The sequence below is a fragment of the Herbaspirillum sp. GCM10030257 genome (genome assembly GCF_042666555.1).
In the GTDB taxonomy this organism is placed as follows: domain Bacteria; phylum Pseudomonadota; class Gammaproteobacteria; order Burkholderiales; family Burkholderiaceae_D; genus Noviherbaspirillum.
In genome coordinates this window covers 1-55,409 of record NZ_JBHTDH010000027.1, presented here as the reverse complement: position 1 = coordinate 55,409, position 55,409 = coordinate 1, and the positions used below count along the sequence as shown (strand labels likewise).

The 55,409-nt window shown below is 58.3% G+C and carries 49 protein-coding genes and 1 pseudogene; 13 read left to right on the top strand and 37 right to left on the bottom strand.

Annotated elements, in window-relative coordinates; all coding sequences use genetic code 11:
• The 17 genes and pseudogenes from ACFQUU_RS24595 to rfbB form a co-directional block, all read right to left on the bottom strand.
• Positions 1–274 (bottom strand): annotated as a pseudogene (locus ACFQUU_RS24595) (phosphomannomutase/phosphoglucomutase); the annotation flags it as partial.
• A 112-nt stretch (positions 275–386) separates the two neighbouring features.
• Positions 387–1,508 (bottom strand): glycosyltransferase, encoded by a 1,122-nt coding sequence (locus ACFQUU_RS24590; RefSeq protein ID WP_382250761.1) that lies wholly within the window; start codon positions 1,506–1,508, stop codon positions 387–389.
• Between the two features lie 148 nt (positions 1,509–1,656).
• On the bottom strand, positions 1,657–3,135 hold the full coding sequence (locus ACFQUU_RS24585; RefSeq protein ID WP_382250760.1) for a flippase: 1,479 nt from the start codon (positions 3,133–3,135) through the stop codon (positions 1,657–1,659).
• Between the two features lie 12 nt (positions 3,136–3,147).
• Positions 3,148–4,305, bottom strand: a complete 1,158-nt coding sequence (locus ACFQUU_RS24580) for a glycosyltransferase family 4 protein (protein ID WP_382250759.1) — start codon at positions 4,303–4,305, stop codon at positions 3,148–3,150.
• Between the two features lie 13 nt (positions 4,306–4,318).
• Entirely contained in the window at positions 4,319–5,182 is an 864-nt protein-coding gene (locus tag ACFQUU_RS24575) for a glycosyltransferase family 2 protein (protein WP_382250758.1), read from the bottom strand.
• Between the two features lie 65 nt (positions 5,183–5,247).
• Positions 5,248–6,474, bottom strand: coding sequence for a glycosyltransferase family 4 protein (locus tag ACFQUU_RS24570; protein ID WP_382250757.1), 1,227 nt, complete (start codon positions 6,472–6,474; stop codon positions 5,248–5,250).
• Positions 6,475–6,476: 2 nt separating this feature from the next.
• Positions 6,477–7,412 carry a GDP-mannose 4,6-dehydratase gene (locus ACFQUU_RS24565; RefSeq protein WP_382250756.1) on the bottom strand — a complete coding sequence of 312 codons (936 nt, stop codon included), beginning with the start codon at positions 7,410–7,412 and terminating at the stop codon, positions 6,477–6,479.
• Positions 7,396–8,439 carry a GDP-mannose 4,6-dehydratase gene (gmd, locus tag ACFQUU_RS24560; protein ID WP_382250755.1) on the bottom strand — a complete coding sequence of 348 codons (1,044 nt, stop codon included), beginning with the start codon at positions 8,437–8,439 and terminating at the stop codon, positions 7,396–7,398. Before gmd ends, ACFQUU_RS24565 begins: the two co-directional genes overlap by 17 nt.
• A 140-nt stretch (positions 8,440–8,579) precedes the next feature.
• Positions 8,580–9,977, bottom strand: coding sequence for a glycosyltransferase family 4 protein (locus ACFQUU_RS24555; protein ID WP_382250754.1), 1,398 nt, complete (start codon positions 9,975–9,977; stop codon positions 8,580–8,582).
• Positions 9,978–9,981: 4 nt separating this feature from the next.
• Positions 9,982–11,214 carry a hypothetical protein gene (locus ACFQUU_RS24550; protein WP_382250753.1) on the bottom strand — a complete coding sequence of 411 codons (1,233 nt, stop codon included), beginning with the start codon at positions 11,212–11,214 and terminating at the stop codon, positions 9,982–9,984.
• 109 nt (positions 11,215–11,323) lie between these two features.
• On the bottom strand, positions 11,324–12,607 hold the full coding sequence (locus tag ACFQUU_RS24545; RefSeq protein WP_382250752.1) for an ABC transporter ATP-binding protein: 1,284 nt from the start codon (positions 12,605–12,607) through the stop codon (positions 11,324–11,326).
• Positions 12,607–13,392, bottom strand: coding sequence for an ABC transporter permease (locus ACFQUU_RS24540; protein WP_382250751.1), 786 nt, complete (start codon positions 13,390–13,392; stop codon positions 12,607–12,609). Before ACFQUU_RS24540 ends, ACFQUU_RS24545 begins: the two co-directional genes overlap by 1 nt.
• Positions 13,393–13,403: 11 nt before the next feature.
• Positions 13,404–14,813, bottom strand: coding sequence for a mannose-1-phosphate guanylyltransferase/mannose-6-phosphate isomerase (locus ACFQUU_RS24535; RefSeq protein ID WP_382250750.1), 1,410 nt, complete (start codon positions 14,811–14,813; stop codon positions 13,404–13,406).
• A gap of 84 nt (positions 14,814–14,897) precedes the next feature.
• Positions 14,898–15,779, bottom strand: a complete 882-nt coding sequence (gene rfbD, locus ACFQUU_RS24530; protein WP_382250749.1) for a dTDP-4-dehydrorhamnose reductase — start codon at positions 15,777–15,779, stop codon at positions 14,898–14,900.
• Positions 15,776–16,333, bottom strand: a complete 558-nt coding sequence (gene rfbC / locus ACFQUU_RS24525) for a dTDP-4-dehydrorhamnose 3,5-epimerase (RefSeq protein WP_382250763.1) — start codon at positions 16,331–16,333, stop codon at positions 15,776–15,778. Before rfbC ends, rfbD begins: the two co-directional genes overlap by 4 nt.
• A complete protein-coding gene (gene rfbA, locus ACFQUU_RS24520; RefSeq protein ID WP_382250748.1) occupies positions 16,330–17,217 on the bottom strand; it encodes a glucose-1-phosphate thymidylyltransferase RfbA in 888 nt (295 codons plus the stop codon). Before rfbA ends, rfbC begins: the two co-directional genes overlap by 4 nt.
• The gene (rfbB, locus tag ACFQUU_RS24515) at positions 17,214–18,290 is read right to left on the bottom strand and encodes a dTDP-glucose 4,6-dehydratase (RefSeq protein ID WP_382250747.1); all 1,077 of its coding nucleotides are present in this window, start codon (positions 18,288–18,290) and stop codon (positions 17,214–17,216) included. Before rfbB ends, rfbA begins: the two co-directional genes overlap by 4 nt.
• Positions 18,291–18,588: 298 nt before the next feature.
• On the opposite strand from rfbB, the gene ACFQUU_RS24510 reads away from it, so the two are divergent.
• Entirely contained in the window at positions 18,589–19,413 is an 825-nt protein-coding gene (locus ACFQUU_RS24510; RefSeq protein WP_382250746.1) for a symmetrical bis(5'-nucleosyl)-tetraphosphatase, read from the top strand.
• A 101-nt stretch (positions 19,414–19,514) separates the two neighbouring features.
• Here ACFQUU_RS24510 and ACFQUU_RS24505 read toward each other — a convergent pair whose 3' ends face one another.
• Genes ACFQUU_RS24505 through ACFQUU_RS24480 form a run of 6 tightly spaced genes read right to left on the bottom strand, consistent with a single transcriptional unit; the run spans position 19,515 to position 24,105 of the window.
• Entirely contained in the window at positions 19,515–20,294 is a 780-nt protein-coding gene (locus ACFQUU_RS24505; RefSeq protein WP_382250745.1) for a lysophospholipid acyltransferase family protein, read from the bottom strand.
• 12 nt (positions 20,295–20,306) lie between these two features.
• Positions 20,307–21,593 carry a dihydroorotase gene (locus ACFQUU_RS24500; protein ID WP_382250744.1) on the bottom strand — a complete coding sequence of 429 codons (1,287 nt, stop codon included), beginning with the start codon at positions 21,591–21,593 and terminating at the stop codon, positions 20,307–20,309.
• Positions 21,594–21,596: 3 nt separating this feature from the next.
• A complete protein-coding gene (locus tag ACFQUU_RS24495) occupies positions 21,597–22,556 on the bottom strand; it encodes an aspartate carbamoyltransferase catalytic subunit (RefSeq protein WP_382250743.1) in 960 nt (319 codons plus the stop codon).
• Positions 22,549–23,061 carry a bifunctional pyr operon transcriptional regulator/uracil phosphoribosyltransferase PyrR gene (pyrR, locus tag ACFQUU_RS24490; protein WP_382250742.1) on the bottom strand — a complete coding sequence of 171 codons (513 nt, stop codon included), beginning with the start codon at positions 23,059–23,061 and terminating at the stop codon, positions 22,549–22,551. Before pyrR ends, ACFQUU_RS24495 begins: the two co-directional genes overlap by 8 nt.
• Positions 23,048–23,437 carry a Holliday junction resolvase RuvX gene (gene ruvX / locus ACFQUU_RS24485; RefSeq protein WP_382250741.1) on the bottom strand — a complete coding sequence of 130 codons (390 nt, stop codon included), beginning with the start codon at positions 23,435–23,437 and terminating at the stop codon, positions 23,048–23,050. The genes pyrR and ruvX overlap by 14 nt, the downstream gene beginning before the upstream one ends.
• A gap of 2 nt (positions 23,438–23,439) precedes the next feature.
• Entirely contained in the window at positions 23,440–24,105 is a 666-nt protein-coding gene (locus tag ACFQUU_RS24480; protein WP_382250740.1) for a YqgE/AlgH family protein, read from the bottom strand.
• 83 nt (positions 24,106–24,188) lie between these two features.
• Here ACFQUU_RS24480 and ACFQUU_RS24475 point away from each other — a divergent pair, with 83 nt between their 5' ends.
• The gene (locus ACFQUU_RS24475; protein ID WP_382250739.1) at positions 24,189–25,691 is read left to right on the top strand and encodes a cryptochrome/photolyase family protein; all 1,503 of its coding nucleotides are present in this window, start codon (positions 24,189–24,191) and stop codon (positions 25,689–25,691) included.
• A gap of 154 nt (positions 25,692–25,845) precedes the next feature.
• On the opposite strand, the gene ACFQUU_RS24470 is transcribed toward ACFQUU_RS24475, so the two are convergent.
• The 6 genes from ACFQUU_RS24470 to ACFQUU_RS24445 form a co-directional block, all read right to left on the bottom strand.
• Positions 25,846–32,289: an Hpt domain-containing protein gene (locus tag ACFQUU_RS24470; RefSeq protein ID WP_382250738.1), complete on the bottom strand. Its 6,444-nt coding sequence runs from the start codon at positions 32,287–32,289 to the stop codon at positions 25,846–25,848.
• Positions 32,290–32,407: 118 nt separating this feature from the next.
• Positions 32,408–34,771: a methyl-accepting chemotaxis protein gene (locus ACFQUU_RS24465; RefSeq protein ID WP_382250737.1), complete on the bottom strand. Its 2,364-nt coding sequence runs from the start codon at positions 34,769–34,771 to the stop codon at positions 32,408–32,410.
• 56 nt (positions 34,772–34,827) lie between these two features.
• Positions 34,828–35,415 carry a chemotaxis protein CheW gene (locus ACFQUU_RS24460; RefSeq protein ID WP_382250736.1) on the bottom strand — a complete coding sequence of 196 codons (588 nt, stop codon included), beginning with the start codon at positions 35,413–35,415 and terminating at the stop codon, positions 34,828–34,830.
• A 7-nt stretch (positions 35,416–35,422) separates the two neighbouring features.
• Positions 35,423–35,788, bottom strand: a complete 366-nt coding sequence (locus ACFQUU_RS24455; protein WP_057290154.1) for a response regulator transcription factor — start codon at positions 35,786–35,788, stop codon at positions 35,423–35,425.
• 23 nt (positions 35,789–35,811) lie between these two features.
• Positions 35,812–36,213: a PleD family two-component system response regulator gene (locus ACFQUU_RS24450; protein ID WP_382250735.1), complete on the bottom strand. Its 402-nt coding sequence runs from the start codon at positions 36,211–36,213 to the stop codon at positions 35,812–35,814.
• Positions 36,214–36,416: 203 nt separating this feature from the next.
• Entirely contained in the window at positions 36,417–36,569 is a 153-nt protein-coding gene (locus tag ACFQUU_RS24445; protein ID WP_119767731.1) for a rubredoxin, read from the bottom strand.
• A 102-nt stretch (positions 36,570–36,671) separates the two neighbouring features.
• Here ACFQUU_RS24445 and ACFQUU_RS24440 point away from each other — a divergent pair, with 102 nt between their 5' ends.
• Both ACFQUU_RS24440 and hemL read left to right on the top strand, forming a co-directional pair.
• A complete protein-coding gene (locus tag ACFQUU_RS24440) occupies positions 36,672–37,502 on the top strand; it encodes a hydroxymethylpyrimidine/phosphomethylpyrimidine kinase (protein ID WP_382250734.1) in 831 nt (276 codons plus the stop codon).
• An 18-nt stretch (positions 37,503–37,520) separates the two neighbouring features.
• Positions 37,521–38,804 (top strand): glutamate-1-semialdehyde 2,1-aminomutase, encoded by a 1,284-nt coding sequence (gene hemL, locus ACFQUU_RS24435; protein ID WP_382250733.1) that lies wholly within the window; start codon positions 37,521–37,523, stop codon positions 38,802–38,804.
• Positions 38,805–38,938: 134 nt separating this feature from the next.
• On the opposite strand, the gene corA is transcribed toward hemL, so the two are convergent.
• Positions 38,939–39,904 carry a magnesium/cobalt transporter CorA gene (gene corA, locus ACFQUU_RS24430; RefSeq protein ID WP_382250732.1) on the bottom strand — a complete coding sequence of 322 codons (966 nt, stop codon included), beginning with the start codon at positions 39,902–39,904 and terminating at the stop codon, positions 38,939–38,941.
• A gap of 627 nt (positions 39,905–40,531) precedes the next feature.
• Between corA and ACFQUU_RS24425 the strand changes: the two genes are divergently transcribed.
• Entirely contained in the window at positions 40,532–41,068 is a 537-nt protein-coding gene (locus ACFQUU_RS24425) for a hypothetical protein (protein ID WP_382250731.1), read from the top strand.
• 134 nt (positions 41,069–41,202) lie between these two features.
• Here the strand turns inward: ACFQUU_RS24425 and mtgA are convergent, their stop codons facing one another.
• From mtgA to mpl, 7 genes are all read right to left on the bottom strand, one after another.
• Positions 41,203–41,898, bottom strand: a complete 696-nt coding sequence (gene mtgA / locus ACFQUU_RS24420; RefSeq protein WP_382250762.1) for a monofunctional biosynthetic peptidoglycan transglycosylase — start codon at positions 41,896–41,898, stop codon at positions 41,203–41,205.
• A 5-nt stretch (positions 41,899–41,903) separates the two neighbouring features.
• A complete protein-coding gene (gene aroE / locus ACFQUU_RS24415) occupies positions 41,904–42,725 on the bottom strand; it encodes a shikimate dehydrogenase (protein ID WP_382250730.1) in 822 nt (273 codons plus the stop codon).
• The gene (locus ACFQUU_RS24410) at positions 42,722–43,624 is read right to left on the bottom strand and encodes an energy transducer TonB (RefSeq protein ID WP_382250729.1); all 903 of its coding nucleotides are present in this window, start codon (positions 43,622–43,624) and stop codon (positions 42,722–42,724) included. The genes aroE and ACFQUU_RS24410 overlap by 4 nt, the downstream gene beginning before the upstream one ends.
• 71 nt (positions 43,625–43,695) lie before the next feature.
• Positions 43,696–45,684 carry a ribonuclease catalytic domain-containing protein gene (locus ACFQUU_RS24405; protein WP_382250728.1) on the bottom strand — a complete coding sequence of 663 codons (1,989 nt, stop codon included), beginning with the start codon at positions 45,682–45,684 and terminating at the stop codon, positions 43,696–43,698.
• A gap of 14 nt (positions 45,685–45,698) precedes the next feature.
• A complete protein-coding gene (locus ACFQUU_RS24400) occupies positions 45,699–46,295 on the bottom strand; it encodes a chorismate--pyruvate lyase family protein (RefSeq protein WP_382250727.1) in 597 nt (198 codons plus the stop codon).
• Positions 46,292–46,876, bottom strand: coding sequence for a YqiA/YcfP family alpha/beta fold hydrolase (locus ACFQUU_RS24395; protein ID WP_382250726.1), 585 nt, complete (start codon positions 46,874–46,876; stop codon positions 46,292–46,294). The genes ACFQUU_RS24400 and ACFQUU_RS24395 overlap by 4 nt, the downstream gene beginning before the upstream one ends.
• On the bottom strand, positions 46,873–48,276 hold the full coding sequence (gene mpl, locus ACFQUU_RS24390) for a UDP-N-acetylmuramate:L-alanyl-gamma-D-glutamyl-meso-diaminopimelate ligase (protein WP_382250725.1): 1,404 nt from the start codon (positions 48,274–48,276) through the stop codon (positions 46,873–46,875). Before mpl ends, ACFQUU_RS24395 begins: the two co-directional genes overlap by 4 nt.
• Before the next feature lie 170 nt (positions 48,277–48,446).
• On the opposite strand from mpl, the gene ACFQUU_RS24385 reads away from it, so the two are divergent.
• The 8 genes from ACFQUU_RS24385 to ACFQUU_RS24350 all read left to right on the top strand — a co-directional run.
• Complete coding sequence (locus ACFQUU_RS24385; RefSeq protein WP_382250724.1) at positions 48,447–49,034, top strand: hypothetical protein; 588 nt, start codon at positions 48,447–48,449, stop codon at positions 49,032–49,034.
• Complete coding sequence (locus tag ACFQUU_RS24380; protein ID WP_382250723.1) at positions 49,031–49,555, top strand: redoxin family protein; 525 nt, start codon at positions 49,031–49,033, stop codon at positions 49,553–49,555. The genes ACFQUU_RS24385 and ACFQUU_RS24380 overlap by 4 nt, the downstream gene beginning before the upstream one ends.
• A gap of 83 nt (positions 49,556–49,638) precedes the next feature.
• Positions 49,639–50,076 carry a type II 3-dehydroquinate dehydratase gene (aroQ, locus tag ACFQUU_RS24375; RefSeq protein WP_382250722.1) on the top strand — a complete coding sequence of 146 codons (438 nt, stop codon included), beginning with the start codon at positions 49,639–49,641 and terminating at the stop codon, positions 50,074–50,076.
• Between the two features lie 78 nt (positions 50,077–50,154).
• The gene (gene accB, locus ACFQUU_RS24370) at positions 50,155–50,622 is read left to right on the top strand and encodes an acetyl-CoA carboxylase biotin carboxyl carrier protein (RefSeq protein WP_382250721.1); all 468 of its coding nucleotides are present in this window, start codon (positions 50,155–50,157) and stop codon (positions 50,620–50,622) included.
• A gap of 88 nt (positions 50,623–50,710) precedes the next feature.
• On the top strand, positions 50,711–52,090 hold the full coding sequence (gene accC, locus ACFQUU_RS24365) for an acetyl-CoA carboxylase biotin carboxylase subunit (RefSeq protein ID WP_382250720.1): 1,380 nt from the start codon (positions 50,711–50,713) through the stop codon (positions 52,088–52,090).
• Positions 52,091–52,102: 12 nt separating this feature from the next.
• Complete coding sequence (gene prmA, locus ACFQUU_RS24360; protein WP_382250719.1) at positions 52,103–53,017, top strand: 50S ribosomal protein L11 methyltransferase; 915 nt, start codon at positions 52,103–52,105, stop codon at positions 53,015–53,017.
• 5 nt (positions 53,018–53,022) lie between these two features.
• The gene (locus ACFQUU_RS24355) at positions 53,023–54,237 is read left to right on the top strand and encodes a DUF3426 domain-containing protein (RefSeq protein ID WP_382250718.1); all 1,215 of its coding nucleotides are present in this window, start codon (positions 53,023–53,025) and stop codon (positions 54,235–54,237) included.
• A gap of 197 nt (positions 54,238–54,434) precedes the next feature.
• Positions 54,435–55,409: carbohydrate kinase family protein (locus ACFQUU_RS24350; protein WP_382250717.1), on the top strand; the 975-nt coding region annotated here is incomplete at its 3' end.

The following is a 55,409-nucleotide window of genomic DNA, read 5'->3' as shown; positions in this document are numbered from 1 at the left end:
GCACGTGGGTGGCGAAGTACAGCATCGGGGTGGCGACCACGCCGAGGTCAATCACATTGATGCCGGCGCGTTGCAGGCCCGAGGCCAGTGCGGCCGACAGTTCAGGGCCGGACAGGCGGCCGTCGCGGCCGATGACTACGGTCTGTTCACCTTTGCGGGCTGCAGCGGTGCCAAATGCCTGACCGATCCCGGCGGCAACATCCGCGTCGAGTGTTTTGCCAACGATCCCACGGATGTCGTAGGCCTTGAAGATGCTTTGAGAAAGAGAAGCCATAATTAACAGAGCCACAAAAACATAGAACTATACGGAAGACCGGCCGATGCTGCAGGCGCCATGTTCGCCTGAGGCGCGTTCGCCCGGAATGCTTTCGGCCGGACTGGTGGGACTACTTGTCACGCTGATTGCGCTGTGACTTTTTTTTTCTGCGAACAATCATCCAGCGCGGTGACCGGAAACGCACGATCCGCGCATACAGCCAGACGTAGCTGACAATGAAAAGCATGCATAGCGACATCAATGCCCAGGTATGACGCCATAAAAGCGTGGCCGGAATCACTGCCATCAGGGACAGTAGCCATAGATAGGGGGACGTCATGGCGTTGCGCAGGTTCAATGCGCGCGCATCGCGCCGGCCCACCGCCCACAACACCACGCGGCGGAAAATCAGGCTGTGCAGGTGGATGCCGTCCGGCGTCCCGGGCGACTGGCCACGCAGGAAAAGCCGGCGGTATGCGGAAAACAGCGTCTCGAATACCGGATAAATCAGCAGCAGCACTGCATACCAGGTCGACACTTCCGGATTGCGCATGACCAGCAGTACCGACAGTTCGCCCAGCATGAATCCGAGGAAATAGGCTCCGCCGTCGCCCAGGAAAATCAGCCCGGCCGGATAGTTCCAGATCAGGAAGCCGGCTGCCGCACCAGCCACGACCAGCGCCGCCACGACGATGAAGGTATCGTTGACCTGCAGCGCGACATAACCGAGCGACAGCAGCATGCAGATGCTGACGACAGTGGCCAGGCCATTGAAGCCATCGATGATATTGATGGCATTGGCAATCCCTGCGACGGCCAGCACCGTCAGCGGCAGGGCGATCCAGACATAGTGCAGCGACCAGACCGAATCGATCCAGTCTATCCGCTCGATGCGCGCATTGAGCAGGTAAAAGCCCATGACGGCAGCCACCATGGTCATCAACAGCCGGCGTGCAGGACTGACGTTTTTGGTGAAATCCTCGATGATGCCGCCGGCGAAGGCGACGGTCGAACAAAGCAGGATCAGCAGGATGCCCTTGCCGATATCCGGCGTGCGCAGCATGGCGATCCCTGCTGCGATCACCACGGCCAGGAAGATAGCTGCCCCGCCGATGCGCGGCACGGCGCGGGCATGCACCTTTTGTACGCCGTCGAGATCGTTGTCAAGCGCCGATCCATGCAGTCGGGTCTGCTTGATGATGAAGAGCGTCAGAAAGGCGGAAACAATGAAACTGATGAGAAAAGACGACATGAAAGATTAACAATGGCTACAGGCCGACGCTCTCAGGCCAGATATTCATGACATGGAAGCTGGCGTTGCTTAGCCGGGCGAAAGAAGGTGACAGTCTAAATTATTGCCATACGTTTATCACCTGATTTGGGAATTTTTTACTAATCTTTCAGGGACTTATCTGATTATCAACTTGGCGGCGAGGACGCCGCAAGACCTCGTTGCGGTCTTGCGGAGAAAGGAATTGCAGCCAGCCAAGACCCAAGCCTGTGAGGGTGGCCGCCGCGCAGGCGACGGCTCGCCATGGCCACGGCACCATGGGCCCGGACCATAGGCCCGCCGCAATGATCAGGATCATGCCGGCCAGCAAGGGGAAAGCGGCTGGACGGAGCCCCGTCCGGCCGGCATACGCAAGTAAAAGCAAGCAGTCGACCGTTACCCGCACCGTCCACAACGCTGCGGCGCCGACGATCCCGTTGGTGGCGACGGCGACATACAAACCGGACGCATACAAGGGCAACTCGACCAGATGGATACGGGCGGTCAAGCTCGAGCGCCCGGTCGCCTGCAGCCAGGCAAATGGCAGGTAGGCAATGGCATTGACGAAGATCCCGACCGCAACGATTTCCACCACGCGATAGCCATTGATGGCGAAATCTTCGCCCAGCCATAAGCGTAGTCCGTCATAGGCGCCTGCCGCTGCCAGCGCACACAGCGGTAGCATGAGTGCAGCCACCACACGAATGCCTCTTTCGTAGAGCCCGGTCAGCGCCGCCTCGCTCCGCGCGTCAAGCTTACCGGCGAACTTGGGAAACAGCACACCCGCCAGCGCACCGGGAATCACGAGCGTACGCAGCATCACCTCCTGCGAGGTGACATACCAGGCAACTGCCTTTGGCGGCAGTAAGGCAGCGAGGACGAAGCGATCCGAGTACACCATCAACGGGCCGATGATATTGGACACGGTGATCCACCCGCCTTCCTGAAAGAACAGTCGCATGCTGGATGGGCGAGCCGCCCCCAGCAGAATGCCCGGCTCGGCGCGCAGACACGCGAGCGCATGGGCGAGCAAGGCCAGCACGCGTCCAATGACGATTGCCGCGATCAGGCTATCCAGCGTCGGCGACACCAGCGCTGCCACGGCCGGAGCGGCATAGGTCCATGCACCGAACACAGTGCGCAGCAAGTTGACCCGCGCGAAACGGTGGACGCCCTCCAGTGCGCCGCGCAACCAGTTGGTGGCCAGTGTGACGGGAATGCTCCACGCGATCCACGCCCATCCTGCGGCTATTTCACGACCCAGGTTATCCGGCGGCAGGTAAGGCTGGAACAGCGGACGCAACAACCACAGCACCGCGCCGATCGTCAGCAAGCCGGGAAGCGCCCGCCACCAGAAAAAGCCACGCAGGATCGTCAGTTCTTCGGCCAGGTTTCCCTGGTCGGCCGCATTGGCGACCCGTCGCGTGACGACGCGGCTGAGACCGAAATCGAGAAAGCTGAAATAACCCACCAGCGCCCAGACGATGCCGAGCGCGCCAAGGCGCTCCACGCCGGCCGCATGCGCAATTACCGGCACCGATACCAGCGCTACCAGCATGGGAAGCACGTGCCCAAGCAGGTTGAAGGCAAAGAAGCGCAGGGTGTGCATGAAGAATGCGACTCAGGCCGCGATGGCCGATGGCGTGACGACCTGGTCGTAAAACGCGAGCGAGGTGCTGGTCATGTTTTCCCAGGTAAAGTGGCGGCTTTGTTCCAGTCCCCGAGCAGCGAGCGCCGCCCTCGCCTGCGGATCCGCCAGCAGTCCGTCGATAGCTTCCGCAATCTGCGCTGGCTGATGCGGGTCAACCTGCAGGGCGCCGTCGCCCGCCACTTCGGGCATCGACGACAGGTTGCTGGTGATCGTCGCGACACCGGCCGCCATGCCCTCCAGCACCGGCAGACCGAACCCTTCGTAAAAGGATACATAGGTGAACAGCAGCGCACCCTTCAGCAGCGCATGCTTTTCCGCTTCATTGATGTAGCCGGTGAGCACGATACGTTCGCGTAAGGGCGATGCCTGCACGTAGTGCAGTAGCGTGTCGTAATCCCAGCCGAGCTTGCCGGCGATGACCAGCTTGACTGCGGGATGGCGCGCGGCGATGCTTTCAAAAGCTTTGACCAGGCCCAGGATATTTTTACGTGGCTCGATCGTGCCCACATACAGGATGTACTGGTCGATCGCGAAGCGCTGTCGCAATCCATCCAGCAGCGTCGGGTCGGGCGGACTGGCGAGACGCGCCAGATCGGTGCCGAGCGGAATGATCTCTTCCGGTACCCGACTGGATGGGAAATAACGATGGAAGTCCTTTTTCGTCGATGCCGAAATGAAGAGCAGCCCATCGGCGCGCGGCAGGTGGCGGATAAAGAACTGGAAGAACTTGCGCTTGACCGGCACATGCAGTTCCGGAAACAGAAAGAACGACATGTCGCAAACTGTCACGATGCGCTTGAAGCGACCGAAGGATAACAACGGAAAACTGTAGTGCAGCGAATGAACGGCGTCGATGCCTCTGGCAAGTGCATACGCAGGAATCAATACCTGTTCGAGCAGTACCCGAAAGGCAAAGCGGCGGAACAAAGTTGCTTTCAGAGGCAGCACGACGGCAGCGGGAATGGCGCGCGTCTCGGCCAGCAATTCGCTGTCATCGTCCTGCACCAGGAAATAGAGTTGCCGGTCGCCCGACATGCTTTGCAGGCGGCGCACGTAGTTCACCGCATAGATGCCGACACCGGTTCGCTGCAGCGGCAATTGGGTGAGGTCGATCAGCACCTTTTTCATGGTTGCGCCAAACTCAGGGTTTGCGATCGAGCAGCGAACCGGTTGCGGCCGGGAGTTCGGCAGCGTGCTGCAAATTTTGCAGCGCACGGCGGTTGACCGCAACACGCTCCGCATCGCACAACCAGCCCCACTTGCCGAAGTACTGGACTGCGGAGCGGATATGCCTCAGCAGCAATGCGCTGTTCTTGTACGAACCCTTCTGGTAGGCATGGGTGATCGACACGCCGGGAAAATAAACGGTACGGGCAACGCGCCCGACACGACGCGACAGGTCCACATCTTCGAGGTACATGAAGAAACGCTCATCGAAGCCGCCGACCTGCTTCAGCACTGCACTGCGCAGGAACATGAAGCACCCGGACAGCGCCGGCACTTCCATGATGCGGTCATAATCGCCGCGTCGCATTTCATAGTGTTCAAGCCGTCCGCTCAGCCGGTACAGTCCCGGCAGGAAACGTCGCACCGTGAGGTCGACCGGATGCGGCAGCAACTTGCATAAATGCTGGCGGCTGCCGTCGGGGTAACGGATATCAGGCATGATGAGGCCGATATCCCGGTGCTGTTCCATGTAAGCAAACAGGGCAGGCAAGACTTCGGGGCCGAACGAGATATCCGGATTCAATACGACGTGATAGTCGACACCCTGCTCCAGCGCGGCTGCCATCGCAAGATTGTGCGCAACGCCAAAGCCGGGATTGTCCGGACGATGGATATAGTGGGCGCCGAATTGATGCGCGACAGCGGCGAGTTCGTCGTTACCCGAGTTATCGACGAGGTATAGTGCAATATCCATCGGCGTCGACGCGACGCTGCGCAACACCTCGGCAATCTGCTCGGGGTCGTTGTGGTAACTGACGACGGCACAACTAAGGCGCATGATGCTGGCTCGCTTGCAAAAATAATCTCGGGACTCGTGTTATCGGCATGAGGGTTTGCCGTCGTTCAGGCAAGCACCTTACGGTAAATCGCCAGCGTTTCCAACGCAAATTTGCGCCAGGTAAAACCTTCGGCTCGCTGGCGGCCTGCCGTGCTCAGACGGGCGTGCAAGGCATCGTCTTCAATCAGCGCGCGCATGTATGTGGCGATGCCGCCATCGTCAAGCGGCTCAACCAGCAGGCCTGCATCGCCTACCACTTCGGGCAGCGACGCACGGTTCGACGCAATGACCGGCACGCCGCAGGCCATCGCTTCCAGTGGTGGCAAGCCGAAACCTTCATACAGCGACGGGTACACGAACAAGCGTGCGCCCGAATACAGCGCCGGCAGATCGGCCTGTGCGACGTAACCCGGCAAGCGCACTTCGCCGCGCCGGATCATGTGCTTGAGGCTGTCGGAAAAGCTTTCCATCCCCCAGCCGTTCATGCCGACGATGACCAGAGGATAGCGCTGTCGCACCGCGTCGGGCAACTGAGCGTAGGCGGCAATCACGGTGGACAGGTTCTTGCGCGGCTCCAGCGTACCGACGGCCAGCAGGTATTGGCCGGGTTGCAGGCCAAACTGCTGCAGGACCGGCGCGCAGTGGAGCGGTGCCACCGGCTGGAATTCAGGCGACACGCCGAGCAGGACCGTCGTCACCCGCTCCGGCGCCACGCCGTAGTAGTCCATCACTTCACGCCGCACAAACTCGGAATCGACCATGATGTGACTGGCGCGCCTGACCACCGAAGGCATCACCCGGTTCATTTCGCGCACCCGGTCTTCCGGATGCGTCTCCGGATGGCGGATCCAGGAAATGTCATGCACGGTAACCACGGTCGGTCCCTTGAAGCGGAAAGCCAGGTAAGCCGGTTCATGGTACAGCGTGATGCCGTTGGCCTTCACGCCTGCAGAAAACCGCGTCTGCTTGAGAAAACGCGCAATCACGTGCGGGCGCGGCAGCAGCCGCTTGATCGCATTGTTGACCTGGCGGACTGCCGCCGGTGCCGCCGTACGCACCCTGGTATCCCAGGAAGTGCCGTAAAACAGCCATGGCTGCTGCGGCATCAGTTGCTGCATTTCGGCAATCAATCGATACGTGTACTGTCCGACACCGGTCAGCGGTCCCAGCAAAGGCACGGCGTTGATACCCAGTCGCACACCGGAGATCACGTCCGTGCGAAGCTGCTCCCGGGTAGGGAGCACTTGCTCGTCCTGAAACGGCGCGCCGGTTTTGTCACACAAGGTATGCACGCTTATTGTCCGATGCCAGCCGCATACATCCAGCGTAAGGTCTCTTGCAAAGGAATGGGATTGAGGTCGGGAACGATGCTGCGCAGCTTGTCGGGCGATCCAACCAGGGTCTTTACTTCAGACTGCCGCACGAAGGCAGGATTGACACGGACTTCAATCTGATAACCCGCGATTTCCTGCATCATCTCAATGATGGAACGCAACGAATAAGGCTGACCAGTGCAGACATTGACGGTTTCACCAGCGCAGTCATTTTCCAACAAGCCGTGGTAGGCATGCGCCACCATGCGCACGTCGGAAAAATCCCGCTCCACGTCGAGGTTGCCAAGTTCGATGACCGATGCATTGCTGGCGAAATGCGAAACGATCTTGGGCACCAGGAAATTCGGCTGCTGGCCGACGCCGGTGTAATTGAACGGACGCGAAATCACGATGGGCAAACGGTCGGACCAGGTTCGCACCAGGTGTTCCATCGCCAGTTTGCTGGCCGCGTAATGATTGACCGGCTGCGGCGGCTGCGTTTCGGCGATCACACCGGCAGTCGCGTTGCCATACACATTCGCACTGCTGGCGACCAGGACGCGTTTGACTGGCGTCCCCGTGTCGCCAATGGCTTGCAGCAGATTCATGGTGCCGATGACATTGACCCGATAGAAGGCATCGGCATCGGCATGGGCAACGAAGCTGATCGCCGCCAGATGCACCAGAAAATCCGGGCGGACCTTGTCGATCACGCGCCGGCAGTCATCCAGCGACGTGATGTCGAGCGTCGTTTCATGCGATCCGCGCGCGGCGCCAACCAGCGCGCCGCACACCGAATAGCCGGCCGCCTCCAGTTCCGCCCGCACATACTTGCCGGTGAAACCGTTGGCGCCGGTGAGCAGCACGCGGCCGCGATGGCCGTCTGCTGACTGATCCTGATTAGAAGGAGAACCCACGCTCGTTTCTCCGCAAGTCGGCCTGTACCATCATCTGGCACAACTGCTCCAGCGTTGTTTGCGGTTCCCAGCCCAGCTTCTGCTTGGCTTTCTCGGGATTGCCGATCAGCAGATCGACTTCCGCGGGACGATAGAATTTCGGATTCACGCGGACCATGATCTTGCCGCTCGACGTGTCGACCGCGGTTTCATTCTCGCCCGAGCCACGCCATTCGAGCTGCATGTCAGCCGCCTTGAATGCCATGGTGACGAAATCGCGTACGGTTTCGGTACGGTTGGTGGCCAGCACGAAAGTATCCGGCTCGTCAGCCTGCAGCATGCGCCACATGCCTTCCACGTATTCCTTCGCATAGCCCCAGTCGCGCTTGGCATCCATGTTGCCGAGCTCGAGCACGTCCTGCTTGCCGAGGCGGATCTTGGCAACGGTGTCCGTGATCTTGCGTGTCACGAATTCGCGGCCACGCAGCGGGGATTCATGGTTGAACAGAATGCCGCTGCAGCCGAAGATATCGTAGGACTCGCGGTAGTTGATCGTGATCCAGTGCGCGTACAGCTTGGCGACCCCGTACGGGCTGCGCGGATAGAAAGGCGTGCTTTCGATCTGTGGAATCGCTTGTACCTTGCCGAACATTTCCGAGGTGGATGCCTGGTAGAAGCGAACCTTCGGATTGACGATGCGGATGGCTTCGAGCAGGTTGAGCGGGCCGATGCCGGTGATCTCGGCAGTGGTGGCCGGCTGGTCGAAGGACACGCCGACGAAGCTCTGCGCGGCGAGGTTGTACACCTCGGTGGCGCCGGTTGACTGCAGCAGGCGGATGCTGGCGCTCAGATCAGTCAGGTCGTATTCAACGAGGTGCAGCTTCGGATGCTTTTCGATGCCCAGTTCTTCAATCCGCCAGAAATTGACCGAACTGGTGCGGCGATAGGTGCCGTAGACGGTATAGCCCTTGTTAAGCAGAAGTTCGGCGAGATAAGCGCCATCCTGGCCGGTGATACCGGTGACGATTGCAGTAGATGGTGTAGTCATTGTTAAGCTTTATAAAGTCTGGAAATGAAAAGGGAATACCAACACGGGTCGGCAAATCTGCTCGTCATTGCATTTTAGAAACAGTGCTCGGAGCATCTGCACAAATTAATCGAGTTCAATGTTGTCGGTGATAACGGAAATCAAAGTTGCTTCAGAATTGACGCAGCAGTCTCATTCCATGAGGTTGTTTTGTACCGGCTCTTGATGGCATGCACCTTTGCCTCCAGCGTAGCCGGGTCAGTCGAATAGGTCTTGATCTTGTCAGCCCAGCCCAGCACGTCCCATGGCTCCAGATAGTCAAGGATATCACCGGCGATTTCCGGAATCGACCCCGCATTGGACGTCAGACAGAATTTTCCATGCGTCAGGCTCTCTGCGACCGGCAAGCCCCAACCTTCATACAGCGACGGGTATACGGTGAATGCGCAGCTTTCGTAGAGCAAGTCCAGGTCGGCGTCCGTCACACGGTTCAGCACAATGATCTTGTCGCGTACCCGCTTGTCTTGCTGGATGGTAAAAATGAAATCGTTGACCCGCCATCCCGGCATGCCGACGAACACCAGTTTCGGCAGGTCGGTCACGCCCTGCTCGATCAGGCGCACATAGGCGTTGTACAGCACCTGGTGGTTCTTGCGGATTTCAATGGTCGACACCATCAGGATGAAACGTTCCTGCGCGACGCGCTTGACCGCATCCGAATGCTGCTGTTCGTGGATGACCGGCAACATGTCGCCCAGGCGCACGACCGACATGTCGGGCACAGGCGTGCCGAGCTCGACCAGCAGCTTGCGCAGGTCCTTGCGCGTGCATTCCGAAATGCAGAAGATGTGGTCGGCAATCCATGCCATGTTCGAGAAATAATGCGCAAAGAACTGGTCTGCGCCTTCCGAATAGAAGTGCGGGAACAGCACCGGAATGATGTCGTAGGCGACGCAGTTGATGCGGAAGCCGATTTCCTTCTTCAGGCGATACAGGAACTCGATCTTGTTGTGATCCCAGTCCAGGCCCATGGTCAGGTAGGTATCGGTCTTGCGGATATTGGCCTTCGGATAGCTGGATGGCTCGTTCGCGACGCCTGCATTCGACTGCAGCGCCGGGGCAATGGCGTCCGGCGTCTTCCATTCACGGTAGGCATACGCGGCGATACGGCGCATCTTCATCAGTTTGGCCTTTGCCGCGAGCTGCTGGCGCACCGGCAATGCAGAAACGCACTTGCGAGCGATACGGCGCAATACCTGTTCGCTGCGGCGGGCAAAACCGACCTCGCCGGATGCTGCCGCGACCGGGGCGACGACCGGCGCCACCGTCGGCGCATCGGACCATACGCGGTTGAGGATGCGCCAGACCTCATCCAGCGGCAATTCATAGTAGGACAGCGTGCGCTGATCGAAGATGCAGGCACGCATCCGGCCCGGCACCATGTTCAGCAGCGCGCGGCAGCACTCCTGCTCCATGCGCACGATGCCCACTGCCGGCCGGGTCCAGTTGAACGAGGTCGTGAAATCGAACCAGATGGTTGGCTCAGTGTGAGTGGACACGGCGTTAGCGAGCATTGCAATCTTTCAGAACAACTTTGGAAATTTCCTTCAGGGTGTTTTCCCACAACAGGCTTTCGCGCCTGCGGCGGCTATCTTCACTGACCTTGTTGGGTGGAAGGCTGAGCAGCGACACGAGACGGCTCCGGAACGCCTGCGGATCGTCTTCGATGAAGACCCCGGCTTCATTGGCAAAATGTTCGAAGCCGCGAAAAGCGGTCGAGGTGCCGAGCACATAGGCGCCGGTCACCAGGGCTTCGGCGGTCTTGATATTCGAACCGCCACCGGTCGTGATCGGCAGCACGAAGACTTGCGTAAATTTGCGCAGTGCTGCTACGCCGATGTTATCCACCGGTCCGAACAGGATGCTGCGCGAGCGGTTGATGCTGATCCACTTGTTGAATTCCTCGGAACGATCGATGAGCTGGCACACGCCTCCGGCCACGACCATCTTGCGATCGGGCGGCAGGAAGGCCAGCGAATTGCCGAGCAGCGAAAAGAAACCGACCGCATTTGGCAGGTGGGCGCTGCTGATATAGGTGGCGAAGGGTTCTTTCGGCACAATGGCGCGCCAGCCTTCGACTGACTGCGGATCGACATCCAGCTTGCCCACGCCATTGGGCAGCAGCACCACATCGTCGCGACCGCCAAGTTGCTGGAATTTGACGCGATCCTGCTCCGACACCGCGAAAGTGATGTGTGCGCTGCGCACCAGTTCGATTTCGATCTGGCGAATGCTGTCACTGATGAGGCTGACATAGTCCTGCGGCGCCTTGATCTTGTGCAGCACTTCTTCTTTCATCTCGTATTCGATGTTCTGAGACGAAAAGATGACGCGCGGCGCAGGGCCTGCTGCTTCCGATGATTGGGACGCAAGGATCTTTTTGACGACCGGCCAGAAATACGGCTGCTCCAGCTGCACATAGTCGTAGCCGCCGGTACGGATTTTCGACGCGAGCTTGTCGTAGATGACCGGATCTTGCGCGACGTGCAGCGCCGACAGGTAGTCGTAGACCGCGTAGTCGAACTCCTTGTTGATGGTGACGGCCAGGCTGCCCGGCAGCGGAATGTCGGTGCTCTCGTAGTACTGATAGCCGCCTTCCTGAAAAAACGACACCAGATCGACCTCGATCCCAGCCCTTGCGTATTCCTGCTTGATGTGGAATGTCCGAAGCTGTCCGCCATGGCGCGGCTCGACGATCGGATAGTTCGCCAGCATCAGTATTTTTATCTTCTTCATCGTATCCCGATTGATTTTGTACGAGCCTGAATCACAGCCCCTATCAATTCAATACTGCTCCCTGCCTGCCCTGGCCGGCAAGCGTCTCTGTCCTGCACACTATGTGCTGCTATCTTGTTGCTGTGTGTGTTGCCATTGCATCGGCAACGTGCGCAGCGGCCGAACCGGGCCGCGCGATGCTGATCTGCGGGTTGAGCCATGCGCAGCCGACAAACTCCGGCTTGCTCAGATTGGTCACCGAAAAGACCAGTGCCAGATCGCGCCATTCATAATTATGGACGAGGTGCGTATCTGTACTTTCCAGCGCGGTCGCAATCGAATAAGTCCCCGGCCCCAGGTTCAGCGGAAAATCGACCCGGTAAGTGATCACTTCGCCCGCTGCCACTTCATGCAAGGGTTGCCTGGTCAGATCGGTATTGGTTCCGTAAATCGCCTGACCCAGCCTGTCCTTGATCATGTAGCCCAGCACCAGTCGCGGAATCGCGGCATGGATCTTGACCTTGACCTGCAGCGTGACGGGCACGCCGACATCGAGCACCTCCTGCGCTTCGCCACGTTCATTGAGCAGGGCAATATCGATGACGGTTGCCTCGCCGGTGCCGGAAATCGTCTGCACCTTGCCATCGGCAAGCACCTGTTGCTGCAGGTTCAGGTTGGCATTTTCCCGCTCCGCCAGCCGGGCGTTATAGTAATCCATCACCTCTTCCGGCGCACCTTCCTTTACCAGTCGCCCGCCGTCGAGCAGGATGGCTCGGTCGCAGATCGACTGGATTGCGTTCTTATCGTGCGAGACGATCAGCAGCGTGGTGCCGGCCCTGCTGTACGAGCGAATGCGGTCGAAGCTCTTGTGCTGGAAATAGGCATCGCCGACCGACAGCGCTTCATCGACGATCAGCACATCCGGCCGCTTGGCGGTGGCGACGCTGAAGGCGAGCCGCATCTGCATGCCGCTTGAGTACGTACGTACCGGCTGGTCGATGTAGTCACCAATTTCAGCAAATGCTTCGATATCCGGCATTAGCTGGGCAATTTCCTCGACGCTCAGTCCAAGCAGCTGACCCGACATGAAGACATTCTGCCTGCCGGTGAAATCAGGATGGAAACCCATGCCGAGCTCCAGCAACGCCGCCACCCGTCCGGTGATTTCGACGCTGCCGGTAGTGGGCTGCGTGGTCCCGGTGATCATCTTGAGCAGCGTGCTCTTGCCGGCGCCATTGATGCCGATGATACCGACCGCCTCGCCCTGCTCCAGGTTGAAGTTGACCTCGCGCATTACCCATTTCAGGCGATGCCGTGGCCCGCCGAAGGGAAATACCCATTCTACGAGGCGCGACCAGTGATTGTGGTACTGCTTGTAGGCTTTACCAAGGTTTGAAACGCGTATCCGGCCCATCAGAGTTCATCCACGATTTCGCCGACGCGCTTGCGGAACAGGCGCATGCCAATGACACACAGGAGCACGGCCAGCGCTGCGGGAATCAGCAGCGTGCCCCACTCCGGCCATTGTCCATGCACCAGGATGTTTTGATAGGCGCTGACGAGGGGCGCCATCGGATTCAGGTTCAGGTAAGGACGCACTGCTTCGGGCAGGATGGACGCCGGGTAGACCACCGGTGTAAACCAGAACCAGAATTGCAGCAAAACGGCGAAAAACTGACCTACATCACGAAAAAAAACATTCAACACGCCGACAATGATACCAAGGCCAATTGCGAACGCGATTTGTATCGCGAGCACAGGAAAGACCGCTATAAAGCTGATTCCCGGAAATGTGCCGGAAAACAGCAAAAACAGCACAAACAGGCTGAAAATGATCACAAAGTTGATTCCCGCATTGAGCACCACGATAATCGGCAGGCAGATGCGGGGGAAACTGATCTTTTTGATCAGATTGGCGTGTTCGAGGAAGACGTTTTGCGCCCGGCTGACAATTTCGGCAAACAATCCCCAGGTGAGGATGCCCGCGCACAGGTAGATGCTGTACGCGAACCCGTTGTCGACACCCGGCAGGCGGGTCTTCATGACCTGCGAAAAGATGACCGTGTACACCACGATCATCGCCAGCGGATTCAGAACCGTCCATGCTGCGCCCAACAGCGAATTGCGGTAACGCGACTGAAACTCCCGCTTGACGCTGCCCGATATGAAGCCGCGATAGCTCCATATCGAACGCAACATGCTTACTGCCATTATTGAACCCTGCCGTATATATCTTCAAAGCGGACGATATCATCCTCGCCCAGATAGGAGCCGCATTGTACCTCGATCAGGGCCAGTTCCGTGTCGCCGACGTTGGTCAGGCGGTGCTTGTTGCCGGCCGGGATATAGGTGGACTGGTTGGCTTCCAGCGTGACGGTCTGTTCGCCATTGATGACTTCGGCCTTGCCGGACACCACGACCCAGTGTTCACTGCGGTGGTGATGCATCTGCAGCGACAGGGAAGCACCCGGCTTGACCGCAATGCGCTTGATCTTGAATCCCGGCGCGTCCTGCAGCACCGTGTAAGTGCCCCAGGGACGAGCCACCGTGCGGTGGTTCTTGTGCGCTTCATGGCCGCTGGCCTTGAGGCGGTTGACCACTTCCTTCACTTCCTGGCTGCGCGACTTGTCGGCCACTAGCAGCGCGTCTGGCGTATCGATCACCAGCAGGTTGTCGAGGCCGATCACCGCGACCAGACGATCGGTGGTCTGGATATGGGTGTTGCGGCTGTCGATGACGATGGTCTGGCAATCATTATTGGTATTGCCCTGCGCGTCCGCCGGAATGGCTTCCGCCACGGCTTTCCAGGCGCCGATGTCGCTCCAGTCAAAATCGCCGGGGATCACAGCAATGTTTTTCGCCTTTTCCATCACCGCGTAATCGATCGAAATGTTTTCCAGCGCAGTGAAGCTGGCGGGCAGTTCCATCTTGTCGCCGTCCGGTTTGGTGCTGTTCCAGACTTCGCGTGCCGATTCGAGCAATGCCGGGTTGTAGGTCGCAAATGCATCGAGGATGGTGCTGGCCTTGAAACAGAACATGCCGCTGTTCCAGACGAAGTTGCCTTCGGCCAGCATGCGGGCTGCATTCACGGCGTCCGGCTTTTCGACGAAGCGCTGAACGACCTGTGCGTGTTCGCTGACCTTGTCGCCCATTTCGATGTAGCCAAAACCGGTTTCCGGGCCGGTCGGCTTGACGCCGAACAGCACGAGAAAACCATCTTTCGCGAGGTTTTCCGCATGACGCACCGAGGTGTAGAAGGATGGCGTGTCCTTGATCAGATGGTCGGCCGGCATCACCAGCATGCAGGCATCGGGTTTCTGCTGGACCGCCCACAGCGCGGCAAGCGCAATCGCCGGCGCGGTATTGCGGCCGGACGGCTCAAGCATGTACTGTGGCTTGACCTGCTGGTCCGCCAACTCATCCTTCGACAGAAAATAATAATCGCGGTTGGTGACGATCAGCGGCTGCGTATTGCCGGACACTTCGAGCGCGCGCTCATGCGTCTGCGTGAGAAGACTCTTGCCGCCGCCGATGCGCATGAAAGGCTTTGGATGCGCTTCGCGCGAAACAGGCCACAGTCGGGTGCCGGCGCCGCCGGAAAGAATAATGGGGATCAGCATAGTTTTTTTCTCACAGTGTTAATTCGTTGAGGCTGACGACAGAGCCAGTAATTGAAATTCAACGCCATCCGGCATCGCCATAAATCATTCCAGGCACAGTTTCAGCGCCTCATCCCATGCGGGCAAACGGCAGAACCGCTCCGTCAGCCGCTTGCAGCACAGCACCGAATTTGCGGGCCGCTTTGCGGGTAGCGGGTACTCGTGCGTACTGATCGGCGTGACCATTGGCTTTTTATTTAATGACCAGTGCGCAACAATAGTCTGGGCAAAACCGTGCCAACTGGTTTGACCTTGCGCAGCAAGATGATAGACACCGCTGTTTTGGCGCCACAGGTCATGATCCAACCCACCTTTGCCGCCGGCAGTCTGTAGGTTTGCCACAACAAGGGCGCTCGTGTCCGCGATGGTACGACACCATGTCGGCGCCCCGTGTTGATCTGCGACAATACGGAGCTCTTCCCGCTCCTGCGCCAGTCGCCGCACGGTCAGCAGGAAATTCTTGCCGCGCATCCCGTACACCCAGCCGGTACGCAAAATCAGGTGCGGTATGCCGCTGGCCTGCACGGCTTGTTCGCCGGCCAGCTTGGTGCGGCCATAGACATTGGCAGGCGACGGCAAGTCATCCTCGCTGTACGGCCCATCCTTGGAACCATCGAACACATAATCGGTTGAATAATGGACCATGGCGGCGCCCAGCCTGCGCGCTTCCTCGGCCATCACACCGGGCGCCTCGCCATTGATGCGCATTGCCAGCTCCGGTTCTTTCTCGGCCTGATCGACGGCCGTGTAGGCAGCCGGATTGAAAATCAGGTCGGGCCGCTGCGTCCGCACGACATCGCGCACCTGATCGAGGTCGGACAAGTCCAGTTGACTGCGGTCCAGCGCGATCACCGTTCCCAGAGCCTGCAGGCTGCGCTCGAGCTCGTAGCCAACCTGGCCGGTCCTCCCTGTCAGCAGGATCTTCATGGATATACCTCTGCATCCAACAGCAGACTGCCGTGACGATCCTTCTCGGACAATACCGGGGCAACCTCAATCGGCCATTCGACAGCAATCGACGGATCATCCCATGCGATGCAACGCTCGTATTCCCTGGCCCAGTAATCGGTGGTTTTATACAAAAATTCGGCGGATTCGCTAAGGGTCAGAAACCCATGCGCGAAGCCGGCCGGGACCCACATCTGCACCCTGTTTTCCGCAGACAGCAGCGCTCCCACCCATTGTCCGAAGGTGGGTGAGCTGCGCCGAATATCGACGGCCACGTCGAATACCTCACCCGCAACCACGCGCACCAGCTTGCCCTGTGCCTGGCTGATCTGGTAATGCAGGCCGCGCAGCACGTTGCGCGCGGAACGGGAGTGGTTATCCTGCACGAAGCGTACCGACTGGCCGCCATTGACCAGTTCGGCAAACGCGCGCTCGTTGTAGCTTTCGAAAAAGAATCCACGCTCGTCGCCGAAGCAAGCCGGCTCAATGAGCTTCACATCAGGAATGGCTGTCGAAATCACACGCATGGTCAGAACACCTTGTCGTTAAGGATATGCATCAGGTATTCGCCATAACTGCTCTTGCTAAGCGGCTGTGCGAGCGCTTCCAGTTGCACCGGACTGATGTAGCCCTTGCGAAACGCGATTTCTTCGGGGCAAGCGACTTTCAGGCCCTGCCGCTTCTCGATGGTGGCAATGAACTGCGCGGCATCGAGCAGCGATTCATGCGTGCCGGTGTCGAGCCAGGCCATGCCGCGCCCCATGACTTCCACGTTCAGCTGACCGAGATCGAGATAAGCCTGGTTGACATCGGTGATCTCGAGTTCGCCGCGCGCCGAAGGCCGGATGCCGGCCGCAATATCGCAGACCTGGTTATCGTAGAAATACAGTCCCGTCACCGCGTAATTCGATTTTGGCAGCTTGGGTTTTTCGACGATGCTGACCGCGTGACCGGCACCATCGAACTCCACCACACCATAGCGTTCCGGGTCTTGCACGTGATACGCGAACACCGTGGCACCTTGTCCCTGCGCGGCGGCTTTGCGCAACTGTTCGTCGAATGCATGGCCGTAATAGAGGTTGTCGCCCAGGATCAGCGCCGACTGCGCATTGCCGATGAATTGACGCCCGATAATGAACGCCTGTGCCAGACCCTCGGGCGCGGCTTGGACCGCATACTCGAAATTGATCCCCCACTGGCTGCCATCACCCAGCAATTCCTGGAAGCGCGGCGTATCGGCCGGCGTTGAAATGATAAGAATCTCGCGTATCCCCGCCAGCATCAGGGTGCTGAGCGGGTAATAGATCATGGGCTTGTCGTACACCGGCAGCAGCTGCTTGGAGGCTGCCAATGTGACCGGGTAGAGGCGTGTGCCGGAGCCGCCGGCCAAAATGATGCCCTTGCGTGCCGTCATCATGCGCGCAGTCCTTCCCCGTCAACTGCCTGGGCAATCCGGGATGCTTGATGCAGGTAAGCGCCGGACAGGACATTCTGCAGCCAGTCGCCGTTGTCGAGATACCACCGCACCGTCTTGCGAATGCCGCTGTCAAAGGTTTCCGCCGGCCTCCAGCCCAGTTCACGCTCGATGCGGCTTGCGTCGATGGCATAGCGCCGATCATGTCCTGGCCGGTCGGTGACAAATGCAATCTGATCACGGTAGCTGGCAGGCTTCGCTGCGAGTTGGTCGAGGATGTCACACAGCGTATGCACCACCTCAAGATTGGTTTTCTCGTTCCAGCCGCCGATGTTGTAGGTTTCACCCGTGACACCCGCTGCCAGTACACGGCGGATCGCGGTGCAATGATCGCCGACATATAACCAGTCGCGCACATTGGCGCCATCGCCATAGACCGGCAGCGGCTTGCCAGCCAGTGCGTTGGCGATCATCAATGGAATCAGCTTTTCGGGGAACTGGTAGGGACCGTAATTGTTCGAACAGTTGGTCGTCAGCGTCGGCAAGCCATAGGTGTGGTGGTATGCGCGCACCAGATGGTCCGATGCTGCCTTCGATGCGGAATACGGACTGTTTGGCGCATATGCGGTCGTTTCGCGGAAAGCCGGGTCGGCCGGACCAAGCGAGCCATAGACTTCATCGGTCGACACGTGCAGGAAACGGAAACTGTCGCGCTGCGGCGCCGGAAGTGCGGCATGATAGACGCGCGCGGCTTCGAGCAAGGTGAAGGTACCGTTGATATTGGTGTTGATGAAATCGGCCGGACCATGGATGGAACGGTCGACGTGGCTTTCCGCGGCAAAGTGAAGGATTGCCCGGGGCTGGTATTGCTGCAACAGGTCCGATACCAGGCTTGCGTCACCGATATCGCCTTTTACGAAGATGTGACGAGGGTTCTGCCGTACGGACAGCAGGTTATTGAGATTGCCGGCATAGGTCAGCTTATCGAGGTTGACGAGGGGTTCGTCACTCGATGCCAGCCAGTCAATTACAAAGTTGGAGCCGATGAAGCCGGCACCACCCGTCACTAAAATCATGCAGAATCCCGGAAGTGGGTGAATTTGAGTAAACCCATGATTTTACTCGAATTTAATTATTAAAATCGTATCTGGGCAGCGGGTATTTAAACAGGATTCGCTCGTTACTAGGGTAAGGGATTGTTACGACACCCTTCCTTTGCTCTACCTTTGACCGCTTTTTACAGCCATGAAGCCGGTTCTGCCTGTGGGCATGTTGCAGGCGGGAAGCAGGCCGATTTCCCTATAATGCGAAGCCGAAGCACGACCAAAGTGTGGTCGTTCCAGCACATTTTTGCCAATCAAACAACAAAGTACTATGCCAACTTATGCAATCGGTGATCTTCAAGGATGCCGCCCCAAACTCACCGAACTGCTGGACAAGATCCGGATTACCTGCCCGGACCCTCGCCTGATTTTTGTGGGCGACCTGGTTAACCGGGGTCCAAATTCACTCGAGACTCTACGCGAAGTACGTGCTCTCGGCGATACCACAAATGTGGTACTTGGCAACCATGACCTGCACTTGCTGGCGGTTGCCAACGGAATTCGCCCGCAGCATCGCTCCGACACACTGGATGATATCCTTGCTGCGCCGGATCGAGATGAACTGCTGGACTGGCTGCGGCACCGCCCGCTTGCCATCCTTGAAAACAATCACTTGATGGTACATGCCGGCGTGCTGCCGCAATGGACCGCAGAACAAACCGTTGCCTTGTCACGCGAAGTGGAGGCCGTACTGCAGGGACCGGACTGGGTGGAATTTTTGCGCCAGATGTATGGCAACCAGCCGGCACGCTGGGACGACGGGCTGGAAGGTGCGGACCGCTTGCGCTGCATCATCAATGCGCTGACACGTATCCGATTCTGCGACGCGGCAGGTACGATGGATCTGACGACGTCCAAGGGGGCCGAAATCGAGCTGCCGGGTTTCATGCGCTGGTTCGACGTCCCGGGCCGCAAGACAGAAGATGTGACGGTGGTTTTCGGGCACTGGTCCACACTGGGATTGATCATGCGACCCGATGTCATCAGCCTTGATACCGGTTGCCTCTGGGGCGGCAAACTGAGCGCGGTCTGCCTGGACGACCGCAGCATAGTGCAGGTCGATTGCCCGCAATACCAAAAGCCGGGTTCGATTTAACAAATCAGTGAATACTTGACACACTCCCCCCTCCCAGCCTTCCCCCTGCCAGGGGGAAGGAGCCGGCTCTTTAGGCCTTAGGCAGCAGGGGCCGGACAGCGCTACGAGGCCTTTTCCGCCGGACTCGAATCTACGGTCCCGGTCAGGCTCCATTCCCTCAAGGCGCCGGCAACAGAGCGATGCGCCAACTCGGCGATGTCGCGTCGATGCGAACCAGGCGGTGTTTCAATCGGCGGCAACATGGTCAGGCGTGCCGTCATGCCGCCGGACTTGAGGACGGTCACCATGCTTTGCACAAAGGTCATCTCGCCGATGAAATCCGCCGCAGGATGCAGACGCCCTGCGCTGTCGGTGTAACGCACCGCATAGGGTTGCACCGGCACCTCAGCTTCAATCGCGGCCTCAAACAGGTTGGCATGAAAAGGCAACACCTCCCCTTGCGCCGATGTCGTCCCTTCGGGAAAAAAGGCAACACGCTCGCCCGAATGCAGACTGCTCACCAAGCCTTGATAGATCCTGCGCACATCACGCAATTTTCCGCGCGAAATGAAGATCGTTCCGGTCTTTTCGCATAGCCACCCGATCAGTGGCCAGTCCCGGATATCGGATTTGGCGACGAAGCGACAAGGCTCCAGCGAATTGATAACGAAGATATCGAGCCAGGATATGTGATTGGACACAATCAGTGCGCGTGGCGCGGCGGTGACGGCATGCGGCTGCTCGATGATGACGCTGATTCCCGACAGGCGAACCAGCTTGGCGGACCAGCGCTTGATGCATCCCTGGCGCCCGGCATGATCGAGAAAGGGAAACACGAACGCGCACGTGGCGAGCCCCTGGAACAGGTGCAACACCACGCGCAACAGACGCAGACCAAGCATTCCGGCGGGCCGTCAGCGACTGAACGCGATATGGCCACCAACGATGGTCACCTTGACCTGGCCCGTCATTTCGTAACCAAGGAAAGGCGTATGTTTGCCCTGGCTGGCCAGCGCCTTGGCATCCACCTTCCAGCGCGCCGCGGGATCGAATACGCAGATATCCGCGGCACTGCCTACGGACAGCTTGCCGCAGGACAGTCCAACAACGCTGGCCGCATCCGAGGTCAGTTTTGCGATCGCACGCGATAGCGGACGCTCTGATTTGTCAAGGCATTCATCAGCCCACTTCAGCGCCAGCGGCAGCAGCAACTCAAGACCGGTTGCACCCGGCGATGCCTCGCCGAATGGCAACAGCTTTTCATCGTCGTCGACCGGTGTATGGTCGGAGCAGATGACATCGACGGTGCCGTCACGCAGCGCCTCCCGAATGGCGTCTCGGTCGCGTGTCGAGCGCAATGGCGGGGTCATGCGGGCATTCGAATCAAAGAATCCGATGTCCACATCGGTCAGGTGAATATGGTGAGCCCCGACGTCGCAGGTGACTGGCAAGCCCTCCTTTTTGGCCGCCCGCACGAGGTCGATACCGGAAGCCGAGGACATGCGGCACAGGTGAACGCGTGCGCCGGTGGCGCGCATCAGTTCGAAAATGATGTGCAAGGCGATGGTTTCGGACATGACCGGCACACCGGACAAGCCGAGGCGCGATGCCACCGGTCCGCTGTGAGCGATGCCCCCGATACCGAGATGCGGATCCTGGGGACGCAGCCATACCGTGTAATTGAAGGTCTTCGCGTACTGGAGCGCCCGCAGCAGCACGGTGGTATCGACAATCGGCTCTTCCGCCTGCGAAAAACCGATGCAGCCGGCTTCGGTCAGTTCCGCCATCTCGGTCAGCGAATGGCCTTTCAAGCCCATGGTCAGCGCACCGAGGGGGTAGACATTCGCCTGGTTCAAACTCTTGGCCCGGTACTTCAGCATTTCAACCAGGCCAGGTTCATCGAGTACCGGGTCGGTATCCGGCGGGCAGATCAGGCTGGTCACGCCGCCCTGCATCGCAGCCTGCATTTCGGATTCGAGGGTGGCCTTGTATTCGTACCCTGGTTCGCGCAGTCGTGCGCTCAGGTCGACGAGCCCGGGCGCCACGATCATGCCTGTCGCGTCGATGCTTTTATCTGCGGCAAAGCCCGCAGGCACCTGTCCAATCGCGGCGATCTTGCCGTTATCGATATAGACATCGTTTTGCGCATCAATGCCATTGGCCGGGTCTATCACGCGGCCATTCTTGATCTGGAGTTTCATGAATTAATTTCCTGCCAAAATGCTCATCACCGCCATGCGCACCGCAATGCCGAAGGTCACCTGCGGCAGGATCACTGCCTGCGCGCCGTCGGCTACCGCCGAGTCGATTTCCACACCGCGATTCATGGGGCCCGGGTGCATCACGATGGCGTCCGGCTTGGCAAGCGCGAGACGCTCCGGGGTGAGGCCGTAGCTCTTGAAGAATTCCTGCGCGGAGGGCAGCAATGCGCCTGTCATGCGTTCATTCTGCAGGCGCAGCATGATGATGACATCGACGCCCTTCAAGCCTTCATTCATGTCGGTGAACACACGCACACCAAGCTGCTCGAGTCCGCCCGGCAGCAAGGTGCGCGGACCGATGGCACGCACTTCCGGTACGCCCAGCGTGGTCAATGCATGAATGTCGGAACGGGCGACACGGCTGTGCAGGATATCGCCGACGATCGCCACCGTCAGGTTGGTGAAATCCTTTTTGTAATGACGGATGGTGTACATGTCGAGCAAGCCCTGCGTCGGATGCGCATGGCGTCCGTCGCCGGCATTGACCACATGCACGTGAGGCTGATTGGTATCGATCAGGTGCTTGGCGATCAGGTAAGGCGCGCCGGACTGCGAATGGCGCACGACGAACATGTCGGCATGCATCGCGGCGAGGTTGTCGATGGTGTCGAGCAGCGATTCGCCCTTGCTGGTGCTCGATGCCGAGATATTGAGATTGATGACGTCGGCGGACAGGCGCTTGGATGCGATCTCGAATGTCGTGCGAGTGCGCGTCGAGTTCTCGAAGAAGAGGTTGAAGACGCTCTTGCCCCGCATCAGCGGCACCTTCTTGACTTCGCGGTCGCTGATGCTGACGAACGACGACGCGGTATCGAGGATGTGGTTGACGACTGCTTTCGGCAGGCCTTCAATGGTGAGCAGGTGCTGCAGCTCACCATGTTTATTCAATTGCGGGTTATGCATGGTCCACCGTCAGGGAAAACCGGCCGTCGTCGTCGCGGCCTAATACGAGTTGCTGGTCAGGAGTCAGGGTTACGGTTTGCGCGACAAAATCGGCTGCAATTGGCAGTTCGCGTCCACCGCGATCGACCAGCGCGGCAAGCCGGATGCGCGCCGGACGTCCGTAATCGAACAGTTCATTGATCGCGGCGCGCGTGGTGCGCCCGGTGTAGAGTACATCGTCAACCAGGAGAATGGTTGCGCCTTCCACCTCAAACGGGATCTGGGTCGGTTTGACCTCGGCATGCAAGCCCTTCTCCGCATAATCGTCGCGATAAAAGGAGACGTCGATGAAGCCGAGACGTCCCTGCCCCTCGAGTTTCAGTTCCGTGGCAAGACGTTCGGCGAGCCATGCGCCACCGGAGTAAATGCCCACGATGGCGACATTGTCGGCATCGCCCAAGCCGGCTTTGACACTCTCGGCCAATTGCCGGTACAGGGCTTCCGCGTCTAAATTAAGATTCGGCATATTCGTCAAAGTATTGTTGCAAAATGATTGCGGCAGCGGCATCGTCGATCACTTCTCCGCGACGCTGCGATAGTACGGCGGACGAGTAGCGCTCATCCACAAGCACGACGGGAAGACCGAAGCGGCCATGGAGTTGATTGGCGAAACGGCGGCAACGCGCCGTCATCTCATGCTCGGTACCGTCGGGATGCGTCGGCAGCCCGACTACGCAGCGTTGCGGTTGCCACTCCCGGATAAGCGCTTCGATGTCGGCAAACCTGGCGTCGTTGGTGGCGGAGGTAATGACAGCCAGCGGCTGCCCTTGTTTAAGCAGGCTGTTGCCAATTGCAACGCCGATCCGCTTGAGGCCAAAATCAAACGCCAGTACCGTTTCCACTGTCAGGCATGCCCCACGTCGCCGGTCAGCATCATGGGGTCGATGCCAAGCAATTTCATGGCGGCGAAGAAACGTTGTTCCACCGGAAGATCAAAAATGATATGGGGGTCGGCGCGGACCGTCAGCCAGCCGTTGTGGGCGATTTCCTCTTCCAGCTGCCCGGCGCTCCAGCCGCAGCAACCCAGGCTGACCAGCAGGCGGCGCGGGCCGTCACCGGAGGCGACCGCTTCCAGCACATCTTTGGAAGTGGTCAGCGCGATCTCTTCGTTGACCGGCAACATCGATGAAAATCCGCCGTGCGGCGAATGCAGTACAAAGCCGCGTTCAACCTGGACGGGTCCACCAAACATGACCGGCTTCTTGTCGACCGAAGCAGCACCGAGTGCATATTCAGGATCGAGTTCAATGCGCTCCAGCAGCACGTCCATGGTCATGTCGGTCGGCTTGTTGATGATCACCCCGAGCGCGCCATTATCGTTGTGCTCGCACAGGTAGACTACCGTGCCGCCAAATACCGGATCGAGCATGGAAGGCATTGCGATCAGGAAATGGTCAGCCAGGTTCAGCCCGGTGTCGGCGCCTGTTTCGGGCGCATCCGAAAATTCGGCCGCGCTCCGGGCAGCCCGGGCTCTGGAGGACGATATGCGTGCTTTACTGGGTTTCACCATGATGCGCATTTTACCAGTTTTGCCGTATGCTCCATCCCGATCGCCTCTCAAAAATCTTCCCCCTGTACGATCAAAGGTCTTCGATGCAAGAGTTCAACAAGTCTCTGGTTTGGTTCCGCCGCGACCTGCGCAGCTTCGATCACGCGGCGCTCTATCATGCACTGAAGCAAAGCCGCAGCGTCTATTGCGCTTTCATTTTTGACAAGGACATTCTCAACTCGCTGCCCCGGCAGGATCGCCGGGTGGGCTTTATTCACGCCAGTATCTTGGAACTGAACACCGAACTGCGTCTTCTTGGCGGCTACCTGATCGTGCGGCATGCCCCCGCTGCGCAGGACATCCTTGCACTGGCTGAGGAATTGCAGGTCGATGCGGTATTTGCCAACCATGACTATGAACCGGCTGCGGTGGCGCGCGATGCCGCTGTCGCCCGCGCGCTGGAGCGCGACGGAAAGGTTTTGCGTACTTACAAGGATCAGGTGATATTTGAAAAAGATGAGGTGCTGACCTTGTCCGCAAAACCATTTGCGGTCTTTACGCCGTACAAGAATGCATGGCTGAAGAGATTGCATGCAGCGGATGATGGTTTTTACCTGAAGGCCTATCCGGTCGAAAGCTACGCCTCCCGGCTGGCACCCTCCGATAAGCATGCACAGGTGGTAATACCGTCGCTGGCGACCCTCGGATTCGAACCGGTCGATCTTGCCCAATTCGGCATTCCACCCGGCATGTCAGGCGGCGAGGAATTGTTTGCGGAATTCAGGGACAAGCTGGGCCATTACGATGAAGCCAGGAACTTCCCGGCAGTCCAGGGCACTTCGTATCTTTCGGTGCATCTGCGTTTTGGGACGGTATCGGTACGCGGGCTTGCCAGACAAGCGGTGGACGCGATGCGACAACCCGGCACTGGCAACGGCGCGGCTACCTGGCTATCGGAACTGATCTGGCGGGATTTCTATTTCATGATCCTGCATCATCATCCACGAGTGGCCGAGCGAGCGTTCAAGCCGGAGTACGACACTATTCGCTGGGAAGACGGCGAGGCGGGCGAGGAACTGTTCAACGCATGGTGCGAGGGCCGCACCGGATATCCGCTGGTGGACGCGGCAATGCTCCAACTGAACCGAACCGGTTTCATGCATAACCGTCTGCGCATGGTCACCGCTTGCTTTCTGATCAAGGACCTGGGCATAGACTGGCGCCGTGGCGAGCGCTATTTTGCGGAGCAGCTGAATGACTATGACATGTCGGCCAACAACGGCGGCTGGCAATGGGCATCGTCGTCCGGTTGCGACGCCCAGCCTTACTTCCGTATTTTCAATCCGATTACCCAATCAGAAAAATTCGATGCGCAGGGCAAGTTTATCCGGCGTTACCTGCCGCAGCTTTCCCGTGTCCCCGACAAGTGGATCCATGCCCCATGGTTCGCACCCACGGCGGTCTTGCGTGATGCCGGCCTGGTTCTTGGTACTGATTACCCGTTCCCTCTCGTGCAGCACGACGAAGCGCGGCAACGCACCTTGCAGCGGTATGCGGTTGTGAAGAAAGTGAAGACTGAGGCCACTCCGATAGAAGAAGACGAGTGAGGGTGTGGCGACGTACGCCGATTAGCTGCATAGCTGATCAGCGGGTACGATGCTGCACGTGGCATATTGAAAGGCTCGTCAAACAAAAAGGCCCGCATAAATGCGGGCCTTTCTTCACTTGCGCCAAGCGGCGCGGTTACAGATGGCGCTTACTTCAGGAGACGGTCGCATCCTTCTTCACAAAACCCGCGATCAAGCCAAGCAACTGGTCTTCCTGGTAAGGCTTGCCGAGATACTCGTTGACACCGAGCTCCAGCGCATAGTTACGATGCTTGCCCGCAGTACGCGAGGTGATCATGATGATCGGAACATGCCTGGTACGTTCGTCGCCGCGCACATTGCGTGTCAGGTCGAAACCATCCATGCGCGGCATTTCGATGTCGACCAGCATGACATCCGGCGTGATCGACTGCAGGTGCTCGAGCGCGTCCACGCCATCCTTTGCCAGCACGACCTGATACCCTTCGCGGGTCAGCAGACGCTGGGTGACACGACGCACCGTAAGGGAGTCGTCGACCACCATCACAATGCTTTGCGTACGCAAGCCCTGTACCGGTCCGCTCTTGGGCGCGGACGGCTCGTGTGCAGATATTTCCGCAACTGCACCCATCGCTTCAGGGGCGTCCGATGCCGTGATGCGCGGCGCACGGAGGTTTTCCTGCGCCGCACGCTGTGCCAGCGGAACCGGGTTGAGGATCAGTACGATGTCGCCGGAACCCAGCACGGTAGCGCCCGCGATACCGATCATGCGTGATAGCTGAGGGCCGATGTTCTTGACCACGACCTCCCGGTTACCCATGATTTCGTCGACGTGCACGGCGACCCGATCATTGCCGCTCTTGAGGATCAGCAAGGGAGAATAGTGCTGAGACACGGGCGACGCCTGCTTATTACCGAGAAGCGAGGACAAGTAATGCATTGGCACGCGCTGACCTTGCCAGATAACAGCACCTTCGTTATAGGCGGCCGCCAATGCATTGGTCTTGAGTTGCTGTACCTGCTCGACCAGCACCGATGGCAGTGCATACGTCAGGCCACCGGTCGAGATCAGCACCACCTGTGTTACCGCCAAGGTTAGCGGCAGGCGGATCGTGAACTGCGTGCCCTTGCCGGGTTCGGTCCAGGTGGTCACCCGTCCGCCCAGCGCGGCCGCTTCCGAGCGCACAACATCCATACCCACGCCACGTCCGGCGAGTTCGGTGATTTCTTCGGCAGTCGAAAAGCCGGGATGGAATATCAGGTCGGTCACTTCGTCATCGGACAAAGGCGCCTCATTGGTCAGCAAGCCGATCCGTTGCGCCTTGTCGCGAATACGACCGAGGTTGAGTCCCTGGCCGTCATCCGAGAACTGGATCACGACTTCGTTACCTTCCTGGCGCACTTCCACCAGCAGTTCGCCGGTTTCGTTCTTGCCTGCAGCACGGCGCGCATCGCGTGTTTCCACGCCGTGCACGATCGCGTTACGCAACAGATGTTCGAACGGGCCGGTCATCTTTTCAAGAACGCCGCGATCGATTTCGACGGCACTGCCGCGGATATCGAGGTTGACGCGCTTGTCGACTTCCTTGGCGGCTTGGCGGGTGACGCGGAACAGACGCTCGGAAATGCTGGCGAACTGCACCATGCGTACGCGCATCAGGTCCTGCTGCAGGTCGCGTGTCAGGCGTGCCTGGATCGACAGGTCACCTACCGCGCTGTCGAGTGTGCGGCTCAGGTTCTGGTGCACCGAGCCGACGTCATTGACGCTCTCGGCCATCATGCGGGTCAATTCCTGCAGGCGCGTAAAGCGATCGAACTCCAGCGGATCGAATTCACGATCGGCGGAATGCGCCATGCGCGAGGTAATCTGCGTTTCCGCCTGCATTTCGATTTCACGCAACTGATCGCGCAAACGGCTCACGTTGTCGGTCAGTTCCGACAGCGATTGTTTCAAGGTCCCGACTTCCGTTTCGAGCTTGGAACGCGAGATCGAAACTTCACCGGCCTGGTTCACAAGGCGGTCGAGAATGTCTGCCCGTACACGGACCAGAGGAGCGGGCACCGCAGCGGATGTGGCGACGGCCCGGTTTGCCAGCGGCGCAGGCATCGCCGGGTTGACGGACGGAACCGGCATCAGCGGCGAAAGTACAACCGGACCAGGACTGACAGCATGCTCCGCAGCGAGCGGCGTCACGTCATTAGCGGGAGCTTCGGCACCCGGTGTAGCGGCAGACGCTGCGACAGAGGGATTCTGCAGCAGTTCGAACATATGCTGTGCCTGGTCGTAGCGGATCAGCAAATCTTCCAGCGCAAGCGGCTCGGGAGTACCCAGATGCATGATGTTCTCAATGCGGGTCTCCATATCGTGCAGGTGCTGGCCGAGGTTCATCGCACCGGCCATGCGTGCACTGCCCTTTAGCGTATGCAACAGGCGCAGCACCGACTGCGGCGCGGCGATGCTGCTGCCCTGCTCCTGCCAGCCGCGCAATGCGGTACCCATTTGCGGGAACATGTCGCGGCCTTCTTCCAGGAAAACTGGCAAGAGGTCGGCATCCAGTTCATCACGAATGGCGAGCGATGGATCGGCTGCCAGTTCGGATTCGGCGCTTGTGCCTGCGAGCGACGCAACGGGCTGGGCGACGGCCGCCAGTGTCAACACGTCCTGCGTTTCCGCAGGCTGCATATCGACAATGCTGTCAATGATGTGATCAAGTTCGGGAATCAGCGCGCTGTCGCTGTCCTCCAGCGCCGACATATCTTCAAAGGTGTCCGCTTGCGGCAATTCCAATTCCAGTTCAGGGACTGGAAGCATGTCGGAGGGTGTGGACGGCAGATCCTGCGTGTCCGACAGTTCAGCCACCTGCGAGCGCAGTTCGATATCGCGCCGCAGGTTGTCCAGGATGCGCACATAATGCGGTTCGTCAGCCGGCATTTCGCCAAGAGAAAACTTTTGCAGCATCGCTTTGAGGCGCTCGATAGTCTGCTCAAGCGTGTCGTATTCGTGCAGCTGCAGGTGCACCGGGCGACGCATCAGGAATTGCAAGACCTTTTCCAGCGCGTGGGCGACTTCATGCAGCGACATGAAGCCTACGGTTGCGGAGCTTCCCGCGAGCGAATGTGCGGCGTGGACCGACTGCACGCTCACTTCGCGGTCCGGCTCATGACGCCATTCGGCAATATCGTGTGCGAGAACACGGACCAGTTCATCTGTTTCGGCCAGATAGATATTGTGCAGCGGCACGCTGATTTCGAGGTCGCCGATACGCTTGACGTTATCGTTGACGCGCACTTCGGGCGCATGCATGGTCGGAAATTCGATGACCTCGGCGATGGCCGGTGTCGCGGGGGGCGGAGCCAGATGCGCTGTCTCGGCCTGCGCGTCCACGGCTTCCGGCTCTGACGGGACGACAGCGTCGGGTATGACGTCTTGTTGGGCGAGTGCTTCATCAGATACCGTTTGAACGTCGGCAAGCAGGTCGGCATCGGCAATCTTTTGCGTCAGCGCTGCAACAGCTTCCTTGGCTTCACTGGCGTTGTCGGCCTCGGTGATTTCGCTGACCTTGATGGTATCGATGTCAGCTACCGGTTCGACGAAGTCAACTACGGCTGACGGTGCAGGCGCTTCAGCAATATCGCCAGGATCGGCGATGTTTGCATCACCCGTATCCATGTCCAGCGCTGGCAAGTTGTCATTAGTCGAATGCTCATTCGCCGAAGCGATCAACTCATCCCTGCTGCCCGGTACGGCGAACATCGCCATATCGGCATCGGACATTGGCAGTTCTTCAACCAGTGGCAGGTCGGAAGGCTCGGCTACTTCTTCTGCCTGTGCTTCGGAGACTGACGCTTCCCCGGACTCCTGCTGATGGATCTCAGGCAGGGGTGGAAGATCGAATTCAGTTACGAAGGGCACAAACGGTGCATCGGCAACCTGTTCAACCGCAGGCTCCTCAATGGCGGTATTTGCCGCCTCGGCTGCGAATTGCGACGCTGCATCGGCCTTCGTAACCGTGCTGTCGGTGTCCGGCTCAGCAATGGTCGCCCCAGACGTTTCACTTGCCGCTTCTTCTTCGTAGACGAACTGGCCGCCTGCCTTGACCCGTTCAGCTGCTCGTACCAAGGCATCCGGCGTTCGGTCGGAGCGACCAGTCTGCGTGAGATCCTGAACCCAGTCGCCCAACTCAACTACCGCCTTGTCGAGCAGCGCATACAGTTCATGGTCGCCGCCACGCGATTCCGATAGACGCAAGTTCAATACCTGCTCGATGCTCCACGCTGCTTCGCCGAACGCCACAAGGCCGACCATGCGACCGCTGCCCTTGAGGGTATGGAAGGAGCGTCGCAGGGTTGTGAGGTGTTCCTGATTGTGCGGCTGGTTGCGCGAGTCCGGCAAGGTTTGCAATACCGTGCCGAGAACCTCTTCCGCTTCGAGCAAGAAGATTTCCAGCAGTTCGGCATCGATTGCCTCGTCGCTTGTCGGCGCAACCATGGGGGGCAATGTCTCCACAGTTTGTACCGCCGGTACCGTGGCGGTAATGATTTCTGCCAACGCCTCACTGGAGGACGAGAAATCTGCCCGCTGCAGGATGTCAATGCCGGCTTGTGCACGATCATTTGCCTCAGGATTGTCGACCAGTGTCGCGTCCTGACGAATCCTTTCCAGCGATTCCTTCAGTTGTTCCTGGAGCGCATGGTTATCCGGCTGGGCACTGAGGGACATTGCCAGTTCTGCCGATTGTTGCTGATGAAAAGCGAGCTCATCTTCGACAGTCTGTACGGACGCTACGGCGGCGGGCGAAGCGGATTCAGCTGCAATTTCCGTCTCGCCCGCGCTGAAATCCGTCACGACCGGCTCATTGATTTCCGGGTCGTCGGTCCCGCCCGGTTCGATCAGGTTTGCACGAAACAGGCCCTGTCCTTCGTCGAACGAGAAACGGTCCTTGGCACTATCGGGTTGATGCTGCAGGGTTTCAATGAAGAAGCTGAGTGCGCCGACGTTCTGGGCAACATGCTGGAAGTCCTCGACGGCTGGCGTCTCTTCGTCGGATACCAGGAAATTCTGCACGGTCTTGCGGGTGTGCTGGATGGTGCGCATCGCGTCATCCTGGTCAAGGACGGCCATTGCGCCTTCGATCTGGTGCAGAACGTGGTCGAGCTGCCCAAGTGCATTGCGCTGGGCGGGATCGCGGAAGTATTCATCCAGCATCTTCTCGACCTGGCGCAGACTGTTCTGCATTTCACCGGCCAGCGCGGTCATGGTCTGACGCTGCTGCGCTTCGCGTGACATATCGTCCAGCCAGGGCACCGACTGTGCGGGTTGGTCGCCGGTGACGACCGCCAGCAGACGGGCTGTCATGGCGTCCGCGCGTTCCATGAAATTCTCCGGCAGGCGACCGATCTGGTTCAGCGAGTTTTCTATGAACAGCAGGCTGGTTGCCATTTCGAGGCCGAGAATATCCCCCGGCTTCGCATGGGCAGCGTGACGTGCAATGCCTTTGAGCTCACGCAGCAACTTTGTGAGTGGCGGGGAATTGAGCCGCGATCCGGCATCGGCCAGCACACGCATTTCATGTTCGAACGATTCAGCAACACTGGCGTCACCGCCGACGATGCGATTCCAGAGTGTTTTTGCCTGGGATAGGCGGTCCTTGGCCAGTGCAAGCGTGTCGCCATCGATCTGGCCATAACGCTTGCGGTCGTAGTCCTCGGGCACGAGACCGTCGATCTGGTAGACACGGCGAATTTCACGCGCACGAGGCGATGGATCTTTTGCCCTGGCGATAAAGAACAAGGCATCCCGCAGCAGCCGTTCGGCAATACTCGACGATCCCTGGCAGAGCCGGCGAATTTGCAGGTTGATGCGTGCAAACAGCTGCTTAACGTAAATTTCGTTTTCGATCTGGCCGCCGGCAACCGCTTCTGTCAGGCCATGCATGACCCACCAGAAGGCCCGGATCTGCTGATTGGTTTGCAGACTTTCTATTTCGCCTACGATGTCGCGCATGACAGCCGCATTGGCCAGTTCGGCATCGCGGTCGCTGCTCTTCAGAAAAGGCAGCAATGCCTTTTCGAAGCGCTGGCGCAATCCGACGTAACGAGCAGGCTTCACCTCCTCAATCGATGCCGGCACCGGCATCTTCGGACGGACCGCCAGATTGGGAAAGAACAAGTCGGCCGGATGGATCCGCTCGGCGCCACGTACTTCCAGCAATGCACGGTAATACGGGAACAACCGGACGGGCTGATGCGGCATGCCGGCCAGCAGTTCATCGAGGTACTCGGTCAGGGCCTGATAACCGGTCGCGATGGCTTGCGCAAGCTCGGCGCTCAGGTTCAGCTGGTCGGCATCGACCCGATCAAGCAGATCTTCGACAGTTTCAGTGATGATCGCGACGCCGTCGACGTCAACCATCTGCAGCGCGCCATGCGCCTGGTGCAGATAGCTCTTCGCATGACGGATCGCGGTCGCTTGCGTTTCGGCCTCTTGCGTGACGGCTTCCTGGATAGAGGTCTTCGAGCGGTTGAGTGATTCTCGGATTTCCCCCATTACCCAGGAAAGCGGGCCGGTGTCGAAGGTCTCGCGAGCACCGTGCGTTGAGGTGGAAGATGGGGTGGTCATGACTGCCTCGCGGGGTCAAAAGGCAGCGCACCAGACCGGTGCGCTGCCTGGTATAACGGTAGAACTACAGGGGCCGCGTACGGACGCGGCCCGTGACGACTGGTTCGGCGTCAAGTGATCACGCGGTCACCCGGAAGCGGGATACCGAGTTCTTGAGTTCTTCGGCCAGCTTGGACAGTTCGCGAATTGACTGCGCGGTCTGCTGTGTACCCTGTTGCGTCTGCTCGGTTACCGTCAGGATGTTCTGAATGTTTTGAGCAACACCGTTGGCCGAGGTCGCCTGCTGTTCGGTCGCTGCGGAAATGCTCTGAATCAGGTCCGCGAGGCGATTCGACACGCTACGGATTTCAGACAGCGCCGCACCGGCCGCGTCGGAGAGTTTGGCTCCTTCAACGACACCTTGTGTGGATTTTTCCATCGCGGCGACCGCGTCGTGGGTATCGGTCTGAATCGTACGCACCAGCGCGCCGATCTGCTTGGTCGCCTCGCCGGAACGTTCCGCAAGGCGCTGCACCTCTTCCGCAACCACCGAGAAGCCTCGGCCTGCTTCACCTGCCGAAGCCGCCTGGATCGCCGCATTCAGCGCCAGCACGTTAGTCTGTTCGGTAATATCGGAAATCAGTTCGGTGATTTCGCCAATCTCTTGCGAGGATTCGCCGAGGCGCTTGATGCGCTTGGACGTTTCCTGGATCTGTTCACGGATTTCGTTCATGCCCTTGATCGCGTCTTCCACCGCCTTGGCACCCTGCTCTGCAGCAGACACTGACTGGCGCGCAACTTCAGCGGATTCGTTCGCGGACTTGGAGACGTCGGTAATCTGCACTGCCATTTCGAGTACCGCCTGGCCGGTTTCCTGAATCTCGCGCGATTGTTTCTGCGACGCGTCCATCAGGCCGTTGGAGATTTCCTGCGCCGTGTTCGATGCGGCGGTAACCTGTTCCGCCGTCTTGGTAACCCGGCCTACCAGGCCACGCAATTCTTCCACCGTATAGTTAACCGAGTCGGCGATCGCACCGGTGATGTCTTCCGACACGGTGGCCTGCACGGTCAGGTCGCCGTCCGCCACTTCCTGCAATTCGTTCATCAGCCGGAGAATCGCAGCCTGATTCTGGTCATTGGCACGCTTGGCTTCATCTTCCTGGCGCATCGCCTGCAGACGCTGCTCGTCCGCTTCCTGGCGACGCTGGTCAGCCTCCTTGGTACGGTTGCGGCTGTCCTGCAACAAGACCAGCGCAATGCCGACCGCGGCAAGCAGGGCACCGGCGGCGCTGGCCATCATCAGCCATGCGGACCAGTGCTGGGAATCTTCCTCTGCGCGGTAGGCTTTCTGCAGGTTGGTGATGCGTTGCTTGAGGGTCTCGTTTTCCGCAAAGATCAGCTGTTCGGATTGTTTTGCGGCAATAAAGTTTTGCAGGTTGCCGAGAATGCTTGCGACCGACTGCTGGTATTCCGCAAAGGTTTTCTGTAGTTCGAGCAGTTTTTCGCGGGTGTCTTCATCCTTGGTCGCAGTCAGGCGCAGCACGTCGCTGCCGTTCAGGAAGCCTTCGGTAATGTCGCGGAAGGTATTGGTGTCCTTGCCGAGCAAGAATGCTGTTTCCGGGTTCACACCTTCGGAGGTCAGAAATTCGTTGGCGCTTCGGCCCAGACGCTGCGTCAGCATCACCAGCTGGCCGGCAGCGGAAATTTCACGTGGAGATGCGCCGCCCTGGGCTTTCAGCGTCGCGATCTGTTCGGTCAACTCCAGCAGGACTGGGGAAAGTGTATTGAGCTTTTGCAGCGTGGTACCGAAACCGGTCAGCTCTTTCTTGAGCTTGAGAATCGTATCCGAGGCCTTGTCGGAATTGATCCAGATCTTTTGCGTTTCCTTGAGGATCGCTTCCATCTGCGCATCCGGGGTCGCAATGTCACGGCCCTGATAGTCACCGCCATTAAGCAGCACGCTCAGGTCACGATTGAATTCCTTGCGGCTTTCCGCGAGCTGCTTGAACGCTTCCAGGTTACCCTGAATCGCATTCGGTGCCGCCTTACCGATACGCTGCGAGTGCATCAGCGCATCACCGGCAATTTGCGTCTGGGTCGAGGCCAGCGAGGAGTGGCTGGTATTGACCCACACGAATCCGGCACCCATCACCAGCGATGTACCCAGCATGCCGAGCAGAATTCGGACCTGCTGCTGCAGTGGCAGATTGCCGATCAGCGGCAGGCGGATATCGCCGCCTTTTTCGAGCGCATCGCCGAGGAAAGTCGCATTCAGGTTACGCTGTGGATCGGCAGCGGGCGACGGATTGGATGCAGGAGCAGCAGCGGCAACAGCAAGCTGAGGTGCCGCGGCGCGCGTTGCTGCCTCGGTGACTTTGGCGACGGTATCGCCGCCAAAAGATTGCTCGGGAGTGTCAAGAACGACTGCGTCGCCCGCGACATTGGCTTCCTCAGCAAATGCTTCTTTTTTATCGTTAGCCAAGAACGGTAATTTAAACGCCATTACTGAGTCTCCTCGTGATTCTATTTACGGTATGTGCGGCAAAGGAACCGGACGGTTCAGATACCGACCTGCAGGAACTGCGGATCCTGCACAATTAAAGATAGGTTGAGTTCGGTCCAGACCTGGGAATCGCGGTCGGCATAGCGCCGTGCAACCCATGGGGTATTGCCTGCATGGCCTGTGCTGTCTGTATCGTCCTGCTGGACTTCCATTTCGGCGACATTGCGCAAGCCCATTACGCGCGACACCAGCAATCCGCTATTGAAGGACAAGGATGGTCCAAATGCAACGATCCTGCTTTCCTTGTCTACTGGAGTTGCAGGCATGCCGCAGAATCGTGCAAGGTCAATGACGCTGATCAGATTGCCCCGGATATTGGTGAGGCCGAGGAACCAGTCTTGGGTAAGGGGTACCTGGGTGATGGCGCCCACGGATACGATTTCTCCCGCTTCCTGCAGCTTGATCAGCCAGCGGCTCTGCCCGATCATCACGCCGAGCTGGCTGGCCTGCGCTTGGGTCCCTGTACTGGCGGCCTGCATGCGCTCGACGAGCTGCGCCTGGAACTCGCGCAGGCGGTTTCTGCGGGCGCCGCTGTCCTTCTCTTTTACGGCGACGGATCCGGGATCCAGGGATGGCGGGCTCATGATGGGATTAGCCGAGCGCAGCGATCTTTGACAACAGCTCCTGGGGATCGACCGGCTTCACGATGTAATCGCGTGCGCCCTGGCGCAAACCCCAGATACGGTCAGTTTCCTGACCCTTGCTGGTGCAGATGATGATCGGCACTTCCTGGGTTTCCGGATCGCGCGAAATCGCACGGGTAATCTGAAAGCCATTCTGGCCGGGCATCACCACGTCCATCAGGATAAGTTGCGGTTTGTCGGCCTTGACCTTGAGAAGTGCCTCTTCCCCGTTTTCGGCAGTAGAGACGGAAAAACCATTCTTGATCAGAATGTCCGTCAGGAAGTAACGCTCTGTCGGAGAATCATCGACAACGAGGATTTTTTGAATGGGCATCTTGAACCTTTACAGCAAAAAAATCACCGGGAAACGGCTTGGGCGGCGTGCTCGCGCACGGTTTTGAGCAGGCTGTCCTTGGTAAATGGTTTAGTGAGATATGCATCGGAACCGACCATGGCGCCGCGCGCACGATCAAATAAGCCGTCCTTGGAAGACAGCATGATGACCGGTGTTGAATGAAACTTCGCGCTCTTCTTGATCAGCGCGCAAGTTTGATAACCGTCCAGACGAGGCATCAGAATGTCGCAGAAAATCAGGGCGGGCCGATGATCGTTCATCTTCGCCAGTGCATCGAACCCATCGTCGGCAAGCACGACCTGATAGCCTGCCTGACCGAGAAAGATTTCAGCTGACCGACGGATGGTGCTGCTATCGTCGATCACCATAATCTTGAGACTGCCGTTATCCAAAGATGTTGTCATGACGTAATCTCATTTGCCTTCGCGCAATATACGATCCAACTGTAACAAAAAGCAAGATGCATTAGTACAAGTATCGGATTGACGCAGATCAACGTGAGATTTCTGCGAAGAATCTATGGACACTTATTTCGATCTTAGCATTGCCGCGAAGAATGATGCACGAACGTTGCAAATTTTTCAACATCCTCTTTCCGTAAGTGTCTTTAAATTGCCACCATCTCGAAGTCTTCCTTGCGAGCACCGCATTCCGGGCAGGTCCAGTTGATCGGCACATCGGCCCAGCGGGTGCCCGGAGCAATGCCTTCATCCGGCAAACCGGCTTCCTCGTCGTAGATCCAGCCGCAGATCAGGCACATCCAGGTTTTGAATTCTTCGTTCGGCAATGTAGCGGTATTACTCACAGTTGACTGCCCTTCAATCAAGTAAAATGCAAAGTCGGATATCTTAATCTACCAGCCGTGCAAAACCAAACTTCTCCCCTGATTCTGACCTTCGGCGCAACGGACCCGGTCGGTGCTGTTGGTATCCAGGCCGATCTGGCAGCCTTCGCGGCAATGGGTTGTCATGGTTTGTCTGTCATCACCTCCATCCTGATCGCCGACACGGCGCGCATTGAAGACATTCAAGTGATCGATGCCGACTGGGTTGCCGACCAGGCCCGCGTGATCCTTGAAGACATGCCAGTGGCAGCGCTCAAGGTCGGCGCGGTAGCAAGCATCGAGAACGTATCGGTAATCGCCGAGATTGTTTCCGATTACCCGGACATTCCGCTGATCCTTGACCCCTTCCTGTCCGCGATGCCGGACCAGGGACAGGACAGCGAGGACATGCTGATCGCGATTCGCGAACTTCTGATTCCACAAACAACCTTGTTCGTGGCTTCGGCCGTTGAACTATCCCGCCTGGCCGAAACATGGCGCGAACCTTCCAGTGACGACATGCTTGCCGTTGATGCGATGCGCATCATCGAAATGGGATGCGAATACCTGTTGGTGACGGGAACGCCGGGCGACGTACATGCGATCAACAACACGCTGTTCGATGAATCGGGTGCGGTGCGCAACGATGCATGGCCACGGCTACCCGGTTCGTTCAGCGGCGCCGGCAGCACTTTGTCGGCAACCATCGCAGCGATGCTGTCCAATGGCGTCGATGCACCCGAAGCCGCCTTCGAGGCACAGGAATTCACCCATGCCGCGCTGACCAACGCCCATCGCCTTGGCATGGGCAAACTGGTTCCGGATCGCTATTTCTGGGCGCGCGAACAAGACGAAGACCCTGCTCAATAACCCTCTTTCTTTTCTCGTATGACTTCCAGGAACGACACTCTTTTTACCCGCGCGCAGTCCAGCACACCGGGCGGCGTCAATTCACCCGTTCGCGCATTCCGATCTGTCGGCGGCACGCCGCGTTTCATCACGCGTGCGGAGGGCCCCTACTTCTGGGATGCCGATGACAAGCGCTATATCGATTACATTGGATCGTGGGGTCCGGCGATTGTCGGACACGCGCATCCGGATGTAATCCGGGCCGTGCAGGAAGCCGCCGCACGCGGCCTTAGCTTCGGCGCGCCGACCGAAGGCGAGATCGAGATGGCGGAAGAAATCTGCCGCATCCTGCCGTCGGTTGAGCAGGTGCGCCTGGTCTCCAGCGGTACGGAAGCGGCTATGAGCGCCTTGCGTCTCGCGCGTGGCGCCACCGGCCGCGACAAGATCGTCAAATTTGAAGGTTGCTATCATGGCCATGCCGATTCCCTCTTGGTCAAGGCAGGCAGTGGCTTGCTAACTTTCGGCAATCCGACCTCGGCCGGTGTGCCGGAAGACTTCGCCAAGCATACGCTGGTGCTCGACTACAACAATCCGCAGCAGCTTGAGGAAGTATTCCAGAAGATGGGCGATCAGATTGCCTGCGTGATCGTCGAGCCGGTTGCCGGCAACATGAACCTGGTGCGCGCCACACCGGAATTCCTGCAAGCCATGCGACGCCTCTGTACACAGCATGGCGCAGTCCTGATTTTTGATGAAGTGATGTGCGGCTTCCGCGTCGGCCTGACAGGTGCGCAGGGCATGTATGGCATCGCGCCGGACCTGACGGTATTGGGCAAGGTGATCGGTGGCGGCCTGCCGGTGGCGGCCTTCGGCGGCCGCAAGGATCTGATGAAGTTTCTGGCGCCGCTCGGACCGGTTTATCAGGCCGGCACGCTGTCGGGCAATCCGGTTGCGGTAGCTGCCGGCATGGCTACCATGAAGCTGATTCAGCAGCCCGGATTCTATGAAAAGCTGACATCCCAGACAGCCAAACTCGCGCGCGGCCTGACGGAAGTAGCCAGGGCAAATGGCGTGAGCTTCTGCGCGGATTCGGTGGGTGGCATGTTCGGCCTGTACTTTGGCGACAAGGTGCCGGGCAGCTTCACCGAAATCATGGCGTGCGACAAGGAGAAGTTCAATACCTTCTTCCACGCGATGCTCGACCTCGGCGTGTATCTTGCACCATCCGCATTCGAGGCGGGATTTGTGTCGGCAGCGCACGGCGACGACATCATTGATGCAACACTGACCGCAGCCGGCAAGGCATTCGCGTCGTTGGGTTGATCGCATTCGGCCGTCTTTGATGAGCCTTGATGTGCTTATCCAAATCAGCCTGATAAGCCAGATAAGCCACTATCCCGATGCAGGCATGGGATAGTGGCGTCATAACCGCCCTCGGTTGTTTCCCCTCAGTTGCTTCAGTTGAGCCAGCCGCGCCGGCGGAAATACAGGAACGGCGCAACCGCACTACCTATCATCAAGGTCAGCGCGAACGGATAACCAAGCTCCCAGTTCAGCTCCGGCAGGAGGCGGAAGTTCATGCCATAGATACTCGCAATGAGCGTCGGTGGCAGGAAGGCGACGCTCGCCACCGAAAAGATCTTGATGATCTTGTTCTGGTTAATGTTAATGAAACCGACGGTTGCGTCCATCAGGAAGTTGATCTTATCGAACAGGAATGCGGTGTGGCCGTCGAGTGATTCGATATCGCGAAGAATCTGACGTGCCTCCTCGAATTGTTCCGCGTTGAGCAGCCGTCCGCGCATCAGAAAGCTGACCGCGCGGCGGGTATCCATCATGTTGCGGCGGATACGTCCGTTCAAGTCCTCTTCCTGCGCAATCGCATTGAGTGCTGCCGCGGCATCCTGGTCAGTCAGTTCCTTTTGCAGTACGCGGCGGCTGACTTCTTCCAGGCTTTGGTAAATCCCTTCCAGCGCATCCGCGGAATATTCCGCATCGGTCGCATACAGGTCGAGCAGGACATCCTTGTAGTCACCAATGGAGCCGGGACGCGAACGGGCGCGCATGCGAACCAGACGGAAAACCGGGAGGTCGTCGGTGTGCACGGAAAACAGCATATTGCGTGCGAGGATGAACGCAACCGTCACGACGCGCGATGGCCCGTCGTCCTCTTCAAGCAGGAAATCGGTACGCAGGTGCAGGTCGCCGTTCTCCGCTTCGTAATAACGCGCGGATGCTTCAATGTCCTTTACCTCATCTTCGCCAGGCAGTGTCACGCCGTAGATGCTTTTCACCCACGCGCGCTCGTCATCGTTTGGATCGGTCAGGTCAACCCAGACCGGTGCAGCATTTTCCAGGTCGTTCCTGGTTTCAATGTTGACCTGGTTCAGGCGCCCGTTCTGCAAGACGAATACATTAATCATGTGCTCTCCCGGCCATGGCCTTTGTATAGGTCACGGCCGCCTGCGAAAGAGTTCCGCAGGCAGATTGATTTTTCAGGGAACGCGGCCACGGGATTGGCCTGGACGCGTCCGCCCACCAGAGTATGGCGAGAAGACGCTTGCCGATGCTGGGTAAAGCGCTATCTCGCCGGTCGACTGTGTGTCGACGGTTGACTGTGTGTACTAGGACTACCCAAGACGGGTCTCCGGAAACGAAAACTTCGCAAGTGTACTGAGATAGACGACCGCAGGCAAGCGGGTTTGTGTGCCCCCTGCACACTTTCTGCGGAGTCGGCCAACCGGCAGGAAATTCGCGGATAAATGCTTGCTTCACTGTCCACTCGTGCATCCCGGCATGGCACGCCAGCTCCCTATCAACAGGGGTTTCGATACTCCTTCTCTGCAATCCCGCACCCTGAGGTAAGCCGATTGCAATGCGGCGGTCATTTTTCACCTGCCAGGCGCTTTTCTGCCCGCCTCCATGGAACCACGAGCAAGAATTTTTCACTTATCAGGTAATTCGTTCGCTTACGTAAGAACGCGCGTCACTGGATGCGGAACTCCCTGACCCACATGGCGTTGGACGCAGACTTTATTGGAGAAAGCAGCATGAACGCCATCGATGATTTCTTATTGGGCGACAGCGCCTTGCACGCACGCCTCTGCGTGACGACCGAAGTGCTTGGCCAGTTCGTGTCCTGCGCGCCACGTTCCCTGACTCTTGACCAGTTGAAGCGACAGACCCGGATGCCGATCAGGGACTTGCTGAAACTGTGCACGACGCTGTGCCGCGAACAGCTATTGCGTCCGCATCCCGAACAGCCGCAATCCTGGGCGCTGGCCTGCGCAACCAGTAAATTGACGCTGGAAGATGCGTTCCGTTGCGTCGTATCCGAACAATTGGAGAGTGTCCGTGTCGCGAAACGTCGCCCATTGTCGGAGCAGCCACTGGCCGATACCGTCCATCGCGAAGTCGACATGTTGGTGATGCAGGCCACGATGGGAATCAACCAGAGCGTGTTCCAGCACCTGCGACAGTTTTCGCTCGACCGGCTGAAGGTAACAACGGCCGGGATGTTTCCTGCGCGGTGCACCGGTTATGGTGCGCCTCGCGGGTGGCCGCCAACCCGGCTGTCCTTTTCCTGAGTCTACTGTTGCTACCGACGTTCGAAGCGGACCTAGATCGTCACGGTAAAACGCAATGAAGCGGCGCACTTTGGCCAGGGCAGGCCGTCCCGCAGGATATTCCTGCGCCTACCCCCTCATTTGCATGAACGTGTTCAGGGAAGTTCCGCGGCCCCCATGCGTCGCAAGATCAGGTTGGTGCGACGGGAAAGATAAGTGGAGTTGCGATTCTTGTCATAGAAGCGCGGTTTCGGCAACATCACGGCAAGTCGTGCCGCCTGCGCCGGCCCGAGGGCGGCAGCCGATACGCCATAGTAATGCTGGGCGGCGGCCTCCGCGCCGAACACCCCCACGCCCCACTCGACCACATTCAGATAGATTTCGAAGATACGTTCCTTGTCCATCATGTACTCGAGCATGTACGTGATGATCACCTCCTGCCCTTTGCGCAGATAACTGCGCTCTCCGGAAAGAAAAAGATTTTTCGCAAGCTGCTGAGTGATGGTCGATCCACCGGCGATCACCTTGCCCTTCTTGGTATTTCTTTCGTAGGCTTTTTGCATCGCCTGCCAGTCGACACCTTCATGCCCGGAAAAATTCGAGTCTTCGGCAGCGATGATGGCGCGCTTGAGATGATTTGATATGCGGTTGTACGGTACCCAAGTATGTTTGAGCTGGGCCTTGGGATCCTTTTCACGAAGCACGGAAAGCTGCCGGCTCATGAAGCTGGTGGAATCGGGGTTGTGATCGACCCACCACCAGATCTGCACAAAAAAATACAGCTGCAAGGCAAGGACGAGCATGATCGGCGCGACAATCAGCCACAACAACAACTTGCGCAAGCGTTTCATCATGCTTATAGCCGGGAACGCAATGCCGCGAATACAGAAGCTGTTGCGGGACGTACGCCACGCCAGAGCATGAAGGACTCGGCCGCCTGCTCGACCAGCATGCCCAAGCCATCGCGCACCGATGCGCCGTGGCGGGACGCGAACTGCATGAATACCGTCGGCTCCTTCCCATACATCATGTCGTAGGCCAGCGAGCCAGCACCGAACACTTCGACGGCAACAGGCGGCAAGTCTGCGGACAGGCTGGCGGAGGTGGCATTGATCACTACGTCAAAGGGTTCATGCAATGCCCCGAAGTTGCTAGCGGACACCTTTCCGTTCGCTGTGAACTGTACAACCAGTTCTTCCGCTTTCGAGACGGTGCGATTGGCAATGACAAGTCGTTCCGGCGACTCTGCCAGAATGGGAAGAATGACACCGCGCGCTGCGCCTCCGGCACCGAGCAACAGGACCCGGCGACCACGCAAGGCTACTCCTGCATTGACCACAATATCGGTAACCAGACCGACCCCATCGGTGTTGTCACCGATGATGCGGTCGCCATCGAACTTCAGGGTATTCACGGCGCCGGCAGCCTGCGCACGTTCCGTGAGGGTGGTCGCAAGCGCATGTGCGTCCAGCTTGAACGGCACGGTGACATTCGCGCCCTTGAAGCCCTGCACGATCAATCCGTGAACGCTAGCCGCGAAGGCATCGACCGGCGCGAGTATGCGCTCGTACACCATGTGCTGCGCGGTTTGCCGGGCAAATTCCGCATGGATGTCCGGTGACTTGCTATGCGCGATCGGATTGCCGATCACACCGTAACGCTCTGGCGACGGGCTCAACTGCTTCCTCCCTGCAGATTGGTTTCGAGTTCGTTGTCACGCGTGAACTTGAAGCGTGTCGTCATTACCCAGACATCGTCCTTGCCGCTCGATCGCATGTTCTTGGCAAATGCGCCGAATGGCGCCGAGCGGCGCACGATGCGGCGCGCCGCTTCATCAAGCGAAGGATTGCCGGACGAACGCTCGACCGTCACGCCTTCATCCTTGTCCTTTGCATAAATGCTGCCGTCCTGGAAGATGGAAATCGACAGCGTCAATTCGCCATACAGCTTGCGGCCATCCTTTTGCGGAAAGTTGGTGGTGCCGAGCTTTTCGATTTTCTGGCGCACGCTGTTGAAGTACATCGCATAGCCGACTTCACGCGTGCTCGGTGAGATAAAGGTTTTTTTCGGACGCTTGTTTTCATCTTCGATGCGCTTGGCAATCTCGGCTTCACGCCGCAGGATTTCTTTGGCGCTTTCGCTGGCATCGGCGGCATCGGGACGTGTCGGGTTGTCTTGCGGATTGTTGCGATCCTTGGTCGGTGCGGTGGCAAGCGGCGATTTCTTGTTTATCTGGGCCAGCATGCGCTGCTGGCGTTCCAGTTCTTCAATGCGCTTTTGCATGGTCTTCATGCCGTCGCCGTCTTCGCTGCGACGCATGTCGGGCAGCGGTGATTTCGAACGACCGGCGTCGGCATTCCCGCCGCCATCCAGGTTGGCCTGGGCAAGCGCCTCTGCCTTGACTGGCTTGCGGTCATGCTTGGCATTGACGAGGATGACTTCGAGGCCCGGGTCCGCCGGTTTGAACTTGAAGGAATCCGGCGCAGCAAACCGCACTGCCAGCAGCGCGCCGTGCACCAGCACCGATGCCGCAATGGCAATCGTCAGGGTACGGTTATCAGGTAATAGTAGCTTCACGCGGCAGGAAACGAGCGGTTGTAGAAGCCTAGGATTTTACGATAAAGCCCGGCCTTGTTTGCCGGACTTTTTCACTCGGAAACAGACTCGGCCCCAGCTTCGGTCTCGGTTGTAGCGATTTCGTCATCGGGTGCCTCGACTTCTTCGGCATCCTCGGGTGAACCTGTTGCCATTTCGAGCAGACGCGCTTCGATGGTGAGCTCGACTTCATCCCAGCGAATCAGTTCGAGCCGGACCTGCGTGCCGCGCGCGGCTTGCGGCATGCCCGGCAGACGGATGATTAATGGAATATCAACCAGGCGCAGCACTTCATCTTTCAGCACCACTGCTTCGACATGGCGGATGTTTTCCTGAGCGAGCCAGCGCAGACACCAGTAGCGTTCCATATTGCCCTGGAAATCCGCATACGCGCTGTAGGCTGCGTCGAACGCGGAGACCACGGCGAACAGGTCGGCGTCCTTGGGCTTGAACTGCGCAGCCAGAGGCGCGGTAACGCCGTGCTCGACACATGCGAGAATCTGCCATTGGTTGACGAGGTCGGTGTAGCGGCGTAGCGGCGACGTGCTCCATGCATACTGGTCGACGCCAAGTCCCTGGTGCGGCGCCGCGTGGGTCACCATGCGTACCTGCATTTTTGCTGCCCATCCGCCACTGCCGCCACCCTGAGCGCGATAAATCCCGGGCACGCCATGGTCGTGCATCAGCTTGCCCCAAGTGCTGTTGGCAAAAATCATCAGCTCCGCGACAATCTTGTCGAGTGGTGCGCCGCGCTTGCGGCGTACGATGCTGACAACATCGTCAACAACATAAAAATTGAAATCGACACGATTGGTTTGTTCAGGCTTCAGACCAAATGCTTCACGTTTGGCCATGCGGCTTTTTTCCAACACTTGAGCCCATTGCCATAGCAAAGCGATATCGTCCTTGTGCGCATAGTCGCCGCTGCCAGCGGCAAGTGTCTCCTCGGTCACCAATGCGTCGAGATCGTTGTGACGCAAGTTGGCAGCAATCGGTACCGCTTCGGCCTTGGTCTCGGTGGAGATCACCGACCAGTCGCTCGTATCAAGAGTTGCATACAAGGACAGTGCGGGACAAGTGCGGCCTTCGCCCAGCGTGAATGCTTCAACCAGTTCATCCGGAAGCATGGTGATCTTGTCCCCCGGCATATAAACGGTCGACAGGCGCTGGCGTGCAATCGCGTCGATGGCATCATTGCGCTTGATTCCCAGGCCGGGTGCGGCAATGTGAATGCCGACACGGATCCTGCCGTCGCCGAGCGGCACGATGGAGAAGGCATCGTCAATCTCAGTGGTGGTCACATCGTCAATCGAAAAGGCACGGACATCAGCCACCGGAAGTGTCGGCACCTGCGGCAAGGCAATGGCGGGAAAACCGGTCCCTTTCGGAAAGTATTCATGCAGAAAGCGCGTCAGGTGCAACAGTTTCGGCGATGGAATACCGCCGACCGCCAGCATCAGGCGCTGTGGAGATGTGTGCAATTCCGAGCATGCTGCTTCCAGCGCCTTGTATTCAATGCTGTTCTTATCCGGCTTGAACAATAGTTGCATGACAATAGGTTTGAACGCCTCGGGCAAGCGATTGGCCTTCAGTTCTTCCACGTATTGCACCTGTATCAGCGCTTGCTGCTTTTTCTTTTCGATACCGGCCAGCGCAGCTTTCAATGACTCTTCCGGCGCCGCCTTGTAACGCCCCTTGCCTTTCTTGTAAAAATAGACAGGCGCATGGTGCAAGCGTAGCAACAGGCCGGCTGCTTCGTGCGGTTTGGGGTCATGGCCAAAGTATTCCGCGCCGAGTTCCGTGAATCCAAATTCTGCCTGGCCAGCCACCTCCCACAAAAAATCGAGGTCGATCTCGTCCGCCACTGTCTTGGCATCGCTCAGCAATTGCTCCGGCTCAGGCGAGGAAAATTGCAACAGCACATCGCGCGATTTGACCTTGGTGCGTTTGCCGGTCTGCAATTCAACCTGGTATGCCTCACCTTGCTGGGAAAGTACCGTGCCGGCCTTGAAATCGCCGGACTCTTCAAAGAATAGATTCATGGATGCTTCGCTTTTCAGCGTGTTGATTCGTTAAGCCGCGCGCCTGGGCGCGAATGCGACGTGAGGTCGGACAGTGCGGGCAGGAATAACTCCGTGACCAGCAATACGCCCTTCTTTCTTCGATACAAGCAGCGTCGCGCGAACAGCGGCGCCGTGAATTCCTTGCCAATTGCCATGCCCGCCCTGCGCGCCAGCGGGTGCTGCAGATGCAGGCGTGCGTATTGCAGTATTCCCTGCACAACACGCGGATCACCGAACAATGTTGTTCCCAGCGAACGATTGCCGAGTGTGCCGAAAAAAGGCCAGTCCGCCGCCGTTGCGCCTGTCGGTACTATGGTATGCCCAAACACGATTGGCAGTTCATCGCATCGCAGCAGCACTTCGCGCTCTTGCACCCTGGTCTGACGAGTCAGTCCGATCAGGCGGAACTCATCGGAGAGACACTTGGACTGTTTCTGGTGCAAACGCTCGACCCGAAACTGGCGGCTATGCGAAGTCAGCTTGCGTGTGAGCGAACCGTTATCCGACAGCCAGTCACGCATGACGGGCGATGGAAAAACACCATTCACATGCGCGCACCAGTGTGCATGTTTTACCTTGAGCGGCTTCACTGACGGTTTCCTGTCTCAATGCCGCAAAAGGCCAGTACCTCGTCCTGATATTTGGCAAAATCGGAGATGCCATGGTCGCTGCCCTCGATGACGATCTGCGGGGAGGCGGGATAATGAGCAACCATTTCGCGCCAGTCAAGCACTTCATCACCGGTCGCAGCGACCAGCAGGTAACGTTCAGGATGCGTCACCTCCGTTACCTTCAGCGCTTTCAGCTCGTCTATATATTCACGCTTGAATTCGAAAGGTTCGTCGGAATGGTAAGCCGTCATCACGCCGACATACTTTTCCAGATCGCGCGGCGGCGTAATCGCCGGATTCAGCAACACCGCCCTGCATCCCAACCGCTCCGCAAGATAGGTCGCATAGTACCCGCCAAGCGATGAACCGATCAGCGTCAGAGACTGGGATGTTTCCTTGCTCGCAATGTCCTCCGCCAGGGCAATCGCTTCACGCGGGGATGCCGGCAGCTGGGGGCACTGATACTCGGATGCATGCCCGAGCTCTGTCATCCGCTGCTGCAGCATGCGTGCCTTGAATGACAGCGGCGACGAACGGAAACCGTGCAGGTACAGGATCATTGCGCGAGGGCGTCGAGAATTTTTTGATGCACGCCGCCGAAACCGCCATTGCTCATGACCAGCACATGATCACCGGGGCGCGCCGCCCGGGTGATGGCCTGCACCAGCGTATCAAGCTCGTCATAAGCAGTGGCATTCCGGCCTAGTGGCGCCAGCGCTTCGGACAAGTTCCAGCCGAGCGCATCCTTGCCTGCCTTTGCGCCGTAGCCGAACACCAGATCGGCATCGGTCAGGCTGCCGGGCAAGGCTTCCTTCATCGTGCCGAGCTTCATGGTATTGGAACGCGGCTCGAGCACTGCGAGGATGCGAGCATTGCCGACTTTCTTGCGCAGGCCAGCCACTGTGGTGGCTATTGCGGTCGGGTGGTGGGCGAAATCGTCGTAGACCGTGATGTCCTTGACCCGACCGCGCACTTCCATGCGCCGTTTGACGTTCTCGAATTTCTGCAATGCCTCGATGGCCACGGCCGGCGTCACGCCGACATGCCTGGCAGCGGCAATCGAGGCCAGCGCGTTCATGCGGTTGTGTTCGCCTGTCAACGACCAGTTCACGGTTCCCTGAAGTGCACCATTGAAGATCACATCAAAACTGTCATCCTCATGCGTCTTCAGCGCCCAGCCTGCAGCGTTCCCAGTAGCGTCTGTGACATTCGTGGCATCCGTACCGAACCATTCCTTGTCGCTCCAGCATCCGCGTGCGACGACGCGGCGCAACGATTCTTCACGGCCATTGACGATCAGGCGGCCGACGCCAGGCACGGTGCGAACCAGATGGTGGAACTGGGTTTCGATGGCACCCAGATCCGGAAAAATATCCGCGTGATCATATTCCAGGTTGTTCAGCACCGCGGTTTTGGTCCGGTAGTGCACGAACTTACTGCGCTTGTCGAAGAAGGCTGTGTCGTATTCATCAGCTTCGATAACAAAAAATGACGACTCCTTGCCCTTGCCGGACAGGCGCGCCGAAATGCCAAAGTTCATTGGCACGCCACCGATCAGGAATCCAGGATCGTAACCGGCATCTTCCAGTATCCACGCCAGCATGGACGACGTAGTGGTTTTGCCGTGCGTGCCGGCGACCGACAGCACCCATTTATTGCGCAGGATATGTTCTCCTATCCATTGCGGACCTGAAACATAGGCCAAACCACGGTTCAGAATCTCTTCCATCAAAGGATTGCCACGCGACACCACGTTGCCGATAACAAAAAGATCCGGTTGCAGGTTGACCTGATCAGGCGCGAAACCCTCGATAAGTTCAATTCCCTGGGCCTGTAGCTGGGTGCTCATCGGCGGGTAAACGTTGGCGTCGCAACCGGTAACTTTATGGCCGGCTTCTTTTGCCAGCACCGCGAGTCCGCCCATGAAGGTGCCGCAGATGCCGAGAATGTGGATATGCATTGTGCTGTTTCAAATGAAAGAGAGATCTGACCGGCCTGCCTGGAGAAAGGTCCGACTTCTATCGGTCCAATCAGGCAGGATTCGGCGAATCCGGAATTTTACCTGACCGGCGACCGCCTGCCTTAGGGAGTATCATCGACACCATGAGCAATTTCACAAGCAATATCGACATGCTGCGTGCGGAAATCGCCGCGGCCGCCGCCCGCCTGATCGCCGAGGATGGCGCGGATTATGGAACCGCCAAGCGTAAGGCCGCCAAACAAGTCCTCGGAAATACCAAGGTGCGGGGCGAATACATGCCCGACAACGCCCAAATCGAGGATGAAGTACGTATATATAACGAGTTGTTCTTTGCCGACACTCAGCCGGAGCGCTTATTGCATTTGCGCAAACTTGCCCTGCGCCTCATGACCGATCTGGCCGGTTTCTCGCCATATCTGACCGGGGCCGTGCTCAACGGCACCGCAGGCGAGCACTCAGACATTCACCTGCAGCTTTTTGCGGAAAGTGCCAAAGACGTCGAAATCTTCCTGATCAACAAAAATGTTGATTTTGAAGTTTCCGAGACGCCGCACTTCAAGGGACGCGGGGAACCCGTCGAAACGGTCAGCTTTATGTGGCACAACGAGGGAGTTCATCTCAGCCTGTACGAGACCGATGATTTGCGTGGCGCAATAAAAGTGTCGTCTGACGGTAGAATAACGCGCGCCGATACCGAATCGGTGCGTGCGTTGATCGCAGAAAGCGAAGAGGAATGAAGAAAAATATAGCTTTGTTTGCCGTAGTTGCCGTCTTGTTTGCCGGAATTGGGGTGTATTTGGGCGATCGGCAAACCTCGCCGGCACCGGCCGAAGCGTCTGCCGTAAATGCTCTACTCGCCGAATCAATGGCCGATGCATCTGGAAAGACGCAAGCGCTGTCGCAATGGAAGGGAAGGCCGCTGGTCATCAATTTCTGGGCAACGTGGTGCGCCCCCTGTGTCGAGGAAATGCCGGAATTGTCTGCGTTGCAGAGCGAACTCAATGCCGGCAAAAAAGTGCAGATTTTAGGCATTGGAATCGATTCTCCATCCAACATCGCCCAATTTGTCTCCAAATACCAGATTTCGTATCCAATCTATGTGGGTGGCATGGGCGGTAGCGAGCTGTCCCGGAGATTGGGCAATCAGGCTGGCGGACTGCCGTTTACAGTGCTGGTGAGCAGCGACGGCCAAGTAAAAAAGACCTACCTCGGACGTCTGAAAATGGATGAATTGCGCAAGGACCTTGAACAGCTGTAGTGCTTGCCTGATCTTTTTCCTTGCCAATCGGCATCATTTGGCGGCAAAATGCGCCATCCTCGTCAAACGGAGTCAGAACTCCCATGGCAAAAAAGCTTCTTCTGGTCAATGGCCCGAACTTGAATCTGCTGGGCACACGTGAACCAGAGGTCTATGGATCGACCACGCTTGCTGATGTCGAGCAAGCAGCAGCCGCACAAGCCGCGGCTGCCGGGGCCGTTCTTACCTGCTTTCAAAGTAACCATGAGGGCGAGCTGATCGACCGCATTCACGCCGCACGGGCCGAAGGCGTGGACGGCATCGTCATTAACCCGGGCGGCCTCACACACACCAGTGTGTCGCTGCGCGATGCGCTGGCCGGCGTCGCCATCCCATTCATTGAAGTGCATATCTCTAATATTCACAGGCGTGAAGAATTCCGTCATCACTCTTATCTATCAGCGGTCGCCGTCGGCGTGATCTGTGGTCTGGGGGTCGACGGCTATCGTGCCGCAATCGATTTCGCACTTAAAAAGCTTTAATTTTCTCTATCTCGCCGCGAACACTTATAATCGTGGCGGCTCCAATTGCAATAAAAATACTATTCTGAGGGATTTCATATGGATCTACGAAAACTCAAGACGCTGATCGACCTCGTCGCCGAATCAGACATCGCCGAGCTCGAAGTCACCGAGGGCGAAAGCAAAGTCCGTATCGTCAAATCCTCCGGAGCACCGCAAAGCCAGGTCGTGATGATGCAGCCGCAGTCGATGCCGCAACAGACGCTGTCGGCCCCTGCTCCCGCCGCAACGCCAGCAGCAGCCAGCATACCGGCCGCTGCACCGGAACCGGAAGGCCATATTGTCAAGTCGCCGATGGTTGGCACCTTCTATCGTGCGTCCGCTCCCGGCAACCCTGCTTTCGTTGAAGTCGGTGCCACCGTCAAGGAAGGCGATACCCTCTGCATCATCGAGGCAATGAAGCTGCTCAATGAAATCGACGCCGACGCTTCCGGCGTGATCAAGCAAATCCTGGTTGAGAATGGCCAGCCGGTGGAATTCGGCCAGCCCCTGTTTGTGATCGGTTAAGCGTTTCGCGGCCGGCTCCCGCTTGCCGGCCACACCACTAGACAGCTCCTGCACGCAAACCAACGCATCACAACGTAACTCAACCGCCATGTTCGAAAAAATTCTTATCGCCAATCGTGGTGAAATCGCGCTGCGCATTCAGCGTGCATGCCGCGAAATGGGCATCAAGACCGTTGTCGTCCACTCCGAGGCCGACCGCGAAGCCAAGTACGTCAAGCTGGCCGATGAATCGGTCTGTATCGGTCCGGCACCATCATCGCTGAGCTATCTGAATATGCCGGCGATCATCAGCGCCGCGGAAGTGACCGACGCTGAAGCAATCCACCCCGGCTATGGATTTCTGTCCGAGAACGCTGACTTTGCCGAGCGTGTCGAAAAATCCGGTTTCGTGTTCATCGGTCCGCGCCCGGAATCGATTCGCCTGATGGGTGACAAAGTGTCCGCCAAGCAGGCCATGATCAAGACCGGCGTACCGTGCGTTCCCGGTTCGGAAGGCGCTTTGCCGGAAGACCCGAAGGAAATCATCCGTATCGCGCGCAAGATCGGTTATCCAGTCATCATCAAGGCCGCCGGTGGCGGTGGCGGGCGCGGCATGCGTGTCGTGCACACCGAAGCTGCGCTCCTCAATGCGGTCACCATGACCAAGAGCGAAGCCGGCGTAGCCTTCGGCAATCCCGAAGTCTATATGGAGAAATACCTGGAGAATCCGCGTCACGTGGAAATCCAGATCCTCGCTGATGAATTCAAGAATGCCATCTGGCTAGGCGAACGCGACTGCTCGATGCAACGCCGGCACCAGAAAGTGATCGAAGAAGCACCGGCACCCGGCATTCCGCGCAAGCTGATCGAACGTATCGGCGACCGCTGTGCGGAAGCCTGCCGCAAGATCGGTTATCGCGGTGCAGGTACATTTGAATTCCTTTATGAAAACGGCGAGTTTTATTTCATTGAAATGAATACCCGTATCCAGGTGGAACATCCGGTCACAGAAATGATTACCGGCGTTGATCTGGTGCAGGAGCAAATCCGTGTTGCCGCAGGTGAAAAGCTGCGTTTTCGGCAGCGTGATATTGAGCTGTCCGGCCATGCGATCGAGTGCCGCATCAATGCGGAAGACCCATTCAAGTTCACTCCGTCGCCGGGTAAAATCATTTCGTGGCATGCTCCCGGCGGTCCGGGCATTCGTGTCGATTCGCATGCTTATGCCGGTTACTTCGTGCCACCGACCTATGATTCCATGGTTGGCAAGGTGATCGCCTACGGCGCTACCCGCGAACAAGCAATCCGTCGCATGCAGATCGCCTTGTCCGAAATGGTGGTCGAAGGCATACAGACCAACATCCCGCTGCACCGGGAACTGATGGTGGACGCACGCTTCTTTGAAGGCGGCACCAACATCCATTATCTGGAACAGAAACTGGCTGCGAAGCCCGATTTGCCCAAGGCACTGGCCAAGGGTGGGAAGTAAACAAGGAAGACCATGAGCTGGACTGAAATCGTCATCGAAGTTGCACGCGACCATGCGGAGGCGCTGTCCGACGCATTGATGGAAGCGGGTGCGCTTTCGGTGTCGGTGGAAGACGCTGATGAAGGCACGGAAGCCGAACGTCCGCTGTTCGGCGAGCCCGGCATGGAGCCGACCGAAGCCGCCTGGGAACACAGTCGCGTCGTTGCACTCGCTGATGAAGAAGCCGACCACGCTGCGATCGTGGCTGACGCCGCTGTAGCTTGCGGCGTTGCTCCGGTACCGCAATTTACCTTGCGTCCCGTTGCGGAACAGGATTGGGTCAGGCTGACCCAATCGCAGTTCGACCCCATCCATATTGGCAAGAATATCTGGGTCGTACCCAGTTGGCACGATGCGCCGGACCCGAACGGCCTGGTACTGGAACTGGATCCTGGTCTGGCGTTCGGCACCGGCAGTCACCCCACTACGCGCCTGTGCATGGAATGGCTTGAAGCGCATCCGCCGCAAGCTTCGACTGTGCTTGACTACGGCTGCGGCTCGGGCATCCTGGCCATGGTGGCCAAAAAACTGGGCGCGGCGGAAGTGGTCGGTGTGGACATTGATCCGCAGGCAATCGAATCCGCGCGCTACAACAGTGAGCGTAATCACTGCGAAATCGATTATTACGTGCCTGAGGAGTTTGCCGGTGCAGCGCATCCGCAAGCCTATGGCGTCGTCGTCGCCAACATCCTTTCGAGTCCGCTGAAGCTGATGGCACCGATGCTGTCATCGCGCGTCGCTCCCGGCGGCATGCTGGTGTTATCCGGCATCCTGACCCGACAAGCTGATGAAGTCGCTGCCGCCTATGCGCCCTTCATCAAGATGGCAGTATGGGCTGAACATGACGGCTGGGTTGTCCTGGCTGGCCAGTCTGCCGCCAAACTTTAACAGCAATGGCTCTCGCAACCCAGTGTCCGCATTGCCATACGACATTCCGGGTCGCGCATGACCAACTTAAACTGCGGGCCGGACTGGTCCGCTGCGGCTCCTGCAAGCAGATTTTCAATGGCATAGAAAACCTGCTCCGGCCGGAAGAGCTTGCTGCTGGTGGAACCGATGGCGCTACCACGCCTGCATCGACGCAAGCACCTGCGGGTACGCCTGCCACATTGTCCGGAACGCCCTCCGGTACGACGGCTCCAGTTTGCCCTGCCTCGACCGATTCAGAAGGACCGCCCGCTTCAGTTCCTTCAGTTGCCAGCGTACCATCCTCCGACGCGGGAAAACAAATCATGCCGGATCATTCTCCGACTGGCTCTGGTACAGGCGAACACACCGAAGCGGAAGCACCCCCTTCCGCCACAATCGACACGGCTGGCATCCAAAATCCCATCACCACGACGGGCGCTGCAAGACAGAAAGACGATCCCTTGCTGCGCATGACGCTGATGGACATTGCGCATGTGCCGCGCAAACCTTCCGCCGATGAGCCTGCCGATAGCAACCGGAAAAACGACACCGGAGATGACTTTGTAGAACAGGCCATCGATGACCTGCAGACGCGGCCGTGGCGGCGCAAGCCCGATGCGTCACTGGAAAAAGACGGCGATGCGCTCGATCAGGCCGATGCGGCCGACTATGAGGAACCGGGATTTGTCCGACAGGCGCGACGCCGCGAAACAATCGGACGGGCGCTGACCATATTCATGGGTACGGCTTCAGCCTTGCTGCTCGGCGTACTGATTGCACAGGCTGCTTATATATTCCGCAACCAGATCGCCGCCCGCCTTCCACAGGCACAACCTGTACTCGCGGCCGCCTGCGAGCGTAGCGGATGCCAGGTAGGCTTGCCGGCGCAGATTGATTCGGTCTCAATCGATTCAAGCGAATTGCAAACGCTGGCACCGGATTCGAATACTTTCAGCCTGACGGTGCTGCTTCGCAATCATAGTATGGTTGCGCAGGCATGGCCGAGCATCGAGCTGACGCTTAACGATACGAGCGAAAAGCCGCTCGCGCGTCGGGTATTCATGCCACGCGAGTATCTTGCATCCAGCAAGGAGCTGGAACGCGGTTTCGCCGCTAACTCTGAACAACCGCTGAAACTGTATTTCGAATTGTCGCAGCTCAAGGCTGCAGGCTACCGGGTCTACCTGTTCTACCCTTGATGCCAATACCAACCCATAACGCAAGATGAAATCGCGTCTTTTTCCGCCTGTCTGCGTCGCACTCTTCGTTAACAGCAACGCTATTGATCCATCCGGTGGCGTGCCAGTAAAAAGTTCTATCGATTCCATCCGTTACCTTACAGGTCAGAATTGGCATAAGACTTCGGTCCATTTTCTATTCCATTGAGATCACCACCATGACATCCCTTATCTGCGGCTCGCTCGCTTTTGACTCCATCATGCTGTTTGGCGGGCGCTTTTCCGAAGCACTGCTGGCGGACCAGCTGCACAAGATCAACGTATCCTTCCTGGTCCCGGAAATGCGCAAAGAGTTTGGTGGCTGTGCTGGCAATATCGGCTACAACCTCAAGCTGCTGGGTGGTGACCCGCTGATCATGGCCACCGTCGGCCAGGATGCGGCGCCCTATCTGGAGCGTCTGGATCGCTTGCAGATCTCGCGCCGCGGTATCCGCACGATCGACGACACCTATACGGCGCAGGCATTTATTACGACCGACGCCGGCGGTAACCAGATTACTGCCTTCCATCCCGGCGCGATGACGCGGTCGCACGAGAACAAGGTCGCCGACGTGGGCGCAGTGAAACTGGCGATTGTCGCACCGGACGGCCGTGACGGTATGCTGCAGCATGCAAAGGATTGCGCCGATTTGAACATCCCGCTGATTTTCGATCCAGGTCAAGGTTTACCGATGTTTAACGGTGCTGACCTGAAACAGTTCATTGAACTGGCTACATATGTGGCGGTCAATGATTATGAAGGAGAACTATTGACCGAGCGTACCGGACTGTCGTTCGAACAGATCGCCCAGCGCCTGTCCGCGCTGATCGTGACACGTGGCGAACTGGGTGCGGAAATCTTCACCGGCGGCAAGCGCATCGACATTCCGTGCGTGCCGGCCGAGCACATCGTCGACCCGACCGGCTGTGGCGATGCTTTCAGGGCTGGCCTGATGTACGGGCTGACGAATGACATGGATTGGGAAACCACCGGTCGGCTGGCCAGCTTGATGGGGTCGATCAAGATTGACCTTGCCCCGATTTCACGTACAGCAGGAAATTTGATAATTTCTTGTTTGTACGGAGGAAGCGATGGAAGAGAAGTCAGTACCGAAACGGCAGTACACAGAAGAATTCAAGACCGAAGCGGCACG

What these genes read in the sequence shown, in the direction of transcription:
- ACFQUU_RS24590 (WP_382250761.1), bottom strand. Translation starts at nt 1,508, where the DNA reads ATGTCGTCTTTTCTCATCAGTTTCATTGTTTCCGCCTTTCTGACGCTC.
- ACFQUU_RS24585 (WP_382250760.1), bottom strand. Translation starts at nt 3,135, where the DNA reads ATGCACACCCTGCGCTTCTTTGCCTTCAACCTGCTTGGGCACGTGCTT.
- ACFQUU_RS24580 (WP_382250759.1), bottom strand. Translation starts at nt 4,305, where the DNA reads ATGAAAAAGGTGCTGATCGACCTCACCCAATTGCCGCTGCAGCGAACC.
- ACFQUU_RS24575 (WP_382250758.1), bottom strand. Translation starts at nt 5,182, where the DNA reads ATGCGCCTTAGTTGTGCCGTCGTCAGTTACCACAACGACCCCGAGCAG.
- gmd (WP_382250755.1), bottom strand. Translation starts at nt 8,439, where the DNA reads ATGACTACACCATCTACTGCAATCGTCACCGGTATCACCGGCCAGGAT.
- ACFQUU_RS24550 (WP_382250753.1), bottom strand. Translation starts at nt 11,214, where the DNA reads ATGAAGAAGATAAAAATACTGATGCTGGCGAACTATCCGATCGTCGAG.
- ACFQUU_RS24545 (WP_382250752.1), bottom strand. Translation starts at nt 12,607, where the DNA reads ATGGGCCGGATACGCGTTTCAAACCTTGGTAAAGCCTACAAGCAGTAC.
- ACFQUU_RS24540 (WP_382250751.1), bottom strand. Translation starts at nt 13,392, where the DNA reads ATGTTGCGTTCGATATGGAGCTATCGCGGCTTCATATCGGGCAGCGTC.
- ACFQUU_RS24535 (WP_382250750.1), bottom strand. Translation starts at nt 14,813, where the DNA reads ATGCTGATCCCCATTATTCTTTCCGGCGGCGCCGGCACCCGACTGTGG.
- rfbD (WP_382250749.1), bottom strand. Translation starts at nt 15,779, where the DNA reads ATGAAGATCCTGCTGACAGGGAGGACCGGCCAGGTTGGCTACGAGCTC.
- rfbA (WP_382250748.1), bottom strand. Translation starts at nt 17,217, where the DNA reads ATGATGACGGCACGCAAGGGCATCATTTTGGCCGGCGGCTCCGGCACA.
- rfbB (WP_382250747.1), bottom strand. Translation starts at nt 18,290, where the DNA reads ATGATTTTAGTGACGGGTGGTGCCGGCTTCATCGGCTCCAACTTTGTA.
- ACFQUU_RS24510 (WP_382250746.1), top strand. Translation starts at nt 18,589, where the DNA reads ATGCCAACTTATGCAATCGGTGATCTTCAAGGATGCCGCCCCAAACTC.
- ACFQUU_RS24505 (WP_382250745.1), bottom strand. Translation starts at nt 20,294, where the DNA reads ATGCTTGGTCTGCGTCTGTTGCGCGTGGTGTTGCACCTGTTCCAGGGG.
- ACFQUU_RS24500 (WP_382250744.1), bottom strand. Translation starts at nt 21,593, where the DNA reads ATGAAACTCCAGATCAAGAATGGCCGCGTGATAGACCCGGCCAATGGC.
- ACFQUU_RS24495 (WP_382250743.1), bottom strand. Translation starts at nt 22,556, where the DNA reads ATGCATAACCCGCAATTGAATAAACATGGTGAGCTGCAGCACCTGCTC.
- pyrR (WP_382250742.1), bottom strand. Translation starts at nt 23,061, where the DNA reads ATGCCGAATCTTAATTTAGACGCGGAAGCCCTGTACCGGCAATTGGCC.
- ACFQUU_RS24480 (WP_382250740.1), bottom strand. Translation starts at nt 24,105, where the DNA reads ATGGTGAAACCCAGTAAAGCACGCATATCGTCCTCCAGAGCCCGGGCT.
- ACFQUU_RS24475 (WP_382250739.1), top strand. Translation starts at nt 24,189, where the DNA reads ATGCAAGAGTTCAACAAGTCTCTGGTTTGGTTCCGCCGCGACCTGCGC.
- ACFQUU_RS24470 (WP_382250738.1), bottom strand. Translation starts at nt 32,289, where the DNA reads ATGACCACCCCATCTTCCACCTCAACGCACGGTGCTCGCGAGACCTTC.
- ACFQUU_RS24465 (WP_382250737.1), bottom strand. Translation starts at nt 34,771, where the DNA reads ATGGCGTTTAAATTACCGTTCTTGGCTAACGATAAAAAAGAAGCATTT.
- ACFQUU_RS24460 (WP_382250736.1), bottom strand. Translation starts at nt 35,415, where the DNA reads ATGAGCCCGCCATCCCTGGATCCCGGATCCGTCGCCGTAAAAGAGAAG.
- ACFQUU_RS24455 (WP_057290154.1), bottom strand. Translation starts at nt 35,788, where the DNA reads ATGCCCATTCAAAAAATCCTCGTTGTCGATGATTCTCCGACAGAGCGT.
- ACFQUU_RS24450 (WP_382250735.1), bottom strand. Translation starts at nt 36,213, where the DNA reads ATGACAACATCTTTGGATAACGGCAGTCTCAAGATTATGGTGATCGAC.
- ACFQUU_RS24445 (WP_119767731.1), bottom strand. Translation starts at nt 36,569, where the DNA reads ATGTGCCTGATCTGCGGCTGGATCTACGACGAGGAAGCCGGTTTGCCG.
- hemL (WP_382250733.1), top strand. Translation starts at nt 37,521, where the DNA reads ATGACTTCCAGGAACGACACTCTTTTTACCCGCGCGCAGTCCAGCACA.
- corA (WP_382250732.1), bottom strand. Translation starts at nt 39,904, where the DNA reads ATGATTAATGTATTCGTCTTGCAGAACGGGCGCCTGAACCAGGTCAAC.
- ACFQUU_RS24425 (WP_382250731.1), top strand. Translation starts at nt 40,532, where the DNA reads ATGAACGCCATCGATGATTTCTTATTGGGCGACAGCGCCTTGCACGCA.
- mtgA (WP_382250762.1), bottom strand. Translation starts at nt 41,898, where the DNA reads ATGAAACGCTTGCGCAAGTTGTTGTTGTGGCTGATTGTCGCGCCGATC.
- ACFQUU_RS24405 (WP_382250728.1), bottom strand. Translation starts at nt 45,684, where the DNA reads ATGAATCTATTCTTTGAAGAGTCCGGCGATTTCAAGGCCGGCACGGTA.
- ACFQUU_RS24395 (WP_382250726.1), bottom strand. Translation starts at nt 46,876, where the DNA reads ATGATCCTGTACCTGCACGGTTTCCGTTCGTCGCCGCTGTCATTCAAG.
- mpl (WP_382250725.1), bottom strand. Translation starts at nt 48,276, where the DNA reads ATGCATATCCACATTCTCGGCATCTGCGGCACCTTCATGGGCGGACTC.
- ACFQUU_RS24385 (WP_382250724.1), top strand. Translation starts at nt 48,447, where the DNA reads ATGCTGCGTGCGGAAATCGCCGCGGCCGCCGCCCGCCTGATCGCCGAG.
- ACFQUU_RS24380 (WP_382250723.1), top strand. Translation starts at nt 49,031, where the DNA reads ATGAAGAAAAATATAGCTTTGTTTGCCGTAGTTGCCGTCTTGTTTGCC.
- aroQ (WP_382250722.1), top strand. Translation starts at nt 49,639, where the DNA reads ATGGCAAAAAAGCTTCTTCTGGTCAATGGCCCGAACTTGAATCTGCTG.
- accB (WP_382250721.1), top strand. Translation starts at nt 50,155, where the DNA reads ATGGATCTACGAAAACTCAAGACGCTGATCGACCTCGTCGCCGAATCA.
- accC (WP_382250720.1), top strand. Translation starts at nt 50,711, where the DNA reads ATGTTCGAAAAAATTCTTATCGCCAATCGTGGTGAAATCGCGCTGCGC.
- prmA (WP_382250719.1), top strand. Translation starts at nt 52,103, where the DNA reads ATGAGCTGGACTGAAATCGTCATCGAAGTTGCACGCGACCATGCGGAG.
- ACFQUU_RS24355 (WP_382250718.1), top strand. Translation starts at nt 53,023, where the DNA reads ATGGCTCTCGCAACCCAGTGTCCGCATTGCCATACGACATTCCGGGTC.